Below are 56476 nucleotides of genomic sequence, written 5' to 3' on the forward strand. Positions count from 1 at the left end.
CGCCCTACCGCGAGCCCAGGTCAGACTGTTATTCCTGCCTATTCGCCTGCTTCCCAAGCAGATGGCGCGGGTTCGATTCCCGTCATCGGCTCAACAACAAAACCCCCAGGTCATCCTGGGGGTTTCGTTGTTTCTGTCGGTCCGGCCGAGGTGCTCGCAAGCGCCGATCAGGCTCGCTCCCGCACCGTCGTCGCGGCGGGTTCAGCCGGTGTGCAGAGTCCGGAACTTGCTGCCGTGGAACACCAGCGGGTCGATGTCCTCACGTGCGGCGACCCGGTTCACGCGCAGGATCACCACGAGATGGTCGCCCGCGCTGACCTGCGTTTCCGGCACCCCTTCGATCCAGGCCGTCGCGCCGTCGATGAACACCGCCTCGCCGGTTCCGCGATGCAGCGCCGTTTCCCGGAAGCGGTCGCCGTTGCGGGCGCCGAGTGCCTTGGCCGCGGCCTGCTGATCGGTGCCGAGCAGGCTGAGCCCGAGGTGGCCGGCGCCGGCCAGTTTCGGCCAGGTCGACGACGAGTTCTGGACGCAGAACGAGACGAGCGGTGGGTCGAGGGAGACGGGCACGAAGGTGCTCACCGCCAAACCGTGTGGTACGCCGTCGATCTCGGCGCACACGGCCACCACACCGCTGGGGAAGTTGGCGAAGGCGCGGCGTAAGCCGTTGCCGTCGGCGGGAAAGTCCAAGAGCTCATGCATGATTCGTTGCCTCCACCGGCCGCACGGCCGGGTCTGTCAGTGCCGCGACGACGGGTCCCCATCGCCGGGCGTATTCCTCGATGACGCCGTCCTCACCGAAAGTCCGGTCGGACAGATAGAGCCCGGGCAGCGCGGCGGTGCCACCGATTTCCACCAGCACGGGCTTGAGCAGTAGATCGGGCGCGAGCGCGTGGGCCGGACCCGCGCCGAGCATCACCGGCACGGTCACCACACCGGCCAGCCCGGTGCCGCCGTCGAACTGTTCGAGGAACAGTTTCAGCAGTCCGGTGTAGGTGGCCTTGAAGGTCGGGCTGGCGAACACGACGAGCTCGGACGACGCGACGCTGCGCGCGGCGGCCGCGACCGCCGGGTCACCCCAGCCGAGCAGGCCGGGCCCGAGGGTGACCAGGTCGATCACCTGCGGCTCGGCATCAGGGCGAAGCGCCCGCGCGACCTGCACCGCCGCGGCGAGGGTGCGCGAGGCGGGTTTCGGGTTTCCGACGACGACCGTCACTGTCATGGGCTGTCCTTGTCTCGCGTGATGGTTCTAGATGACGCCGTGCAACGGCGGCGGCCGGTTGTGCAGGACGGCCCGCCCGATGTGCTGGTATTTCCAGCGAACGGGGTCGTGCAGCGTGTGGGTGCGCGCGTTGCGCCAGAAGTGGTCGAGTCGATGGCCGGCCGCGGCGCTGCGGGTGCCGCCTACTTCGAATATCGCCGCGGACACCTCGTTCGCAGCACGATCGGCGAGGATCTTGGCCGTCGCGACCGCGATCGACGCGTGTGCGCCGCCATCGATGGAAGCATCGGGATGGGCGTCCACCGCTTCTGCCGCCGCCCTCGGCCGGACCGCCGCGTCCACCGCCGTACCCGCGACGATCAACGTCGATTCCGCGGCCGCGACAGCGACAGCCAATTCCCCGAACCGCTGAACGACCAGCGGATCGTCAGCCGCGTGCGCGACCTCGGCCTCGAACCACGGCCTACTGCGCGTGCGCACGAACTCGGCCGCTGCCGCCAGCGCACCGCGCGCGATACCCGCGTCGATCGCGGCGTGCAGGAGCTGCGCGAACGCCCCGTATCCGGTCGGCGCGTTCACCGCGGATGCCCGCGAGACCAGCTGCTCGTGCCCGACCCTCACCGCGGCGAACTCGACCGTCCCACTGCCGGTTGTCCGCTGCCCCAGCGCATCCCAGTCGTCGACGATCCGCACCCCCGGTTCGAGCGCGGGCACGAATGCCACATACTCCCCGGGCTCCAGCCCCGAAATACCCTGCGGGTCGTCGAGTCTGGTCAATACGGCGAGCACGTCGGCGAACAGAGAGCCCGTGCAGTAGTACTTCGTCCCCTCGACCACGAACCGCCGAGCCTCGATACGCGCCGCATCGGCACCGCCCGTGACAACGGCCTGCGACGACTCGGCATCGCCCGCGCTCGTCTCGTCGTCCAGCCGCAGCACCGTCGAAATGTCGGCCACCGTCGCCCCACTCCGCTCGGACTGCGCATTGGCGATCCGCGCACCCGCGAGCACCTTGCCGAAGTAGTCGCGTTGCTGGGCCCGAGTTCCGGCCAGTCGCAACAGGTTCAGATACACGAAGTGACTGTGCGGCACCTGCGCGATGTTCGGATCGGCCGCGGCCAGGATTCGCACCACTTCGGCGACCACGCTCGGCGGCAGGTCCGCCCCGCCGAACTCGGCGGGCACCGTGATCGCGAGCAACCCACTGGCCGAGAGCTGATCGAGCTCTTCGTGCGGCAGCCGACGCGAGAGATCACGCTCGGCGGCGCCGGCGGCGAACAGCTCGGCCAACTCGGTCGCGATCCGCACCGCCTGGTCTGCCGTGGTGATCCGCTCGGCGGTCACCACCGTCATCAGCGTCCCGCCGCGACCGGCGTCGCGGCGGCCTCCAGTTCACGCACCAGTGGCAGCACCTTGGCGCCGAAGTACTCGACCTCTTCCTGGAAGTGCAGGAAGCCGCCCAGGATCAGGTCGACGCCGAGCGCCCGGTAGGCCACGATCCGCTCGGCGATCTGTTCGGGCGTGCCGATCAGCCCGGTCCGGAATCCGTCGTTGTACTGGACCAGGTCCTCGAAGGTGGAGTCGGCCCACATGCCCTTGCGGTCACCGGTGGACGCGCCTGCCTGCTGCACCGCGTCGCGGAACCCTTGCACCGCGGGCTTGTTCGCCTTCTCGACGATCTCGCGCAGGGTGTCGCGCGCTTCCTTCTCGGTGTCGCGGGCGATGATGAACCCGTTGAGCCCGAACTTCACCTCGCGATCGTTTTCCCTGGCCACCGCGCGCAGATCGTCCAATTGCTCGGTGACGCCGTCGAAGTCCTTGCCGTTGGAGAAGTACCAGTCGGCATGGCGGCCGCCGTTGCGCCGGGCCGCCGTCGAGTTACCGCCTTGGAAGAGTTCGGGATTGGGGCGTTCGGGGGTGTTGAGCGGCTTCGGCTTCAAGGTGAAGTCCCGGATCCGGTAGAAGTCGCCGCCGAAGTTCACCGCGTCCTCGGTCCAGATCTTGCGGATCACCTCGAGGAACTCGGCGCTGCGCCGGTACCGCTCGTCGTGTTCGAGCCACGGCTCACCGAGCGCCTTGAACTCGCCGGCGAACCACCCCGACACCACGTTGATCGCGAACCGCCCGCCGGACAGATGGTCGGCCGTGGCACCGAACTTGGCCAGTACCGCCGGATGCCACAGCCCGGGGTGGATGGCGGCGATCACCTTGAGCCGCTCGGTGGCGGCGAGCAGCGCGAGGCTGAACGAGGTCGACTCGTGCTGGAACTCGGCACCGTAGGAAGCGGTGTAGCGCACCTGGGTGAGCGCGTAGTCGAAACCGTTGCGCTCCGCGGTCTGGGCGAGCTTCTTGTTGTAGTCGAAGTCCCAGCTGGTGCGCTGCTCGATATCGCTGGTCACCAGTCCGCCACTGACGTTGGGTACCCAGTAGGCGAACGAGACCTGGTCGGCGATTCTCTCCGTGGTCACGGGCAGTTCCTCCTCGTCGTCGGCTGTTCCAGTGCAACACCGGCAGCCGACCCCGACGAGGGTTTGAATCGGCGCGATCGATACGGGCGCGGGTCAGCTGCCCACGCGCACGCAGTCCGCCGCGATCTTCGACTGCGCCGCACTCACCTTGGCCGCGTCGCCCTCACTGAGCAGCTTGGCCGGATCGTCGGACTTCGCGTTCGACACCATCACCCGCAGCCCGTCCTGCGACATTCCGGAGTCGAGGAACACCTGCGCGGCGCAGTCGGCCAGCGCGGGATTGCTCAAACCCTTGTCCTGCAACGATTTCGACAGCTCGGCCTGAGTAACCGCCGGTGCTTCGTCGCTACTGCCACAGGCCGCCAGCACGGGCAGCGCGAGCAGCGCCGCGGCCATCAGACAGATCCGCATTCGGTGAGTCCTCTCGATCGTCGCGCGCCGACGACGCGCGATGCGGTTCGGATCATGCCGCACCATCGTCCGCGTGGCCACCCACTCGAACTGACTCGCGAGTAAGATAGCGATATGGGAGACCACATCACCGTCCGCTTCGACAACAACCGCGCCTATGTCGAGCTGAACAGGCCCGGCAAACACAACGGGCTTACTTTGGAAATGCTCCGCGATCTTGTCGATGCGGCCCGAAAGGTGGCCGACCACAGAACAACCCGCGCCGTCATCATCACCGGGAACGGCCCGAGTTTCAGTAGCGGACTCGATATCGCGGCCGCCACCCGCAATCCGATGGCTATCGTCAGAGAATTCCTTCCGCGGCCGTTGCGCGGCACCAACACCTTCCAGGAAGCCTGCTGGGCCTGGCGCCGCCTCGACGTCCCGGTGATCGCCGCGGTCCATGGGCGCTGCTTCGGTGGCGGCCTCCAGATCGCACTGGCCGCCGACTTCCGGATCGCCGCCCCCACGACCGAATTCTCGGTGATGGAAGCCGCCCACGGCCTGATTCCCGATATGACAGGCCCCGCCACATTGTCACAGCTCATCGGCATCGACCAGGCCATGCTGCTGGCCATGACGGCCGACCCGATCGACGCCGATTACGCGTTGCGCATCGGCCTGATCACCGATGTCGCCGACGACCCGGTGAAGGCCGCGCACGCCCTCGCCGACCGCGTCACCGCCCGCGACCGCAACGCCGTGGCCGCCGCCAAGCACCTGTTCGACCGTTCGTGGCACCGCAGTGCGCGCGCCACCTTCGCCGCCGAGCGAATGGCCCAACTGCCATTGCTGCTGCGTAAAGCCCTGAGTAGTAGCGACTGACAAGCAATCGACCTGCGAATTCATGTCAGCTACCCACCGGATGTACCGCACATCACTGTTAGCGGCTGTTAGCATCGCTTCGATCGCTGACCAGTCGAAGAGTGGTACGTGACGGCAAACCCGGAACGTTCCCGGATTTCGGCCCGACCCGGAGGCTCGAGCACCTGTGAACAAGACCGGATCCATCCTGCTCTCCGCACTCGCAGGTACTACGGCCTTGCTGATGAGCACAGCACCTCCCGCCGTCGCGAACCCGAACGCCATCAACCCGATTCCCGTTCTCAACGGGACCAACGGCCTGCCCGTCCTGCACGGGCGCACCCAGGCGGTGTTCCAGGTCACGGGCATGGCCAGCCCCAACAACACCCAGAACTACAACGTCCTCGGCACCGACCTCGGCATCATGTGGGACAACGGGCGCGGCGAGATGCTCACCGCCTTCGGCGACACCGCGGGCATCGGCTTCCCCAACCTGCTCGCGGGCAGCACCTGGGCGTGGCGTTCGAACATCCTGGTCCGCAGCCACGACCAGAACCCGGCCGACGGGGTCATGTTCGACAGTGTCGTGCGCGATGTCATCGGCCAGGCGCGCGACCTGATCCCCAGCCCCAAGATCCCCTTCCTCGAGATCAGCCGCATCCCCACCGCGGGCATCTCGGCCAACGGCGTGCAGTACATGTCGCTGATGTCGGTGAAGACCTGGGACGCCCCCGGTGAGTGGACCACGAGCTTCTCCGGCCTGGCCGCGTCGGCCGACAACGGGGAGACCTGGGCCGATCTCGGCCACACCCGCCGTCCCGACGAGGGCGGCAACGCCAACTTCCAGATGAACAGCTTCGTGAAGGACGGCGGCTTCGTCTACGAATACGGCACCCGTGCCGGCCGCAACAACGAGGCCTTCATCGCCCGCGTTCCCGAAGCCCAGATCGAAAACCTCGCCGCCTACGAGTACTGGGACGGCCACGAGTGGAAGCTCAACGACGTGAACGCGGCAGCCCCCATCATGGGCGGCGTCGGCGAACTCTCGGTGATGTACAACGAGTACCTCGGCCAGTTCATCTCCCTCACCACCGACCCGTTCAACTCCATCGTGATGCGCCGCGCGGCTTCTCCCGCGGGCCCGTGGAGCGCTCCCGAAGTCCTGATCGACGCCCGTGAACTCCCCACCGCGTACGCCCCGTCGATCTTCCCGTACCAAACCGGCCGCGACCTGTACTTCATGACCACCATCCACACCCAGTACAACGTCGTATTGATGCGCACCACCCTCTGACGGCGTTCGCCGGTCCTACACTCGACTCATGGACGCGGCGGATTGGGATGCGCGGTACGCGCGGAGTGAATTGGTGTGGGGCGCACCGCCGAACAGCACTGTTGTCGAACACGTCTACGGGCTGGACCGCCGGATCTCCCTGCTTCCCGACGAGTCGGGGGTGGTGCCGCCGCTTCCCCGTGCCCTCGATCTGGCCTGCGGCGAGGGTCGTCACGCCCTCTGGCTGGCCACCCATGGGTGGCAGGTGACAGCTGTCGACTTCTCCCAGGTGGGGATCGACAAGGGCCGGACAGTCGCGGCTCGCCTGTCGCGATCGGTCCGCTCCCGGGTGCACTGGCAGACGGCCGACATCACCGACCTCGAGGCCGCCGACATCACCGGCCCGTTCGAGCTGATCCTCATGGTGTTCGTCCACCTCCCCGCCGACGAGCGCCGCGCTCTGCTGCACCAGCTGTCCGCCATGCTCGCCCCCGGCGGCATGCTCCTGGTCCTCGGTCACGCCGCTCGCAACATCGCCGACGGCTACGGCGGCCCGCAGGAACCGGAGATCTTGTTCTCGCCCGAAGACCTCCGCGACGACCTGGCCCGCGACGACGTCACCATCACCGTCGCCCACGAGGTCTTCCGTCCCACCGAAGGCCCTGACGCCATAGATTCCCTGCTCATCGCGGAACGCCCGGTCCCAGAGCCCACCGTCTGATCACTGCGCCCAGCGGGCGAACCAGGGGGCAACGGTCGCCGCGATGACGTCGAATCCGGTGCGGAACGAGTGCGCCTGCTTGGGGATCACGCGCACTTCGGCGGCGTCGGCGGCGTCGGGCACCCCGAACGGGTCGCTACCCCCGTTGATGACCACCACCGCGATGTCCCCAGGCGCCAGCAGTTCATCGCGCCTGCTCTTCTCGGGCTTGCCCGGCGGATGGAGCGGGAACGACAGCGCGATCACACCCCGTGCGCCGACCTCCACGGCCGTCCGGCACGCCACCCGCGCCCCGTTGCTGCGACCCCCCTGAACAATCGGTACTCCGGGGAACCGGGCCTTCAAAGCCGCGACGACCTCGAGCCAGGCCTCGTCCTGTTTCTCCGCGTTCCCCGGTGCCCTCCGCCCGGCAACCCGATAGGGCTGCACCACCCGAGCTACCGCCCCGCCCGCTTCGACGGCCGAGTCACGCACGGCCAGAATGTCTTTCGCATCGACACCGCCACCGGCTCCGTGCGTGATCACCAGCAGGAACGCCGGATCACCCACCTCGTCGAGCTCGATCTCGGCCGGTCCCACAGTCGTCTCGATGCGCACATCTCACGGTAGCCCCGGGGTCGCGGCGAGCAACGTTTCCGCAGCCGCGCGTGTTTTTCACATCACATTGCTGCCCACCCCTTTGCCGAGACGATTACCCACCGGTAATATGGTGAATAAGTTACCCGCGAGTAGCATGCGGAAAACCGGCGACGGGCGGGAACGGCACACCACCGACCGCACCAGAACTCAATGGAGAGTGAGTACTCACATGGGCCACTACAAGGCAAACGTTCGCGACCTCGAGTTCAACCTCTTCGAGGTCCTCGGCATCGACAAGGTGCTCGACGCAGGCGCCTTCGGCGACCTGGACACCGACACCGTCAAGGAAATGCTCTCCGAGGTCCGCCGCCTGGCCGAGGGCCCGCTGGCCGAGTCCTTCGCCGACGCCGACCGCAACCCGCCCGTGTTCGACCCGAACACCCACACCGTCGCCATCCCCGAGTCCTTCAAGAAGTCCTACAAGGCGCTCGAAGACGGCGAGTGGGCCAAGGTCCCGCTGAACGAGGAGCTCGGCGGCCTCGGCGCCCCGTCCGCCGTCGCGTGGGCCCTGTCGGAGATGGTGCTCGGCGCCAACCCGCCCATCCAGATGTACGCCGCGGGCGCGGGCTTCGCGCAGGTGTTCTTCAACAACGGCACCGAAGAGCAGAAGAAGTGGGCGGCCAAGATCGCCGACCGCAACTGGGGCGCCACCATGGTGCTGACCGAGCCCGACGCCGGTTCCGACGTCGGCGCCGGCCGCGCCAAGGCGATCAAGCAGGAAGACGGCACCTGGCACATCGAGGGTGTCAAGCGCTTCATCACCTCGGGTGACTCCGACGACATGTTCGAGAACATCATGCACCTGGTGCTGGCTCGCCCCGAGGGCGCCGGACCGGGCACCAAGGGCCTGTCGCTGTTCTACGTGCCCAAGACCCACTTCGACTTCGAGACCGAGACCTACGGCGACCGCAACGGCGTCTTCGTCACCAACGTCGAGCACAAGATGGGCATCAAGGCCTCGGCCACCTGTGAGGTCACCTTCGGCGGCCACGGCGTGCCCGCCAAGGGCTGGCTGGTCGGCGAGGTGCACAACGGCATCGCGCAGATGTTCGACGTCATCGAGAACGCTCGCATGATGGTGGGCACCAAGGCCATCGCGACCCTGTCGACCGGTTACCTGAACGCGCTGGAGTACGCCAAGACCCGCGTCCAGGGTGCCGACCTGACCCAGATGACCGACAAGGCCGCGCCCCGCGTGACCATCACCCACCACCCGGACGTGCGTCGTTCGCTGGCCACCCAGAAGGCATACGCCGAGGGCCTGCGCGCGATCTACCTCTACACCGCCGCGCACCAGAACCCGGAAATCGCCGAGGTCGTCTCGGGTGCCGACAAGGACGTCGCGTTCCGCGTGAACGACCTGCTGCTCCCGATCGTGAAGGGTGTCGGCTCCGAGCGCGCCTACCAGTACCTGACCGATTCGCTGCAGACCTTCGGTGGCTCCGGCTTCCTGCAGGACTACCCGATCGAGCAGTACATCCGCGACGCGAAGATCGACTCCCTCTACGAGGGCACCACCGCCATCCAGGCGCAGGACTTCTTCTTCCGCAAGATCGCGCGTGACCGCGGTGTGGCCCTGGCCCACGTGGCGGGCCAGATCCAGAAGTTCCTGGAGTCCGACTCGGCCAACGAGCGTCTCAAGGGCGAGCGCAAGCTGCTCGCCACCGCGCTCGAGGACGTGCAGACCATGGCCGCCACCCTGACCGGCCACCTGATGGGCGCGCAGGAGCAGCCGACCGAGCTGTACAAGGTCGGCCTGGGTTCGGTGCGGTTCCTGATGTCGGTCGGCGACCTGTTCATCGGCTGGATGCTGCTGAACCAGGCCGAGATCGCGCTGGCCGCCCTCGACAACGGCGCCACCGGCTCCGACGTCGCCTTCTACACCGGCAAGGTCGCCTCGGCGCAGTTCTTCGCCCGCAACGTCCTGCCCGAGCTGACCGCCACCCGCGCGATCCTCGCCAACCTGGACAACGACATCATGGAACTGGACGAGGCCGCCTTCTGAGGTTTCTCACCTGATCCACGCAAAACGGGCCGGAGCATTCAGCTCCGGCCCGTTTTGTCTCCCTCACGGGACGGTGGTGTCGCGCGATTCTAAGCGGAGCCGCTACCGAGTGCCGCGAGCGTCGTGAGGAAGTACATCAGGCCATCCATGAAAAATCTCCTTCGAAGTGGGTCGGCCATTCCTATCACGGGCTGGTTACGTACAACCTTGACGAGATGAACGCCGAGCGAACATGCCCGCTCAATCCGCTTTCGACGCGGTGAGCACCCGGACACAGCGGGCGGACGCGCTCGGCGGTCGTGCCGCCGAACAGCTTCTTCGGACGCCGGTTCACCGCCGTCCGGCGACCCACCCGGCGTACCCTGGGATCTACCGTCGGTCGGGGTGAGGCTCGGGGGTTGGGATGGCTGAAAGCACGGCGCTCAGTGTGTATTTGCGCGAACGACGGCTGGCCGCGGGACTCGCGCGGACCGAGCTCGCCCACCGCACACAGCTCGCACCACTCCTGATCAGCCAGATCGAATCCGGGACCCTCGTCCCGAATCCCGCCATGCTGCAACGACTTTTCGACGGCCTGGATGTGCCACTCTGGTATCGCAAGCCCATCCTGGTTCTCGGATTACCTGCCGTCGAATCCGGCGCTGCCCCTACCGCCCCGTCGGCCGAAGACCTCGCCGACCTCGCCAGCCTCACCCACCCCGCCTGCCTCACGCGCTTCCCCACCATGGACATGCTCGCCGCGAACTCCGACTATCAGCGCCTCTTCCCCGGTCTCGGTGCCGGCGTGAACGTGCTCGAGTGGATGTTCCTCAACCCCGTGGCGAAGAAGGTCTACCTCGACTGGACCACCGAAGCCCAGCTCCTGGTCCACGCCTTCCGCATGCTCGCCCCCCTCGCCCCCACCCAGCGCGTCACCGCCATCACCGAATCGTGCGGTCAGTCCCCCGACTGGGATCCGATCTGGACCAGCGAGGTTCGCCCACAGGACATCGCGCGCCGCCACCTGCGCCTGCGCGAACGCAGCACCGGTCTGGAGCGCCGCATGATGCTGCGCATCTACGACCCCGCGTTCCCGAGCCGCCCCTGGTGGCTGTACCGCCTGATCCCGGTGCGGTGAAACAGAGCGAGGCCCCCATCGCCGCAGCGACAGGGGCCCGCGAATCCTCGGGAGTTACTCGGCAGCCTCGCCCGACCCGGACGTCAGCTGCTCCAGCAGCGCGGCGAGACCGTCGGCGGACCCGGTCTCGGCCTCTTCCTCGACAACGTCTTCGGCTTCCTCGCCCGACCCCGAGGTCAGCGAGGCCAGGATCGCGGCCAGCTGCTCCGACGACCCGCTGCTGGGTGCGGGCTCTTCCGCCGACGCCGTACCCGCACCGAGTACGGCGATGCTCGCCGCCGCAGCCATAGCCACACCGAAGACACGAATCTTGCTCATTGTGAACCCCTCGTTGTTCAGATTTGCCGCGGATTTCCGCCGCACAAGATGTCTAACAGCGAAGGAACCCCCGCCAGAAGACCGATGAAAGGGGGGCAAGACAAATCCTCAGGAGGCCAACAGGCCCGCCACCAGCTGAATCAAGTTCGTCAACCCCCACAACACCGGCGTAGCCGAGCCCGTCGACCATTCCTCCGCGATACCCGTTCCCATACTCGAAACCCCTTGTTACTCATATCCTCACCGGCAAACGTCCCGACAGGAATCATAGTGAGTCACCCGATACGAAATCGGCGGCGGTACTCGTTGGGAGTCGTATCGAGCTGGCGACGGAAAGCGCGGGCGAGCGTGTCGATGGTGTTGAAACCGCAAGCGGCAGCGATCCGTTGGAGCGTTTCGTCGCTCGTCTCGAGCCGGTGGCGCGCCACTTCCACCCGCGCCGACTCGATATAGGCCGCGGGCGTCATCCCGAGCTCGGTGCGAAAGATGCGCGTGAGCTGACGTTCACTGACATGGACCTGCTCGGCGAGGTCGGTCACCGTGAGCGGTTTCGCGATATTGCGCGCGATGTAGTGCCGCAGATCCTCGATCCGGCGCGTGGTCGACACCGGCTCGAGCGACACACTGAACTGGCTCTGCCCACTCGGCCGTTTCAGATACATCACCAGCTGGCGAGCAACCCGCAACGCCAATTCGTCCCCGAAATCGTCGGCCACCAAGGCCAGCGTGAGATCCAGGCACGCGGTGAGTCCCGCTCCGGTCCAGACATTTTCGTCGCGAATGTAGATCGGGTCCGCGTCGACGACGACCTCCGGATGCTCGGCGGCCAATTGCTGCGCGGTCGACCAATGCGTGGTCGCTCGCTTCCCGTCGAGCAGCCCCGCAGCCGCCAGAATATGCGCACCGACGCACACCGAAGCCACCCGCCGAGCACCCTCGGCCAACCGCGACACGGCCGCGACCACCCCTGGATCGACCACCGCGCTGACCCGCCGATGACTGTCCGTCTCCACCGCCCCCGGCACCACCACCGTGTCCACCCGCCCCAGCTCGGCGAACGTCACATCCGGCAGAATCCGCACCCCCGCCGAGGTGGTCACCGCCTCCATCGACTCGGCGGCCAGCACCACCCGATACCCCGTCGGATCGTCCATCTCCCGCTGCAACAGCGAGAACACCTCCGGCGGCCCCGTGACGTCGAGCAGATCCACCCGATCGAACAACACGATCACCACGAGCCGCTCAGCCACCCACCACCTCCATGTCCGAATCTGCAGGTTACATGACATTGCCGACATACCGCGGCGTCCATACCGTGGATCCCATGACCTCCACGACCCTGCGCGCACTCAACGGCTTCGACGAAACCCCCGCCTCCCTGACCAACTCCACCCTCGTCCTGGTCGACTACCAGAACACCTACACCCAGGGCGTCATGGAACTGACCGGCTGGAAGCAAGCCCTCGACGCGGCCGCCGAACTCCTCACCGCGGCCAGGGCGGCGGGCACCCCCGTCATCCACGTCATCAACGACGGCGGCAAGGACACCCCCTACGACATCACCACCGGCATCGGCCGAATCCATCCCCAACTGTCCCCAACCTCGAACGAACCCACCGTCGTCAAATCCGTCCCCAACGCCTTCGTGAACACCGACCTCGCCGAATTGGTCGACGCCGCAGGCAACACCAACCTCATCATCGCCGGCTTCATGACCCACATGTGCGTCACCTTCACCACCGAAGGCGCCTTCCTCCGAGGCAACACCCCCACCGTGGTCGCCAACGCCTGCGCCACCCGCCCCCTGGGCGACATCCCCGCAGCTCAACTCCACACCAGCGCCCTGGCCACCATCACCGACCTCTACGGCATCGTCGTCCCCACCCCCACCGACCTCAGCTCTTGATCCCGCCCGACTCCAGGTGCGGAAACGACGAAACGGCCCGCACCCCGGTCATGGGGTGCGGGCCGAGCACTGATTCCAGTGCACACCAGTTCCGTAGCGAAACTGGTCGATTCTGATCTGTCAGACGCGGTTGGGCGGGTAGCCGGTACCGGACTGGAACAGGTCACGATAGATCCAGAAGAACTCGGAGTCCTCCGCGAAAAACGCGGTGGCACCGGCCATCCCGGATTCACTCACCTCGTCGCTCGGCGGCTCACCGGGGTGGCCGGCCGCTTGGTCGGGCAGAACACCGCGACGAATCAGATAGGTCTCCTCACCCGCCAGAGCGTTACTCGGAACCTCCCAGTACGTGCTGTAAACGACGACATCGGAAGTAGGTTCAGAGCCCGGCGGCCAGCCGACGACCACGCCACCGGCACGCCGCGCCCTAACCGGCCGAGCCTGCCGAGGCACCCGAATGGTCGTCCATTCAGGATTGGAATTCACTGCGATACGAACAAGTTTCGACATTGTTCGATTCCTTTCTATCGAATGAGAGCAGCCGGAATGTCGCCGGCGCTGGCCGATCGGCGAAGTTCGTCTTCCGAAGCACCAGCAATGTGGTCGACAACCGAGAACTCTCGGCCTCAGGTGATCCGCACGTACGACGCCGAATTCACCTGCGCTGTCGGGTTGTACACATTCAAGAACTGATTGCCCATTGCCTGGACCCGGACCACATCGCCGGCCGCGATGGAACGGACCATCGAGACAGTCACGGTGGCCGACGTGCTGGCGGGAACGGGCGTCGCCGTACCTGTCGCGACAACGACTCCGTTGACTGTCAGCCGCAACGTGACATTGACCGTGACCGCTCCCGCCGCGGTGAAGACGATCGAGGCTGCCAGCGTCGCTGCGGCTTTCGCCGCCTGAGCGACGATGCCGTCGGTGTTGACCGTCGATCCGGGGTAGGTGCCGGTATCGGCTGCCCACCCGGCCACCGTCAACCAGTCATTGGCCATCTGCGTCCACGCCGGCGTCGATTTGGTCATCCCCGCGGGAGCGAAACTCGGCACCGTGACCATCGACAGCTGCCCGATACCGGTATGCGCCATGTCGACGCCCGCCTTCGCACTGGTCACCGCGACCAGCCCACCGGAACCCGTGGTGTCCACGGGCGCGCCCTGAGATACCGCGAGCTGCCCACCGCCGCCGAGCGCGATCGGCTGTCCCGTCGACACCGATAACCAGCCTTCTCCCGCAGTGTCGCCGGGCACGACCACAGCCCCGGCTGCCGCCGCCTCGACTCCCAGGCTGCCGCCGCCGGAGAACGCGAGATCGAACGGTTTGAGACCGGAGAACCGACCATCACTACCGAACAACGCTTCCGCGCTGCCGATCACGACCAGGTCTGTACTTGCGGTTCCTTCGGCTCGGAAGGCCAAGGGGAGGTGCGTGTTGAGCGACGCGCTGGAGCCACCGAGCCCGGTGAGACCCGCCCCGAGCAGAACCTTCCCCGATTTGACCACAACCTTGGCGACCAGTTTTCCCAGAGCGCCTGCGGCGCCGAGAGCCTCGGAACGAGGCGAGATGGCCGCGGTGGCCTGACCGAGCGCGGTCGGAGACAACGAAACCTGAGCTCGCACCTTGTCCAGATGTGCGGCGACGCCGCCATGTCCGACATACCCGGCGACGATGTACGGCTTGATGATCGGCACAACGGCGCGCAGAACGACCGTCGGCACCGCCGGCGCCCTCGATGTGGTGACGGAGACACCGGGCAGTCCCACCGCGGCTGTGGACGGCGCCGGCAGGGTGGCCCGCGTCGGTTGTTGCGTAGCCATGCGGCGCCCTCCGTCAGCTCTGGGTGAAAGTGGGGGTGATCAGCAGCTGGCCCTGGGCGCCCAGAGTGGTGGAGCTGATCGCGACCTTGTCGATGAAGTCCGCGGGGCCACCGGCGAGGGTCTTCCACAGACCGACGTAGGTGTACGAGCCGGCCGGAAGGTCGATGGTGACCTGCGACCCGGTGACCACGCCACCGGTGCCGGAGGTCCAGGCCGACTGCTTGCGGGCGTAGGCGGGCGAACCGCCGCTCGCCTCGTTGGCGCCAGTGGTGCCGGGATCGGCGATGTGCACGCTGATGTAGACAGTGTTCGAGCCCGCGACGTTCTTGTAAGCGTCGGCGAGAGCCTGGCGAGTGGTAGCAACGGCGATAGCCATGACAGCTCCTAATTTCAGATATTCGAGGGTGAGTTTGCCGTTGAGATGACATTGCATCTCAACGTTTTTCAAGCGACGCGGATGCTCTATGTCCGAATGACCGAGCCCACGTACCACGCGTAAGTGGTCGCGGGCGTGGTCGGATAGGTCACGAGCATCGTGTACCGCGAATTTGCGGGAATCGCGTCGCAGATGGCGCTGGATACCGCCCAGGAGGCGGCGGTCGGGGTGACGGTCGCGGACCAAGCGGCCAGCGGAACACCGCTCGGTGCGGTCAACCCGATGGAAATGGTGGTGCCAGTGGGAAATACCGCACCGCCCGACGGCTGAATCGTCTGCACGAAGCTCGCGCCGGTGGTCAGGATGAGAGGTTCGACGGTGGGCTGATACCCCAGATAACCGGGGTCGACCGGTGATGTCATGGCATTTCCTTTGTTTCGTAGCCGGCCAGCCAGAGGGCGCCTTCGTGAGTCGCGTCAGGGTGGATATAGGAGCCGGGCAGTTTGGTCATCGTGACTGCCGAACCGTCAGGTCGCGCCGGCACGATGACCGCCTCGGCTGCCTGCTGACCGAACGCATTCTGCGTCCAGACGATCACGTGGTGATTTCCCACGAGAGGCTCTGAGAGTTGGTAGTGCCGTGCGGGTCCGGCGAAACCAGTGGCTTCGATGGAAGTTGCTGTTGCTGTGTTCATTTCGCACAATTCCGTTCAATAGGTGAAGAGATATTCGATGACGGTGACCAGTCCGGCCGCACCGACAGCGCCCGCCCCGCCACCCCCGGCGGGGAAGCCGCCGCTGCCGCCGGAGTTTCCACCGCCGCCGGACTGGCCCACCTGCCACAGGGGAGGATTGGTGGTACCGGCGGGCACCAATCCGGACGCACCACCGGTGGATCCGGATCCGGCACCGCCGCCGCCACCCGCCAGCAAGCTGACCGCGCCACCGGACACCGATTCACCACGTTGACCGCTCACGCCACCATTGCCGCCACGCTGGAAACCGAATCCCCCACCGGCACCGCCGCTGTTCGCACCGCTGCCGCCAACCGCAGCCAGCCAGGGGCCGAAGCTCGAGGTTCCTCCGTCGCCGCCGTTGCTGCCAGCGACCCCGACAACAACAGGCACCGGTTGGGTCAGGAGCGCAAGCGGGATCCGTCGGGAGGTTTGCGTCGCCTGTCCGCCACCGCCGCCTACTGTCGAGCTGCCCGCACCACCACCACCGCGCGCGATGACTTCGACAGCGAACAAGTTCATCGGCGGATACCAGGTTTCCGAGGCCGTGAAGACGCGGAGGTTGGCGACGAACATCAGCTCGTCCGCTCGATCAAGTACACGATCCCCGCGGCTCCGTTTCCGCCGCTACCGGCGCTGACGACGTTGCCACCGCCACCACCGCCACCCCCTGCGGGAAACGCACCAGGAGCACCCGAGTCAGCGCCGGTCACCGCGCCGCCGCCGCCACCACCACCGGTCGAGACGACCGCCGACGGAGACTGCCCGGGATATCCCGCCGCGCCCCCAGGCGAGATCCCGCCCTGTCCCCCGGATTGGCCCAATCCGCCGGTGTAACCGGCACCACCTCCGCCGCCGCCCCCGCCGCCATGGAGATCGTGCGACGAGATCGAATTGCCGCCGCGACCGGGACCGGGGTTGGGGTCGTCCACCCCGTTCGCGCCGCATTTCCCGCCTTCACCGCCGGGGATCATCCCGGTTCCGCCCCTGCCACCCGATCCGGCGCTGTGTCCGCGCTGGCAGAGGCCGCCGAGGCCGCCGCCCGCGGTCAGCCATGAACCGAATGATGTGTTCGTGCCGTTCGAACCGTGCCAGCCGCCCGGCGGGCCGCCCACTCCGGCGACCCCAACGGTGATGGGGATCGGCAGGAAGTTGTTTTCGGAGTCGACAGGAAGCAGCGATGCCGGGATGTTGTAGTGCACTTCACCGCCGCCACCGCCGCCACCACCGGCGCCGCGGTCGGGCCCGTTGAGGTCCCAACGTCCGCCACCACCACCGGCGCCGGCACCGATCAAGATGACGTCAAGAGAGAGGATTCCCTTTGTCGGCGTGTAATATTGGTCGGCGGTGATGACAGTGGCATTGCCCTGCAACAGGATTTGTTGAAATCGTGTCTGCAACTGGGTCATGGCAGGAAGAACGTCATCCGGATTTCCCGAAATCGTTCCGGTAATCGGGCCCGTAATGCCTTTGGAAATCGAGTCCACGCCCGACAAGGCCTCCCTGGCCTTCGCATCGAGCTGGGTGGCCCAGTCGTTGAGGAACGCCAAGGGATGGATGCCGAGCACCTCGACCCCGGCCAGCGCCCGGCAGAGATTGGCCAGCATGCGGTCGATCGCCACGCCGACATACGAACCCAGTTGGGCATCGGCCTTGCGCACCACGCTCGAGACCGCGGCGTTGGTCATCGCCTGGAAGGTTTGCTGGCTGTAGTTGCTGATCTGGGTTTCATTGCCGCTGAACGCGATGTCACGGGAGTCGGTGAGTCCACCGAAGCTGCCGACGACTTGAGCCCCGTCTGGGACCTTCCGGTCAGGCGCGGTCATGCTCGGTCGCCTCCGCCTGGATGGATCGGGTGAGCAGATGGTTGAGGTCGCCGTGCTCACGCAACTGGCTGACCAGGTCGGCCCGCTCCTGCTGGGTCAACATCGCCACATCGGGCGCGGTGATCCGGGCTGGCTGCGGTGTCCCCTTCTCCACCCAGGTGCCCGCGGAGTTGAGCCAATGGTGGTGGCCCCGGATCGGCGGGTGGTATTCCTTGGTCTGCTCTTCGGGGTGATGCCGGAACCCCAAGTCCCACAGATGTTTCGACCACTGCTTGAGTACCATGGGATGAACGATCATCGGGGCGTTCTTCGGGCCGGGCAAACCGACGAAGGCCCAGGAAATGGCCTCTTCGGGATTGTTCGGATCACATTCGTGCTGCTGTGGAATTGACATGGGAATCGCCGTCTCTAGTCGAAGTTGATTTTCACGCCGAGGTCGTGCATGGTCGATTTGATTTCGTCGATCTTGCGCATCGACTTCACCAGCGGCTCTTCGACTTCCTGATTGGTGCCGATGGTGATTTGCCAGGCTGGGGTCTGGTCGCGGGCCCAGGCCAGTTCCAGCTGAGTGACCTGGTCGATGTAGATCTCGTCCGGGGGCATGCCATGGACGGTGGCCCCCACTCGGTCACCGAGGAAGAAGTGGCCGTGGCCCTGATCGCCGATGAAGTAGGGCTGACCGTCAGCGACGGTGAGTTCGTGCGAGTAGAACGACCTCGTCGCCCACAGCGCCGAGCTCAACGCGGTCAGCGAGTTCAAGCTGTAAGCGTCGTCCGCACCGTCCTGGAAATGCTCGTAGTAGTGCGACCAGCCGGCCTGCGCGGCGCGGATCGGATCCTTGTAGGAAACCCAGGCGAGCAACGTGTCCTTGAACCCGGGATACAGCCAGGTCTCGGCAAGTTGACCGCCGATCGCCGACCAGTCGCCCAGACCCGCTGTGGCGATCTGCAGCAAACCGCCCGCGAGCTGACCTGCCGAGGTGATGGCCTGCTTCACGCCGGCGTTCACCTGCTCCGGCGAATGCCCACCCGTGAGGATCTGTACATCGGTGAACGGCGTGATCGTGAACGACGACGTCTGCACACCCGTGTTCCGGTCAGGTCGGAAGATCACCCATGGCGCCTTCGACAACGTTCCCAACCAGCCCGGCTGCTGGTACTCCTCGGCATTGGGATCGGGCAGGACATTCCGCGTCGTGCCGAGGTAATCCTCGGTGTACACCTGAGCGGTGTAGACCAGCCCGTCCAGAACGCTGCCGCCCTCGCTCGTGCCAGTGGTGAATCCACTCTTGTCGACAATGTCGACCACCAGCGCGCCGTTGCGCAGATTCGCCCCCGGCCACGGTGGCGGATCGCCGACCAGCCACCGCCGGGTGGTGACCATCAACTGCGCGGTGGCCAGGGTGTCCTTCGCCAGGTCGTGGAACATCTTGAACCGGGAGTTGAGCAACGTCCACACCGACGAATCCGTCAGCAGATCATGGGGTTTCACCACAATCGACCAGTTGGACATGTCCAGGTTGAACCACTCGGATGCATCGAGCGGGTTGTCCGGCAGCGCCCACAATGAGGTTTCCAGCCGCAGCACGTTCAAGAACAGGGCGAGCTTCAACGAGGAGGCCGATGGCCCAGCCAGAATGAAGTGCTGCGGAATCTGCAGGGCGGCAGGGAGCAGCGGGTTAGCCCAGACGCAGATGTGCTTGAGCTCCTCATAGGAGTGCAGAAACGACATCTCGACCGTGGTAACGCCGTATTCGTCTTGTTTGACAACGGCTTTCGACAGACGGCCGTCCCAGCGCGCGCCATCCTTGTCAACGGTGATGTGGATGTTCTGGGTGGTCCGCGTGCGCGAGATCGCCCACTGCGAAAGATGATGCTCGTAGGGCAGCACGATGACGCCGGTCCCGGATTCATTCAGCATCCAGGTGAAATTGGCGCTGATCTCGCCCGCGCAGGTTCCGCGCAGCTGCCAGTCGCCATCCCAGAACCGAATGAGCGGCGGTTTGGTTCGTAACACCTCACGCTGCGCCTTGTCTTTCAGCGCGTTCTTGTAGATAACAGGCAGGTCGTTCACCGTTGTCATTGCAGCCCCCAGGGCCGCGACCAGCTGCGCGGTTGCACGGCCATGACCGAGGCGCCCGCTGGCGCGCCGGTCACCTTCACCGGCACAACGGTTGCCGGCGTGTAGGGCGGGATCATGTACTCGAATCCACGGCCACCCATGAGCGCCCACATCTGCGATCGGTCGGCCGCGACGAGAGTTTCACGCGCCGGGTCGGTGTCGACGACCAGATCCTGACCCACGACCGTGTTCGGTAGCACCACAACACGGTCCGCGTCCTCTTCGGCGCGGTTGTGGTAGTTGTTGCCGAAGGAGAAGTCGGGCAAGGTCCAGCGTCCCGGCGCCGAGCACACCCATTGCAGGTACATCGGCTGATCGGTCGGATTGGCGACGGTCACCGTGCCGGATTGTGTGGTGCCGTTGGTCGTGCTGATGGTCGAGACCCAGGTGCTCGTCGCGGGTTCTTCCACCCACCACGGCAAGCCGGCGGTGCAGGTCATGGTGACCTGACCCCACAGGTTCAGGTGCGGGTCCTTGTTCGGTTTGAAGTCGGGTTGCTGCGACATCCGCAGCGCGAGCGAGCGCGAGCCGTAGTCGGTGGTCACCGTCATGATCGAATCCGCGTCGTAGGCCCAGGCTTTGCGCCAGGCACTGTCCACGGATTCCCAAGAGCGACCGGTGATTTCGAAGATATTGACGCCGAAGACAACTTCACGTCGGTTGGTGCTGTACCCGCCGTAGGTCGCGCCGTTCTGGAACGCGGTCTGGTTCCAGATCGTCGTGACCGGCGCGTCGTAGAGGCCGCTCGGCGCGGTCCCGAGGTCGACGCCTTCCCGGCCGCGGCCTTGTCCACTGATCGTCCACGTCGAACCATCGACGCCGGTGATCGTTATCAGCGCAGGACTAGTCCCCACTGGTTCACCTCAACTCTTTCCCTTGTGCTGCAATGAATGTGGTTGCGCCGTCAGCTGACGTAGACGGCCGCGATGATGCCCGCGCCGATCGCGAGTCCGGTACCGTTCTGGTGCACTTGCACGTCGATCACGTCATCGGCCTGGAGCACCGGCGCGACCGTGATCGGCACGGTCAACGGCATCTCGGCGGCCAGGTTGGTGCCGGCGGTGAGCGTGATCGAGGCGAAGCTCTGCTGCACGACTCCCGACCGCAAGTGCCGAACTGTGAAGGTGGCGTTGTTGGTCGCCGCGCCCGTCACAGTGACGAATCCGGCTGGTGCCACGAGAGTTACGTCGGTGACGGTGTCGCCGCTATAGAAGGCCGACCTGTACACCCCGGCGACGCCGATCACGTCGGCACCGCCGGCGGCCTGCGCGGGCAGGATTGCCGAATAGATCATGTGTTTTCCGTTCTCTGTTGTCGCGACATCGCTGCTACGCCCACGACGCGGCGACTTCGCGTTGTGCAGCCAGCGTTTTCGCGCGAACATGCGCGCTGTCGATGTGATTGGTCGTGAGGTTGACCGTGGTCGAGTGATCGAAATGATGCCGGTTGACCACGTGCGGCAGCGCCCGTGACGGGACCGTGAAGGCGTCGTGCCGTACCGCGATCACCTGCGCGTCCCGACCACCGATAGTGAGCGAGTCGCTATTGATCGCTTCCAGCAAGGCGATATGCCGACTGGTGGACGCGGCATTCACCACGAACTCACCGTTGGACGCCATAATCGGCACCTGGTCATCGCGCGGACCACCCGGACCACGCACGACGCCACCGGTGGCCATATGCGCCACAGCCCATTCGACCATCGCGTCACCGATGAACCCGTATCCGATGCTGCCCCCGCCGAGCCAGTCCGGCAGCGGAATATTGAGGCGCTTGAGCACCGACCCGATCGCATTCACCACGACCGCGACATAGTGGATCACCGTCTTGAACACGCCTTCGACCCCCGAGCCCAAGCCGCTGAACGAGTCCGAGATACCCTTCGTCACGTTGCTCAGCCCCGCGGTCGCCGAGGCGAAGACATTCTGGAAGAACGCGCCCACCGGTTCGAGCGTGTTCTTACGCACGGCCTCGAAGACTTTCTGCACCGTGTCCCAATTGGCGATAATCAACGTCACAACGCCGATCAGCGCCGTAATCCCCATCGCGATCATGCCCAACGGGGACTTCATCATCGAAGCGTTGATCTTGCCATGGGCGCCGATCCACGACTTGGTGGCACCTTGCACATTCTTCTGCGCGGTCGACGAATTCTTCATCGCCTTGGTCAGATTCGTGAGCCCCTTAGGCGCATTCGCCCAGCCCCCAACCATTTTCGCGTGAGCGGTGGCATGATCCCGGAGTGCCTTGATGCTCTCTTTGAGAGCCGATTCCTTGCCTCTGAGCGCTTTTGTTCTAGCCTTGACCTCGGCTACAAGACTCTTTCCACCGTCCATCGCATGACGATTGGCGGCACCCAAATTTCTTCCGCCCAGTTTTGCGATAGTGCCTGCGTGCCTCTTTGCCAGCTCACGCTGCGCGGCATAGTACGACGGGAGTGGCTTGCCATTTCCAGCACGATGATCGCGCATTTCCTTGCCGATGGCCAGGGCTAGCCTGGTCTCAGCCTCACTCACCTGCTCAACAGTGAATCTTCCTGGATACTTTGTTTCCATGGATCTGAGCTTGGCGAGTACCTTCTTATCTACCTTCGAAAGGTCGGAAACATGCCAATGGACTTGGCGCCCTCGCCGAACCGACCACGCGTCCTTTACCAACTGGCCGCGCGCACCCAACGTCCTACCTGGGCCGACAGCACCGTACTTGGTTTCTCGAACTTTGCTATCGCTGCCGACGTCGTAGTACCTCTGCCCAGCGCCGGTTCGGACACCCTGCTCTACCGTCCAGCCCTTATCGTGAGTCCATCCACGAGTAATGGCCAGTCCATCTCGAAAATCGTCACCGTAGCCTGCAGCATGGCGAAACGATAGATTTTTGCGCAGCCAGGACTTTCTATCCTTATGGACCCCCTCTGACGGATCGGGCTTCTTGAGATATTCCTGATACTTTGCTTCCTGGTTCGCCGATAGTTCATGATCATCTACCGGATCTTCGTCCAGCCATTCCTTACCGTCACTCATATACATGTACTCCACTTCACGATCCGGCGGGCCGGAAGAATCTGTCTGCGCAACGAATTGGGCGCACATCGCGATGCCGAATCAGTAAAGGACCCGCAAATAGATAGGCCAACGACGCATGCGTCGTTGGCCTATCTATTTGCGGGTTCTACCCACACTAATATTCGGTTGATATGGCAGTGGCAGAAGCTACCGATCAGGAAGTATTTGGTTGGCCTTCAGCCACCCAACTCTCGTAATCCTTCACGCAGTTGCCATACACCCATGACCATTCATGAGCAGTTCGCGCTTGCACTGCCCCCAGCACGAGCGACCCTACATCAAGAAATGCAGGAGTAAATGGCTGATGAATTACCGGCTCGAAGCCCCGGCGGCAGAAAAAGACATCCGAGTCATCATCGATGATACGGACATTCATCCAGCGGCCTCCGAAACCGCTCCTAATGAAGGTCTCCCCAAGGAATCTTTGAAAACGGTCAGTGACTCCAGCATTATCGATTTCCAGCAACGGCTCAGCAGTGGAAAACCTGTCCGTCAACGCCCGCTCGGCATGGTCCAGCCCCGCTGCGGTAAACGGCTCAACAGGCATATCTGGCACATCCGCAGCAAAAAAGGTCTCGAGCGCTGCATCCATTTCCGCCAACCACTCCATCCACTCGGGGGCGCCTTGATCCTTCTCACGCTGCCGAAGCCTGGCCCTACTCACCTTGCGAACGCGACCCATGCCGGTCCCCTACCTGTCACATCCAGGAAAACGGTTATCAGTGGATAGCGCGCCGATCAGGAAATGTTGGGACGGCCATTATCCACCCACTCCGCGTAGTCCTCCTCGGCATTTCTATAGACCCACGACCATTCATGACCAGTTCGGCGTTCCACTGCGGCCAACGCGAGCATCACTACCTCGAGGTAGGAATCGGTAAACGGTTCCCGGACAACGGGCTCGAAACCACGTCGATCGAAAAATACTCCCGTACCGCGACCGCTGGTGATACGGACATTCATCCACCGTCCTTCGAATCCACTCTTGATGAACGTCTCCCCGAGGTATCGATGAAAACGGTCGACCATCCCAGCGTTCTTGACGTCCAGCAATGAATCAGACGAGGAAAATCTGTGCAGCAAAGCCTGCTCGGCGTGGTCCAACCCGGCCGCAGTGAATGGCTCCACTGGCATATCCCGCACATCCACCGCGAAGAACGTCTCGAGCCCGGCATCCATGTCCGCCAACCAGGCCAACCACTCGGGGTTGTGCTGGTCCTTCTCCCGCTGCTCGAGCTCCGCTTTGGTCCACTTACGGAAGCCGCCCATGCCAGCTCCTCCTTCCTGGTGCGGTGCAGTTACTGCAACTGATGCTGACGCAAGAACTCGCCGACCTCCGCGTCCCGGCGCGTACCTTCGAGGAACGCGTCGAGAATCTCGTCACTGACCGGTTGGCCGTCTTGGTCATCGAGAACCAAGGCGTAGACACCGAAGCTCTGCGCCCGGCGCGCCGGGCGGTAAGGCACGAAAACATCGAAAGTGCCTTCACCATGCTGGAATTCGTATGCCTTGCCGATCAGGGCGGCGTACAGTTCACCATCACTGTTCGAGATGGTTCCGTCGTAGACGATGACGCCGCGTGCGGCTGACCTGACGACCATGAGGCCGCGTCCGTAGTCCAACGGAGACTGGTCGCCTCCCTGCGACAGATCGACCAGCGTCACCCGGGAATCGCTCGCGCCCAGATAGGCCAGGAACGGACCGGCCGTGCCTTCTGAAACCCACTGCACCGCCTGCGCGATCATCTCGCCGGCCAACTCAGCGGCACGCTGCATGTTCTCCACTGACACGACTCCCGAACTAGTTTGAAAGGGCCGACGGCCCAACGTACCCGAACCGCAGCGACTGACTCAGTGATCTCGAATGTACCGGGAGATCTCCTCGATATCGCTCTTGGAGCCGGCCACTCGACCTCCTTCATCGGGCCACCAGCTGAATCTGAGAATGCTCTTTCCGCGCTTCAGGTGAGTGCGGTTGTAATCGATACCCGCATCAGGACCATCGTATCCGTATACGACACGCCATCCGTCAGCAATGTAGTCGTCGAGAACCTCGCTATAACATTTCGTCGGAATATCCGACTCCGTAGGAAGTCGCCGAATTTGTTCCACGCTATCAAAATATGAAGCCTGCACCATGCTGTAGAGCGCCTTGAACTCCATATCAGTCCTTAGTTCCAGCGTCGTCGAAAACCTGAGCTCGCACCCAGGATATCAACGCCGAACCGCGGCGTAGGTCAATGCCTTTCGGGCGGCCAGTGCGGTGTCGTGGGTATGCGCGTGACCGGACGTCGGCGCGCTGATGTTGACCGAGAGGGAGCGGTCGAGGCGATCGCCGCTCGGCGCGATCGGGCTGACGATCGCCAGTTGGGGGCGGTCGGCGAGGGCAAGTGCCCGGGCTTGGGCGCCCGCGGTCGCCGGCAACGATCGCGCGGTGGCCGCGTAGCCGGACCCGGTGGTCGACCTGGATTCGTTGTTGATCGCCTCGAGCACACTGCGGTGCTTGGCGGTGGCGGCCGCGTTGACGACGAACTCGCCGTTGGACATCAGCACCGGGACCGCATCCTCGCGCGGTCCGCCCGGTCCACGGACCAGACCACCATCGCGCATCTTGGTCGACCATTCGATCAGGGTGTCGCCGATCTTGGCCAAGCCGAGACTGCTTCCGCCGACGACGGGAACCCAACTGGGAACGGTGAAGTCGAGCTTCTTCAGTACCTCGCCGACGGCTTTGAGTACGGTCGCGCACGCCCGTTTCAGGGCATCGAAGACCTTGCCGACGACGTCGCCGACGGATTTGAACGCTCCCGAGACCACCTGCACGGTCTTCTTGAACGCCGGGACAACCGTTTGGCTCCACACCTTCTCGAAGAAGTTGATGACCGGTTTGAGCGCCTTCTCGAAGGCCTTGACCAGTGCGTCCTTGAGCCTGTTCAGCCAGTTCATGATCTTGTCGATCCATGGCTTGAGGTCGTCGACGATCTTCATGATCATGCCGAGACCGCCCTCGCTCAGGGCCTTGTCCAGCTCGCCTTGTTGCTTCTCGTGCTCGCCGTGGTCCTTCGCGGCGTTCTTGTGATCGCCGCTCGAGTTCTTGACCGCGGCGGTGAGGGGCGACATGCCGGTCGCGGCGGCCTTCGCCGAGTCGACCAGCTTCTTCGTCGCCGTGGTGTGCGGGGTCTCGAGGGCGTCGCTGGCCTTTTGCGCGGCGGCGAGTTCCTGCTGCGCGGTCGCTATCGCCTTGGCATCGTCGCCCTGGCCTTTGCCCTTCTCCGCAGGGCCGCCCTTGCCAGGGGGCTTCTTCGGTGCCCGAGGTCCGCTGGCTCCGGCCGGTTGTTTTCCGCTGGGCCGTTTGCCCCCCGGTGCCGGACGCGCGGCCCCCGGTTTCCCAACCGGCTGAGCGGGTTTGGCCGTCGACTTGGCCACACCCCCGGAGGACTGCTGTTGACGTGCCCCCATTCCCATCGGCGCCGCTGCGGCAAGCGCGGCGGCACCGGCGACGCCACCAGCCGCCGCCACACCACCCCCGTCCTCGGCCGAGTCGTCGCCGTCGTCTTCGAGTTCGTCTTCCTCGGGATCGAGTTCGTCGAGTTCTTCTTCGTCCGCGTCGAGGTCGTCTTCGGGCCGCGATCGGTCCATCGTCTACTCCTTGGTCGTACGTCGCCGCGACTTACCGCCGTCCAGCCGCGTAGGTGATATCTCGTTGCGCGGCCACGGCTTTCGAACGCAGGTAGGCGCCATCGTGCTGGGTCGTCGTGAGGTTGATCGTGGTCGACCGATCGAATCGGTGCGTGGTCGCCACATCGGGCAGCGCTTGCGCTGGTTTGACGCGCGAAAGGCCGAGCGAGGCAACAACTTGCGCGTCTCGCCCGCCGACATTGAGAGTGTCTTTGTTGATCGATTCCAACAGTGGCCCGTAGCGAGCCGTCGCCGCGGCGTTGACCACGAACTCGCCGTTGGAAGCCAGCACCGGCACCCGGTCCTCGCGCGGACCACCTGGCCCCCGCACCACGCCGCCATCGGCCATCCGCGCCGACGCCGCCCACGACGTCATCGCCCCACCGAGCCCGGCCAGGCTGAGCGTCGCGCCACCGAGCCAACCGGGAAGACTGAACTCGATCTTGGCGACCACCGAGCCGATCACGGCGACGATGTCCGCCACCTGGTTGACCACCCCGGCGAACAGGCCACCGATCCCGCTCCCCAAGCTGCCGAGCGCGTCTTTCACCTCGTCGATCACCGTCGTGAACGGCGCGAGGCACGCGGCGAACACCTTCTTGAAGTAGTCGCCGACTGGCTCGAGCACGTTCTTCTTCACCGTGTCGAAGGCCTTCTTCACGGAGTCCCAATGCTCGATGAGCAGCCCGATCACGACAATCGCGACCTCGATCGCCGCGACGATCTTGCCGATCACCGATTTGCCGACGGCCTTGTTGAGCTTGCCCTGGGACTTGTCCCACTTGTTCGACGCGCCTTCGACATTCTTCTGGGCACCCGCTGAGTCCTTGTGCGCCTTGGCGAGATCGTCGAAACCCTTCGACGATTTGTCGACGTTCTCGGTCATCTTCTGGCTGGTCGCCGCGTGCGTGCCGAGGTTCTTGACGTCGCCGCGCAGCGCTGAGGTTCGATCCTTGAGCGCCTTGGTCTCGTCGGTGATCGGTTTGGCGTCATTCGACTTGCCCGGCGACGCTTTATCCCTCGCCCCACCCGCCGTGTCCCTGACCTGTGAGACGGCGTCCGACAGATTCGCCGGATCAGCCATTCCGGCGAGATAGTCCTTGCCCTGGGCGAGGGCGGCGCTACCGAGCCCGCTCAGCGCGGCTTTCGGGTCGGCGACGGCCTGGCGCCAGTCAACTCCCGATGCCAGCGCGCCCATCGCCAGACCACCGGCCAGGCCGGCGCCGCCGCGCACCTTCGCGCCGAGCCCGCCCCGAGGTCTGCCCTGCGACCTCGATGGCCTGCGCGGCTTGACCGACCGGCTCGGCGGTGTAGCGGTTGGTCGCACACCGCTCGGCGGTCCGGCCGGAGCCGGGGGGCGCTCTTTCTCGTATCGCGCTGGTGCGTCGTGCCTTTCGATGCTCGGCTGGCCGCCCCGTGGATGATCGGAGTGAGCCACATCGGCTTTCGGCGACTCCCCCGAACCCTTCCCATCGGACTTGGCCGCGCCGCCCTTACCCTTGTCGCCGGCATCGAGTGGATCGCTCGCGGCCAGCGCCGCGCGCAATGCGGCGTCGAACTGCGCGTCGCCTTTACTGCTCATCGTTCTAACCACTCCCTGAGGTGTCTGAAAGGTGGGGCTAGCGCGACCCACCCGCGTAGGTGAGCGCGCGTTGCGCGTGCACGGCGCGCGACCGCGCGAAACCGGTATCGGTCCCGCGGTTGAGCGCGATGGTGGTCGAATGGTCGATCGCGCGAACTGTCGCGCCGGTCCGACGCACGCCGCGCAGTGGGGCGATATACGGACTCTTGCTCAGCGCTGACCGGCCCGTATCGGTGCCGGCTACCCGCAGGTGATCACTGTCGACCGCGGCCATCACCGCCCGCTTCGGGCTGCCAGCGTCAACGACGATCTCATCGGTCGAGCCGGCCGGTGCCTTGGCACGACTCGCACCGACAAGACCACCGTCTGCCATACGCGCCTGCGCCCACTCGGACATGGCGTCGGCGATGCCGCCCACGCCTGGGAACGCTCGGAACTTGCCGAGGAGATCGGCGACCTTGCCGACGACCACGGCGATGTAGTGAACCATCTTCTGGAACACCCCACCCACGGTCGAACACAACGCCTTGAACGCGCCGGAAACAGCCGTGCTGATGTGGGTGAACGGCTTCAGGACCTCGCCGAACTGGTCCTGGAAGAATCTACCGACCGGATCGAGCACCTTCTCCTTGACGACACTGAACGCCGCCTTGATCTCGTCCCAGTGCTCAACGATGAGCGTGATCGCGAGAATCGCGGCCCCCAGGGCGAGGGTGAACCAGCCGACCGGCGACGCGTTCCACACCAGGTTCAACGCGGTCTGCGCCACTGACCACAGCTTGGACGCGCCACCGATGATCTTCTGCACGGCAGACGCGGTGCGAATCGCGCCGGTCAGCTTCTTGAGGTTCTTGGCGACGCCGCCGACCTTGCCGACCATCTTCTTGCCGGCGCCCGTGTGGTTCTTGATGGCCGCGAGGTTGTCCTTGAACGCGCCGCCGAGGTTCTTGAGGGCGGTCGCCTCATCCTTGAGCCCTTTGGTGTCGACCTTGCCGCCCTTGGGTTTGCTTCCCTTCGGGCCTCCTGGTTTACCGGCCAGCGGAGCCTTGGCAGGTGGACGTTTCGCCAGGTCAACCGGCTTGCTCCTATTCGGCGGTGCCGCAGGCCTTTCCGGTCTCGCGGACGCCGGTTTCTGGCTCTTTGCCGGCTGCTTCCGGTCGACACCGGGCGGCTTCGCGCCCGGACCACCTCCGCGTGGCGACTTCGGCGCAGCGCCACGCTCTCGCTTGCCGCTCTCACGCGGCTGAATCGGCTTCTTCGGCGGCCGAGCCGTGGGGCTTGTGCCCTTAGGGTGATCATCGACCTTGGGCGGATTCTTCTGCTGCCGAGCAGGTCTGGACGCGGAAGGCCGACGCGAAGGACTCCTGCTCTTGCTCGGCTCCTTGGTATTGTCCGCCTTTTTCGGCCTCTGATCCGTTGAATCGTTGAGCCCGTCCAAGGAGACCGGATGGATCTCGATGTCGAAGCCGGCCAACGGGTCCGGAACACCCTCCGGTTTCGGATCACTCATCGTTTCCAATCTTCCGATCTCTTGTGAATTATCGACGTCTACTTGTCAATACCGAGTCAGCCGAATAGCCATCACCCGGCTACACGCCAACCGGACTGAACCGCGCATCCTGCACGGCCTGCAACATCCGAATCTGCGCGAACGCCGCATCGACATCAGCGACCCGGACATCAAATGTGCGCGGACCGGGCCCGCTATCCGTGCGAGGCAACGCGCCGTCGTGCAGGAACGGCGGCCGATACACGTACCCGATCTTGCGATCCTCAGCCTGGGCGGCACGCAGCACCGACCGATCAATCACGGCCATCACCTCGATACCGGATGTCCTACGCGGCGCGGACCCACGTCGCCCACCCACCAGGCCGCCGTCGGCCATCCGCTCGGAAGCCCAAGCAACCATCACGTCACCGACACTCTTCAACCCGAATGACCCCACGGCTGGGATCTTGACCTCGAGCCGCTGGAAAATCTGGCCGATCGCCTTCACAATTCCCACGACCGTCGACCGCACCGTCCCAACTGCGGTACCGACAACCCCACCCATCCCATTGAACCCAGCCATCACCGCGTTGAAAGCCGCGCGGTACGGCGTCATATAAACCTTGAACGCCGTCATGAAGAACTCAGCCACCGGCGTCAAAACATTCTTCAACACCCAATCGAACGCGGCCCGAATCTGATCCCAATGCTCAACGATCAACTGAATAATCGGCACTGCAGCCGAAATAGCCGCAGCCACCGTACCCACCGGCGAAAACAACATCGCAATATTCAACAGCTCTTGCGCAAATGCCCAGTCATCGGAAATCTTATCGATAATCGCCTGCGCTCCGACCGAATCAACAACGTCAGAAACAAAACCGGACACGACCGAAACAGCGGCCCCGACCATTGTCACCAACTCGTTCAAACCACTCTGAACATAATTGGTAAACGACGTTGCCATCCGCGACAATTCGCCAATACTTGCCTTCAATCCAGCGACGATCACATTGTCGACAGAGTCTTCAACTGAACCACTTACGTATATTTCAGAAAACGCCGTCAAAGAATCTGTCGACGGCTCGAATGACGTCCGTTCAGGAGGGGTAGCCACGGGTGCAGCGTTAGCTGGAGATGGGGCGACGAACGAGGCAGCCGCATGCAGAGCCACTGCCGCTCCAGCGACGCCAACGACGCCAACGACGGCCCCCGTACGCGAACGACCGCCACCACTACGAGGACGTCCTTTGGGCGCTGCATATATCGAGGCAGGTCGCTTGATCAGGGAAAGCCTCGTACCGATATTAAATCGTGACACGCTGGGCGTCGCCAATGTTCGATCGTCGTTATACCGCGCCTCCAGAAGCCTATATTCGAGAGGAACAGATTTCCCACCAACTAGCGCATCGTAGAGATGCTTAAACTCTCCATTATTCTTCGTTTTGAGGCTATGTAGAAGCTCTTGATCCCGACGAAGCTTGAAACGTAAGTAGATACGGGTACCTTGCCAGACCTTGTACCACCTTCCCCGGTCATCGTGAACATTGGCCCGTTGAAGTTGACTGGAGCCAGCTTTTGCTTCAATAACGACAAGTTTGTAGCCCGTAGCTGCGGTCCCAACGACGGCAACAACGTCCAAGGTCTCATTCCCGCGAGCGCCAGTGGCAACAATTGCGCCGCCACCAGCATCTTTTATCAGCTTCTCAAGATAGAGTTCCGCAATCCTCGTACCAACGAGATCGCCTCCCGTCGCCCTGGCATTTTTATCATCCCTGTTTTTAAGGAAAGAACGTCCATATTTTTTGACGGCTGCCACATTTGGACCATCATTCTCGTCAAGATCGAGGGTGTCGGCGATCCAATCTCGATCTTTACCTCTCCAGGAACGCTTAAACTCCTGGTTCTCGGGCGGAGTGCTGCCGTCTGCCCGGTGCGCCCTAATCAGCGCATCGCGAAGCGTATTTCTATAGCCTTTGTCATCAACCTTTCCATTTTCCTTCACGCCCTTCAGGGCATCCCATTTTATATTGAGCTCACCAGCTCTGGAAGCGAGGGCGTCTTGCCTCTCTTCGCTATTCGCGACACTTGCACGCCTGTCGTTCTTTTGAATCTGCTGGTTTAGCCGCTCCTCCTCCTCGGGATCGAGTTCAAATTCTTCCGGATCACCCTTGTTGGCCTTTCTGTCAACAGGTGTGATCTTATCGGCCTTTTTTGGCCTAGGAAAATCTTGTTTAGGATTATTCATGAATCGCCTCGTTACCGTCATTGCAGGCAGTCGAAGCCCGTGTCAACGACCCCTACGCATGACCTGTACAGGTTCCAGAACTGATCAGCTCGCAGCGTCGCATTCAAACCGACGAACTATTTGCGGATGCACTCGATACCTTGAGTCAGCAATTATTCGCGATTCAGGCACTGTCTCGCGGGAATGCGAGACAAGCAAATAGTTTACATACTGAATTACGGGCAATATTTGTCCAAATGCGGTGCGCTATGAATCACATTGCGCAATTCACCCAAATTGGGTGTGCGGTATAGGGACGTGCGTCTCACCCCGAAGGTGAAAGGCGCAATCTGAACGCCGGGCTGGCATAATCGCGCGCCTTTCTCGGCTCCCCACGGTAGGGATCCACCGCATAACCGATGCTTCGGCAATTACCGGCCCAACTGCGTGTCCAAGAGTCTCGGCAGATCAAATCTGCGAGCACAGCACACAACACTTAGAGGATGTCTCACGTCGTAGCCGGGTAGTCGCGGCCTGACTGTAATCGGCTGTGGTGCATGATGTTCGGTCGTGACTGACAAATTGTCGTTACGGTTGGTCCCCGATGAGCTGTGGGACCTGGTCGAGCCGTTGTCACCGGCGTTCTCACCGCGCCGCCAGGGCGGCGGGACCGCACCGACTGACGAGCGGGCCGCGTTCACCGCAGTCGTGTACGTGCTGACCAGCGGATGTGCGTGGCGGATGCTGCCATCGCCGGTTCACGAAATGGACCGAAGCGGGCCTATGGCGACGACTACAGTGCGCCGTGCTCGACGAGCTCGGCAGTCAGGGGTTGCTCGACTGGTCGCGCGTCGTGGTCGACGGTGCGTCAGGTTCGAAGCAAAAGGGAGGCCCGATAGCCGGGGCGAATCCGGTCGATAGAGGCAAGTCGGGCTCGAAACTGCACGTCCTATCCGACCGTTCGGGCATACCCATCACGGTCGCGGTATCGGCCGCGAACACCCCCGACGCCGAGGCCCTTCGACCGTTGGTACGCACAATCCCCGCGGCGTGGTCCACGCCGGCGTGAACCGGGAAAGTTGCACGCGGACAAGGCCTATGGCCACCGCAAGTTGCGGAGCTGGGTGCGTGATCGGAGAATCGGTGTCCGTATCGCCCGCAAAGGAATCGAGTCCGGCCAAAACCTTGGCCGAACCCGGTGGGTCATCGAACACACCATCGCCCGGCTCGGCGGTTATCACCGGCTCTCGATTCGCTACGACCGCAAGGACACTCACTACTGCGGGTTCCTTACGCTGGCAGCAACGCTGACCTGCTACAAGAATCTTGCCAAGGCACGGACCGCCACATGAAACACGCTCCTAATAGTCGTTAGCGGGGAATTCCCCAGCAGAGCGTAATCTCCCAGGAAGTTACTGGAATCGAGCGCGACGCCGACGAGAACCGCTCCGCCAGATCAATTGACAATCTGACACAAACGAGAAATTGGAATTGTCTGCGTCAGTTGCCGCGAAATGCCGTAATGTCAGGAACTGAACTTGGAGAATCTAGCGACTCCTGCCAGGCGCTGATTTCAAGATCATGGGGATGAGCCACCTGAAGCACCGCTCGAAGGGCATCTATCGCGTGATCAGACATCGACTCATATTCTTGGTATTTCGACGGCCATCGAATTGACCGAAACCAACTCGTGCCAGGTGGAGACTCCCACCCTTGCTCAGTCATATTCATTCGCTGCTGGACAAAATTTGTTTTCGCCACCGCCAAATCTTCGCCAAGAGCAATTTGGCACTCCAAATCAAACCAGCCCATCGAAAAAAGCGCACCGCGCCCTTCAGGCACACCTAACAGAAGCTTTCCACCGCTAGCCATGCGAACAAGCGTCGAAGCCAATGCAGTGGAGAAATCAAGCCAATTATCCTGGGAAGGGCGAACCGTCCGCACCGGTTGTTCTAGCTTCTCACCATCACTACCACGTCTTAATTGTTTTGCAGAAGCCTGGTAGATGGGATTGATAATTCTTAGCGAAATCGATTCCGTCACGGCGCGCAAAACAATGACAACGTCCAGCCTCTCCCAAGCTATCATTGGAGTGCCGCCAGAAAACCGCCTTGCTGGATCCCCTAAATGCCCAGTGAATCCATCAGCAAGTTCGGCGAAAAGATCCGACAGGTCCGCCCGCGATTCGGGACTAGCGTGACGGGGTCCATCATCAGCCACACGCACCAAAATCTGCGTGATTTCCTGCTCGGGAAGACCTTCGTCTTCGAAGAATTCAAGATCGCGATAGACGCGGCCTATGGGTTGCGCCGTTCCGAGGTTGGTCCGTAGGTCAGCACTGTCATAGCCGAAAGGCTCCAGTTGCCAGCCAGCGGTATCGCAAAAGCGATGCACATCTTCCGTTGTCCAGCTCCAGCCAAAATCTACAGCTAGGCGAGCGACACGGATGGCACCGGCGACGTCAACTTGCATGATTGGATACTACTTCCTGTGAAGGGCAGCGTTGGCGACATCAGAATTGAGGGTCATTCAGCGCGTTGGCTCGGTGCCTGATGATCTTCACCAGGAGCCTTAGATCGCGTCTCATGTCGCTGATCGGGCTTAGCTAGCTTCTTGAAGCAGGTGAGCGCGGCGGCGAGGGTCAGGAATCCGAAGAAGTGTTCGGCTTTGCGGTCGTAGTGCAGGGTGCGCCGGTGGTAGCCGGTCAGCCAGGAGAAGGTGCGTTCCACGACCCACCAGTGTCGGCCGAGGCGGTCACTACGCTCGATTCACCTGCGGGCGAAACGGACTCCGATACTGCGGGTCGGCGACCCAGCGGCGCAACTCGGCGATGTCGTAGGCACTGTCCGCGTGCAACTTCGCGGGTTTGCGCTGGCGTGGCCCGCGCCGCGACCTCACATCATGGAATCAGCCAGGGGTCGCGTGGACGATCGCTCGACTGAATCATCAGCATCACAACGAAACTGGCTGGTAGCGAGGATAATTCACAGTAAACGTGATGAGCCCCACAATTGATCGGCGTTGTTGTGTCGGCGCGGCCGTATCAGCTTAAGCTTCGTGTGCTCTCAAGGCTGAGATGTTTTGGGAGACAACATGTTTGATGGCTATCTCTCTGGGAGTTCGAGAAAATTGAAGAAGTTTATTGCCGCGACCTGTCTTGCGATCGCGGCAACAGCGGCGTTCGCCAGTACTGCGCACGCCGCGCCGGCACCTGGATTCGATCCCAGCGCAGTCACCAGTAGCCCGGTTCAGGCTGCACCGATCGCGCTGACGCCCGAGCAACGGGCCTACTGCCAGAACATCACCACGAACGGCTTGATCGGCATGGGCCTGGGCGCCATCGGCGGGTTTGTCGCAGGTTCGGCTATCGGAGCATTTCCCGGCGCGATCATCGGCGGGGTGGTCGGTGGCAGTACCGGCAGCAGCGCTCCGATGCCGGACGCGGACGCCAGCGGTCAGCCGCCGGTCGTCAAGTGCTTCTCCGGCGGGGCGTTCTGATCGACCGCTGGCGCGGGACTAGCCGGCGGCCGGTTTGAAGATGTCGACGATGCTGTTCATCGTGGACAGGCGCCGTTCCTCGCGGACTACGTCCATTGCTGTCTGCGGACGCGGCATCGGCTTCACCTGGGGTGGATCCGCGCCGGCTGCCGCGATCACGGCCGCTTGGACGCCCTGCAACCCGTCGATAATCGACAGGAGCAGATACGTGTCGAGCGTGTAGCCCTCCGGGGTCGGTGGCTCTTCGGCGTCGGGATCGGGGTCGGATTCCTCCATGTCGAGCCAGTACTCGGCGAGTTCACGGTCCAACGCCAAGGCCGTCTTGTAGTGCGACCCGCGGGGTAGGCGGTCCTTGAAGCGCCAGATGGTTCGCCAGTCGCGGGTGCGGAACTCGATGGGCCCGAAGCAGTCTCGGACGTCGATGCCGCGCTCGAGTAGGTCGTATTCGAGCGCGGCACCGAACTTGTCCCAGAACTCTACGAGCCCTCGGATCCCCCCGGCAGCTCCATGGCGCCTTCGCCGTAGAAGTGGGCGTACAGATCGTTCTGGAAGGCGACCCATTCGTCGATGGGGCGGTCGGCGAACAAGTCGTCGACCGCCTCGTAGACGTCACCCAGCAGGATCCGCAGCTGGTCTTCTTCGTCGTCGGTTTCGGCCAGTATGCGCGCCTGACGGCGGGTCAGTGGCTGGATCGCGATGTCGGCGGTCAGGTGGTAGGGGCCGCGTCGCTTGGCTGCGAGCTCGCGCTGGATCTCGTAGAAGCGGCCTTCGTCACCGCCGGCCACCTTCGTAGCCGTTGACGTTTTGCGGGGTGCTGCCATCAGGGGATCTCCGGTTTCGTAGTGGTGGAACGTAGTTACTTGGCGGGCTTGGCCGCGGCGACGGCCTGCTTGACGTCTTCCTTGACGCGGTGGCCGAGACCGAACATGGCGTCACCGAACGCCGAGGCGTCGAACACCTGGTAATCGTGGGTGCCATCGGTCATCGTGACCGGGAACTGGGTGGGGATAAAGGACACGGGATAGCCCCGCTTTCTCTCCGGAAGCTGACAAGAAGTGGCCGCGTGCCGCGACCGGAGAAGCACGGCACGCGACCACGTTTCATGGGCGTCGACTACGCAACGGTGACGACGCAGTTCACCGAGGCCAACGCGGTGCCGCCGGTCGGGGTGTACACGATGCCGACGGTGGTGTTGCCCACGGTGGCGTTCGCGGCGGCGGTCACGAAACCGGACGCCGACACGGTGATGTTCGAACCACCGGCCGGGGTGAAGGCGCAATTGGCGTTCGGCAGGATGCCGCCGAACTGGTCGGTCACCACGATCGGCGCGGACGTGGTGGTGCCACGGGTCACGCTGATCGGCGCGGGCGTGATCGCCGAGACGGTGTACTTGATGCCGGTCGCCGACAGCAGCTTCTGCCAGCCGGTGCCGCCGAAGCCGTGGGCGACGGCGTAACCGAGGGTGTCGTCCTTGAAGGCGGTGAGGGTGAGCTTCTCGCCCATCAGGTTGGTGGGGGTCCACTGCTCACCACCCCACTTGGTGACGGCGACCTTCGGCATGATCTTGAAGATGTAGATCGGGCTGGCGTCGGTGCCGTCCTTGCCGATCACGACCGCGGAATAGTAGTTGATCTGCGGGGTCGCGGGCTGCCAGAAGCCGACCTCACCGTTGGCCGCGGCCTGGGTGGAGGCCAGGTTGGTGTTGCTGGTCAAGGCCAGATTCAGCAGGTTGGTCTGCTGCGGCTCGAACTCGATGGTGGTGATATCGCTGGTGATGTCGTCGCGGACCGGCTGCATCTCGCCATACGCCTCGATCGGCGATGCCGTCACGGCGCGCGCGAAGTTGACACCGGACTTCTTGTCGATCAGGCCGACCGACTGGTACGACGCGGGCAGCGCGAGCAGGTTGCCGGTGGCGTCGGTCATGCTGCCCGGGGTGACGGGGGTCGAGTTCGGCCACGGGGCCAGGAACACCGCGGCATCCAGCGGCTTGAGCAGCAGCTGGCGCTGGGCGGCCTTCAGCGTGGTCAACGGGGTGGACGAGATGGGAGGCAAGACAATCTCCATTCATGTGCCCGGTGAAACGGGCTGGACAAGGAAGGGCACCCACGCGATCGAATATGTGCGTGGGTGCCGGTGATATGCCGTCTACTGACGGCGAGCGTCGATGGCGAAGGCGAGCTCGACCATCTGGTGCAGCGGGTCGAGGTCTGGGAATTCGCTCGTCCCGCGGCTGCGACGCAGATTCGGGGCACTGAAACGCGGTTCAGCAGCAGCGATTTCCTCCACGTAATCGACCAGCACGCCGTTGAAGCGTGCGGCCGAGGCGTTCAGAAAGGCATCGCGCACCTGAATCGCCATGGTCTGCGCCTGCTGCCTGCTGCTGTGAAAAACGGCCGCCCGCACCTTCGCCTGGTAGGTGATCGCGTTGTGATCGAGCGTGCCGCCCGTCGTACGAACCCAGATCAGCGGCAGCGTGATTTGGCTCGCCAGCGCAGGCAGGAAACTCACGGTCGGTGCGATAGGTGTGAGCAGCCCGATCATGAACTGCTCGAAGTCCGGGAACTGCCCGGCGTATGGGCTGGTCATGCGACACCGTCGTCGAGTGCCGGGGCGATCTCGACAGCGGCGTGAAGTACGCCCGTCGAGGATTCCGATGGCTCCGACGCGGTGGCTTCCTCAGCGCCGAGCGCGGAACTCGCGGCGAACGTAGTCAATTCTGTCATGGTGATCTCCGGGAGTTGGGAACGGATGCCGCTGGGAATCAACCGCATTCGCAATGTGGCGGTGCGGGCCATCGAGGCGGTCCGTTGTGGGGTCAGAGGCCGAGCAGCGGCAGGACCACTGGTGCGAGCACAATGGCCAGTTGAAGCAGTTCGAGCAGGACGGGGAGCATGGAAGTCACCTCCTCTCGGGTGCCAGGGTTTCGAGGGCCTTCAGGCGGTCCAGGATGTCGGCCAGGACGTCGACCACGGTCATCCCGTCGAGCTGTTCCCAGCCCGCGAACATGCCCGCATCCCGCTGCTGGCTACCGCACAGCTGCTCGCGGATGTCTTTGACATCGGTGCCGATCGGGCCGCAGAACGCGGTGATGAAATCCTGGATCTGGGTTACTTCGGATGCGCTCATCGGAGCGTCCTCTCCGTCGATGAATGCCTGCACTTCGCGACGGAACTCGTCCATGTCGATGCCGGCGGGGTCGATTTTTCCTTCGTGGGAGTACTCGCGGTGGGCCACGCAGTCCTCGGCGTCGCGGCCGATGCGGGCCAGGATGGCCGCGCAGCCGCGCTTGTAGGCGTCGAGTTGGGCTGGGGTCCAGTCACTTCCGTCGCCGCGGGAGACGGCTTCGATGCCGATCACGTGGTAGTTGGCGTTGTCGGTGGGCCAGCCGGGCCAGGAGCCGCGGCCCGCGTGCCAGCACACGCCTGCGGCGATCACGCGGAAGGTGCCGTCGCGTTCGAGGACCAGCTGGGCCAGCGGGCCGGGGAGGTCGGCGCGGCCGTCCTGGACGATGCGCCAGTCGTTCTTGCCGCCGCCCGCGGTGTGGTGGCAGAGCACGCCGCGCAGGTCACGGAAGTCGCCGTGGCCCCGGTCGCGCCAGCCTTCGTGTTCGATGACGTCCAGCCCGGCAGCGCGCAGCACATCGGCCAGCCATACCGGGTCGCCTGTCCAGGCCATGGGTATCTCCTTGTGTGAGTGAAGGTTCGGGGTCCCGCCCTCGTGGACGAGGGGAAGCGCCGAGGGCGGGACCTTCGCTCCTGACGCAGCGGCGACGTCTACGACCGCAGACCACCTGCGGGAGACGGGCGCGTCAGGAGCGCGGCATGCGGCGGGCTCGAATCCCGCACCGTATCGAGTGTTCTCCGGGGGCCGACCGCATGCAGTTCGGGAACGGCGGGGTCGCCGTCAGATTTCTTCTTGGAGGGTGGCGGGGATCTTGTAGTCCGCCACCGGGGGCTCCATGCCAGGGACATGCAGGCGCAGGAAGCCGAGCAGTTCGTCGATGTGTCGCTGCAGTGCGCGGATCAGCCGGATCGCGTCGCGGAACCGGAGGTGATCGTCGGCGGCCTGTTCCTCGAGCGCGACCACCCGCTCACGCAACTTGGCGACTTCGCGGGCCTGCCATGCGGTCACCGCGCCGATGACCGTCGCAACGGCCATTCCTGCCGCTTGTACGAGTTCAGGGCTTAACCACGATGCCATCCGGTTCACCCACCGATCCGGTCATCGGGGTAACGGCGGGCCTGATGAGCACGCCCGCGATCAGCGGCGTCGCCAATCCGTACAGGGTGAGCAGTGTTTCGATCCATGCCGTATCGATCTCGCGACCGAGCAGATAGGCGAGGACACCCGTCACAGCGACGAGCACCGACCGGACCAGCGCGGGCTCTGGGGTCTTGCTGATTCTCATGATGTGTTCCTTCCCAAAGGTTTTCGCGGGTCTCAGATGCGCCCTTCGGCGACATCGCGGTTCAGTGCCTGGGCGAGTGCGCGGGCGTGGCCGTATCGGACGTAGTCACTGGTGTGCCTGCCGTCGAACAGGTAGCCGCGGGCATAGGCGATGGCGCCGGTCCAGTGGCTCCAATTGGACGGTGACCACCAGCGCTGCAGTTGATTTCGGGTGGCGGTGTCGAGCATCCGCTGTGCCCAGCGCACTGCCGAGTTCGCGCTGGCGAAGCTGAAGAAGGCGCTCAGATCCGCGATGGTCCGCAAGGGGTTGCCGGCGGGCAGTGCGGTGATGGGATCGCCGGGCGCCGCGGCCCAATAGGCGGGGATACCGTCGATGGGCCGCTCACCGACAACGCCGTAGCCGCCGGGGTCGGTGTCGCCGAGGTACTTGCCCGCCGGTCTGCGCGGATCGGCGATCAACGCGCAGGCGATCACCTCACGGCCCGGATGCTCACCGCGGCCGATCTCCGCCGCGAGGTCACCGGCAACCGCGGCACCCTGCGAATATCCCGCCAGCACAACAGGGTTCGCTGACCGGTCGACAGCCGCCAGAAGCGCGCGCTTACCTTCGGCAACACTCTCGGCGTAGCTCACCTGCGACCCGTAGTCGGCGGGATACGGGACCATCCGAGGGGTGAACATCGACTTGTTCAGCGCGTCGGTGAAGGCAGCTGTGACGCCGTCGCCGCCAGGATTCCAGGTTCCGCCGACCACGAGTACATCGATCGTGCGGGGCGATCCTTTCGGAGACCACAGTGACATGTTCGTACCTCTCTGGGACGTGAGTGGAGGTCCCGCTCCGACGGAGTGCTCCGCCGGAGCGGGACCGATGCGCCCCTGCGCTGCGACAACGCCTTTCGACCACAGCGAGCTGCGGGAGACGGGCGCCTCAGGGGCGGGCATGCGGCGGGCTCTGAACCCGCTGGCTCGAGGTGTTCGTGTCCGGGGGCCTGCCGCATGAGTTCTGAATCGGCGGCACGCGCCAACGACAAAGCCCCCGTGCCGTTTTCACGGAACGAGGGCTGAGGAAGACTGCGGCTACCGGTGGTGTCGGCCGGGTGCCAGCTGGCGAAGCATCTCACCCGAGCTGGATGTCGGCCACAAGCACCGATAAGGGTATTCGGAGGGCATCCCGGGCAGCCAGCCCAGGCGGTTCAGCAGGTGCACCGGGATCACCGCGAACTCCTCGTTCGCCAGGTGTTGCAATCGCCAACCGAGCAGGAACTCGGTGACCCCGAGGAGCGCGGAGACATCGGTGAGGTTGTCGCCCACCTCCAGCGCGTCACGCAGGTGGGAGACGGGGATGAGGCGTTGTGCCACCACATCGTGCACCTGCATCTCGATCCGGCCCCGCCATCGCTCGCCGTCGAGTGCTGCTGCCAGTTCGCGTGATTCGGCCATCTCGATGTGGGCGACGGCGTGGGCGATGACTTCGTTTCGTACATGACCGGACAGGTCGGCCTGGATAAGGACTGCGCGGTCGACTACCGACCAATACGACACGAAGTCGAAGACCACGGCCGAATCGACCCGGATTCCCTGGTTGAACGCAGATTCTTGGGCGTTGAACCCATTGCGCTGCACCGCGATATCTTGTCGGTCCGGCATCGAGGCATCCGACTCACCTTCATCACCCATGGCAATACACAACTCTCACAACTCGGAACTGACCACGACCCGTCGCATCATCACCACCGGAGACGGTGTCAGATGCCGTGTGTCAGGTCACCGAGAGGTGGTACGCGTCACCGTGGTCGGCGCCCGGAGCGAGCGCCAGCGATCCACCGCACCAGCGACAACCTGGAGGTCTTCTACGCAGATGTCGGAGAGATCGACATGGCCGACACGGTTCCTTCGACCTGGTATCGAGTCGTCTACTCGATAGAGGGACTCGCCTTCGCGAGTAGGTCTCTCACCGGTCGGCTTACCGGATTCATCGGGAGTAAATGCATCGAATGCACCTGACACAAGTAGAACCTCACCCAGCAGCCGAAATGTCGAGACTCTCGGTCGAGAGCACGCGCCCATTCTAGCGTTGACGTGAACCGAGTCCCGGTCAGGATCTGCGGGATCAGCGCTTGCTGACATCGAATCGCGGTGTGCCGAAATGATTTTGGGCACGAAGAATCCCGCTGGCACTAGTTTGCGTCATCGGCCACAACTTGTCAACACCGACTTTCACACGATGCCAAATCCCAGGTAGGCGTGGGTATTTCGATACACCGACGCGACGAGATGAGCCCGAACTTCATGCGGCCTAAGCACTTCGGGCACGTGGATCCAGCCGTGCCGGGTCCCCACAACGCCAGCGGGGCGCCGGCAACAATCTGCCGACGCCCCGCTGGGTCACTCTGTTCGCTATGCATCTTTCGCCCGGTGCCGCGCCGGAAGGGCACGGTGCGCATCCAAAACCTCACCCACGATGAAGAGCTCCGGCCAGTCCGGCGACCAGGGCCCCGGGACGGGACTGATCAGACCGGCCTTGCGCAGTGTGCGCACCCGCCGAGCGGTGAGGTTGCGGAAACCGTCACCCAGCTCTTCGGCGAGTTTGCCGATCGCGGCCGCATGGAGGCGAACCGCCCTGGCGCGCAGGACCAGAGCCGCATCGGCGGGAGCGAGATCGACCGGCGGACACACCACCGCTTCCGCGGCCTCGATCGCCGCGGCGAACTCGGCGGGCGCGGCCTCCACACCTTCCGTCATCGCCAGCGCGACGATGTTGCGCTGCAACCATTCCGCCATGCCGCTGGTGGTCGCGACCCCGGTGTAGTCGATGCCGCGCTGTTCGCAGACCAACCGAACCCAGGCCACCAAGACCGACTGGAGGTGGTCGGCCGCGCGAGCAGCGACGGGATTGAACGGAAGTCGCTGTTCCCGTGAGCCATTGCGCGTGCGGTAGTCCACCGCGCCGAAGCGGGTCTGGCGCGTGCGCGCGTCCGACAGGTCCTCGGCCAGGTCGGGGATGTCCCCGAGCATCCGGGCCAGATCCCGCGCGGCTTCCCGATCCAGGTACAGGTGGTTGTCATCGGCCCACCTGTCCAGGGGGGTCACGCCGCATGAATCCTCACGAATGCGGTTCGACGCCGTGACGGCATCGTATGGGCCCATGTACTTGCTCCTTCGGTCGATAGCGGGCCGGAGCCCCGGTCGTACCCTGCTACGCGGCCGAAATCGAGTGGCGCGCCCCCGGGCGGTGTCCAGGAGTGGCTCCTACTGGGACCCACAATCGGACACCCGTTGTATGCAACGTTGTTGCAACGCGTCTGTCAAGCCGAGGCGGCAGAGTGCTGTACCCAGTCACGTACCGCCACAAACAAACTCGCCATTCGCTGTTACGGTCTACATCCGGTGCAGGATTTCGATTCGCAAATTCGCAGCCGATGACTACATACACTTCATGCATCAGTGCAAACAATCTGCTACCCTCGATGCATGGTGAGACAACGGAGCGCGGTGGTCCCCGCCGAGGTCAGCGCCACCCTGCGACTTGCTCGCAAGGAGCGCGAGATGTCGATGGACCGCGCCGCGAAAGCAGCACGGATCAGTACGAGCCTGTGGACACAGGTCGAGAACGGGACCCAGTACAAGCGCGGACAGAAGGTCCCCGCCAGCACCACGGCCGAGACCTTGCAGGCCATGGCGGCGGCGGTCGGTCTCGATGCCGAACCGCTGCTGACACAGGCGGGGCTGGACCCGATCGAGACGGAGCAGGTTCGGCCGCAATCCACCGAGGGAATCGTCGATCTCTCCGGGTTGTCCGAAGGTGATCTGCGAATTGTCGCCGCTTACGTCAACGGACTTCGCGCGGCCAGACACAGCTGAGCTCGAACGACGAATGCCCCGCTCATCGCGGGGCATTCGTCGTTCGCGTACTGCGTCAGGAGGCCGGGGGAGTTTCCACCGGGGTCTCCTCAGCCGCTGCCGAGCCGCTGGTGAGCGCCTTCAGGATCGCGGCCAGACTGTCGGCCGAACCGGTCGAGGCGTCGTCGCCCGTGCCGCCGGTGCCGGGTTCGGTCTCGTCGGCGACCTCGGTGCCGGTCTCGGTGTCCGCCGGGTCCTCCGCCGCCGACGAGCCGCTGGTGAGCGCCTTCAGGATCGCCGCCAGGCTGCCGGCCGAACCGGTGGTGGCCTCCTCGCCCGTGCCGCCGGTGCCGGGTTCGGTGACAACCGGCGGGACCTCGTCCGCGGTGGCGATGCCCGTGCCGAACACGGCCATCCCGGCGGCGATGACGATGCCGAAGCCGAGCGTGCGAATCTTCTTCATGAAATGAAACCCCTTGGTATTAACCATGATTGCCGACTTTGTTGCCGACTGAAAGTTTCTAACACGGTCGGCGGCGGCTCCCTAGCCCGCGACATTCGGGGCATTCGCCGAACTATTGCTGCACATTTGCCCATTGAGTGCCTGACGGCAGAACTCGTTTCGGGGATCTCATATCGATTGCTCGAAGACCGCCGTTCGGCACAACGAACGGGAGCTCGAACAAGATCATTACCGCTGGACGATCGATCAATCACGCGAACCGCGGCAAGATCCCCGCAGCGAAGGATCGAGGCAGAGCATCACGCTTGTGCCGAACCTTGCTGTATACCCAGTTACTGATCGGCTTAGTCCATGATTGATATCACCATGAAAACCTGTAACGAGTTCCGGTGTGTAACCGATTGGGCGGCAGCCATGTTCATGTTTTCCCGCCGTGCGCTGCGCTTACCGGAATATGTGCTGTCAGTTTTCTGCCAGATAGCTGTTTGCTCAGGGCCGCATGCCTTTTCGGGTATGCGGCCCCGACACGTGCGATATCGACCGGGATGGACCGGTCGCGCTAAGACGGGCAGTTGACCGTGTACTCCCACTGGGTGTCATTCGGGCCTGTGACCCGAACGCTCACCGTCGAGGACGACCCCGCGGGCAACGAAACGACCCGAGATCCGGTGCCCTGGTTGGCATTGTCGCCGACATAGCCGGTGTCGAGCACCTGCCCGCCTTCGTAGAAGACCTGAATGCGGTCGGGAATGTTGAGGGTTTCGTAGGTCAGGACGAACGAGGTCGGTCCGGTGACGCCGAGCTGATGCGTCGTATTGGTGACGCCGGCCCCGCCGGACTTGGTCGAGCGGTTGCACGGCTGCACGCTCTCGGACGACCCACCGCTCGAGCTACCGCCGAGGATTCCGCTGCCGGTGTCGAGCAGATCCCCCAGAATCCCGCTGCCCGTGTCGATTACCCCGCTTCCGGTCTCACCGCTTCCGGTGTCCGCGCCTGCCACCGCGCCGGCGCTCGCGACCAGCGACAGCGCCGCCCCCACGAGAGCAACCGCGCGCAGAATCCCCCGATTCGAAAGACTGATCTTGTTCACAACGCTTCCTCCACAACACTTCTCGCCACGGATCTGGATCAGGTGAACCCGCCGACGCGACCGAACGATCGCTGGGCAAGAGAAGTTCTACACGCGTTCCAGAGGAACCGGAATGCTCGAAATTCGGCCACCACGGTGTTCAGATGCCGAATAGTTGCCCGGTGGCGCGAGCCCGCGGTATTGACAGCCGGGCAACACTACAAAGTCAGCCCTCCGCGCCCCGGGCAATTTCTTAGCACGCAGAAGAAAACACCGGACGGTAGACCAAAATGGGCACCGGAATGCCTTAGGGCAACTTCATAGCGAATCGTTTAATGTCGATGAGTAAAGTCACAGCAATTGCCCGTAACGACACCTATCGGGATGACGATCGGCGAGAGTCTCGAAAGCGTAAGGCCCCGAACACAATCCCTCGTGACGACCGATTCACCGCGCCCTGAAACCAACAAGGGCCGCACACCCCCCTGGAGTGTGCGGCCCTTGCCGGTGGAGACTCAGCGCAAGGTTGCGGTGAGGTGTGGGTACCCCTTCCTGGGATGCAGGATGGAGAGATCCCAGCCGGATCCGACCTGGTCGGCGTAGATGTTCACCGAGGACGGAAGGAAGATCGGCTTGCCGAACTTGACCGCGTAAGTGGCCTTTTCGGGGACGCGGCCCTCGATCGTGCTGAGGATCGCTGCCGCCGACCACATGCCGTGGGCGATGGTCTGCGGGAAACCCATTGCCTTCGCGCCGATCCCGGAGACGTGGATCGGGTTGTGATCGCCGGACGCGGCGGCGTAGCGGTTGATCATCTTCTGATCCACGCGCTGCACGCGCAACGGGGGCGGGGGCACCTCATCGGCGGGGGGCGCCGACTTGGGACCGCCCGAGAGCGACGTGCGCTGCTGGTGCAGGAAGGTGGTCACCTGCCGCCAGACGAGTTCACGACCGACGCTGATCTCCGTGATCGCGTCCACCAGAAGACCTTTCGGGTGTTCGCGGAGGTTCTCGATATGGGTGGAGAAATCGAGGGGCTCGGCGACCGAGATCTCGCGGGTGCGTTCGATGACGTTCTCGAAGTGCACCGCACCGACCGCGCTGAACGGGAAATCCCGTGCGACGACGAGTTGCATCGCCAGCGGGAAGCTGAGGATGAACGGGTACGTCAGCGGCAAGGTGTCGCTGAAACGCAGGCCGGTGGCATGGCAGTACGCGGCGAGATGGTCGGGGTCGACCCGCACGCCCTCGAGGACTACTCGACGGTCGGGCAGGGTGGGCTTGCGCGCCGACAGCGGAGCGGGCAGCGGGATGGCGCCCAGCGCCGCCTTGGCGTACAGGCCGCCGTTCTTGGGAACCTCGGTGAGGGTGATCGTCTGAGTCATCAGGCGCCGATCAGGCTCTGACCGCAGACGCGAACCACGTTGCCGCTCACCGCGTTCGACGCGGGGCTCGCGAAGTAGGCGATGGTCTCGGCGACGTCGACGGTCTGGCCACCCTGCAGCAGCGAGCTCATCAGGCGACCGGCCTCGCGGGTGCCGACGGGGATGGCGGCGGTCATCGCGGTCTCGATGAAGCCGGGCGCCACCGCGTTGATGGTGATGCCCTTCTCGGCCAGCAGCGGGGACTCGGCGTCGACCATGCCGATGACGCCCGCCTTGGACGCGCCGTAGTTGGTCTGGCCGCGGTTGCCCGCGATGCCCGCGATGGAGGACACGTCGATCACGCGCCCGCCTTCCTTGAGCACGCCCTTGGCGACGAGGCCGGAGGTGATGCGGTGCGGGGCAGCGAGGTTGACGTTGATCACCGAGCTCCAGCGGCCCTCGTCCATGTTGGCGAGCAGCTTGTCGCGGGTGATGCCGGCGTTGTGGACGACGATGTCGATGCCGCCGAAACGCTCGGTGGCGAAGTCGGCCAGCCGCTCGGCGGCGTCGGGCGCGGTGACGTCGAGGGCCAGCGCGGTGGCGCCGATCTTGTTCGCGGTGTCGGACAGCGCCTCGCCCGCGGCGGGGATGTCGGCGACGATCACGGTGGCGCCGTCACGGGCGAACACCTCGGCGATGGTGGCGCCGATACCGCGCGCGGCACCGGTCACGACGGCGACCTTGCCCGCGAGCGGCTTGTCCCACGACGCCGGGGCGACCGAGTCGGCGGAACCGACCCGGATGACCTGACCGTCGACGAAGGCCGACTTACCGGAGAGCAGGAAGCGCAGGGTCGACTCGAGGCCGGTCGCGGATGCGCCCGCTTCGGGGTGCACGTAGACGAGCTGGCCGGTCGCACCGCGCAGCAGCTCCTTGGCGACCGAACGGGTGAAGCCCTCGAGCGCGCGCTGGGCGATCTGCTCGTCGACCGAGCCGACCAGTTCGGGGGTGGTGCCCAGAACCACGACACGGCCCGACGGCGCGAGGCTGCGCATGGCCGGCTGGAAGAACTCGAACAGCTGCGCGAGCTTGTCGATCGAATCGATGCCGGTGGCGTCGAAGACCAGCGCGCCGTACTTGGTGCCCGATTCGAGCGAGTCCGCGACGGTGTAGTCCGACAGCAGCGCGCGGACCGGCTCGGCCAGGCGACCCTTGCCGCCGAGCAGCACCGGGCCGGGCAGCGCGGGCTCGCCCGCCTTGTAGCGGCGCAGTTCGGCCGGCTGCGGGAGGCCCAGCTTGCTCGCGAGGAACGCGCCGGGGGCGGAGTGGATGAAAGATCCGTAGAGGTTCGGTGCACCCTTGCTCTTGGCTGCCACTGTTCCTACCTTCTCTGTGCTCGACGAGTGTGGTGACCGTGCTCCGCCCAGTGTCCCCCGTGTGAGCGCACACTTGCGGGTACGGTGTCGACAACGAACTTACTCCGGAGTAAGTTTAATGTAAACCGATACGACGCCGCGACCGCACGGGGGCCGATTCCAGCGGCCGGCGTTACCCGGAACCGACGAGACCATGGAGAACTCGAGTGACAAGCAAAGCCCGCTCGGCGACGGCCAAGGCCGCAGCTAAGCCTGCCAAGGCCGCGAAGACCCAGCGCCCGATTGCCATCGTTGGCGGCAACCGCATCCCGTTCGCGCGCTCCGACAAGGCCTACGCCAAGGCGTCCAATCAGGACATGTTCACCGCCGCCCTCGATGGGCTGGTCAGCCGGTTCGGTCTGCAGGGCGAGCGCCTGGGCATGGTCGTCGGCGGCGCTGTGCTCAAGAAGGTCGGCGAGCACAGCCTGATCCGCGAGAGCGTGCTCGGCTCGAAGCTCTCGCCCTACACCCCGGCCCACGACCTGCAGCTCGCCTGTGGCACCGGCCTGCAGTCGATCGTCACCGTCGGTGACGCGATCGCGCTGGGTCGTATCGAGTCCGGCATCGGCGGCGGCGCCGACACCACCTCCGACGCGCCGATCGGCGTGAGCGAGGACATGCGCGAGTGGATGCTCACCGCCAACCGCGCCCGGACCACCAAGGACAAGGTCAAGCTGGTCGGCCAGCTGCGCCCCTCGATGCTGGGCATCGAGATCCCCAAGAACGCCGAGCCGCGCACCGGTCTGTCGATGGGTGAGCACGCCGCCATCACCGCGAAGGAATTCGGCGTCGCCCGCGAAGCGCAGGACGAGCTGGCCTACCTCTCGCACAAGAACATGGCGGCCGCCTACGACCGTGGCTTCTTCGACGACCTGATCACCCCGTTCCTCGGCCTGACCCGCGACGACAACCTGCGTCCCGGCTCCACCGTGGAGAAGCTGTCGACCCTGAAGCCGGTGTTCGGCGTCAAGGCGGGCGACGCCACCATGACCGCGGGCAACTCGACCCCGCTCACCGACGGCGCGTCCGCGGTGCTGCTGTCCACCGACGAGTGGGCGGCCGAGCGCAACCTGCCGGTGCTGGCCCACCTGGTCGACTCCGAGGTCGCCGCGGTGGACTACATCCACGGCCCCGACGGCCTGTTGATGGCGCCCACCTACGCGGTCGCGCGCCTGCTGGCCCGCAACGGCCTGACCCTGCAGGACTTCGACTACTACGAGATCCACGAGGCGTTCGCCTCCGTGGTGCTGGCCACCCTGGCCGCGTGGGAGTCCGACGCCTACTGCAAGGAGCGCCTCGGCCTCGACGGCGCGCTGGGCTCGATCGACCGTAGCAAGCTCAACGTCAACGGCTCCTCGCTCGCCGCGGGCCACCCGTTCGCCGCGACCGGCGGCCGCATCGTCGCCTCGACCGCGAAGCTGCTGGCGGAGAAGGGTTCCGGCCGGGCGCTGGTCTCCATCTGCGCCGCGGGCGGCCAGGGTGTGGTGGCGATCATCGAGCGCTAGTCCGCGCTGATCACGCACAGAAACGGCGGGTGTTCTCCGATTCTTCGGAGAACACCCGCCGTTTCGTTGTCAGACCTCAGCGGCACGTCGGGTTCGGGTGCGGCTCCGTGGACGCCCACGGCCCGCAGAGAATGAGCTTGAGGAAGCCGAGTGGAATGTCGATCGCGGCGGAACCGGTTCCGGCGGAACCCGATTCGGCTACCACAGTCGGTTGCGCGGGGGCGGCGAGCGCTGTTGGCGCGCCCGCGGCGATACCGGCGACAGCCGCGGTGGCAACAAGGACTCGGATCATTCGACGGTGCATAACAAGCCTTTCAATGGAAAACTGAGCGAAGCTGATAACCACATCGGGTGCCTCGATACGAGCGTTATCTATAGCTTCCATGGGCTTGACACCTCGAATTATTCAGTGCTACAAGACATTCGAGTTGCACACCGCACTGTCAGTTCGCTTCGATAGCGGCGGCGAGAAGTGGCCAGGAGTTGTGCAGATCTTGTTCCCAATACCGCCAGGTATGGGTGCCGGCGGGGCGGAATTCGGTGTGGGCGGGGATGTTCAGCTCCGCCAGGCGCGCAGCCAGGCGCTGGGTGCACTGGTTGGCAGCGGCTTCGATGGCGCCGCCGAGCAGGATCTGGTCGGTCATGCCGATGACCTTTCCTGGCGTCGCTCCGGGCGGGAGGGTTTCGGCGGCGCCGGGGAGCCCGTTGGCGCTGGACAGGTAGATCGCCTTGCCGCGCAGGCGTTCCGCGTTGAGGTAGGCGTCGTTCGCACGCCAGGCGGGGTCGCCGGGCGGGCCCCACATGTTGGCGGGGTCGGCACCACCGCGGGCGAGGACGAAATCGATATAGGCTCGGCTGACCGGATCGTCGACCGAGGCGCAGCCGCTGTAGGAACCGACGGCGCGGTAACGATCAGGGGCGGCGATGGCCAGGTTGAGCACCGCCGTGGCCGACATCGACAGGCCCGCGATGGCATTCACGCCGGTGGTGCCCAGGGTGGCGTCGATGATCGGCGGGAGTTCCTCGGTGAGGAAGGTCTGCCATTTGTTGCGGCCGAGCTTCGGATCGTCGCGCAGCCAATCGGTGTAGTACGAGAACGCGCCCGCCGCCGGCGTGACGACGTTGACGTTCTTGTCGGCGAAGAACTGCACGATGTCGGTCTGGTTGTACCAGTTCGCGATGTCCTCACCGCCGCCCGCGCCGTTGAGCAGATACAGCGTCGGACGTGGCGCGCTGGTGTCGTGCGGCGTGATGACCTGCAGCGGAATCACCCGGTCCATGGACGCGGAGTACACGTGCAGCGTCTGCTGCCGCTGGCCGGGCCGCTCGATCCGATCCAGCCGCGATCCGTCCGCACCGGCGGTTCCGATGGCGACGACCGACAGCGCGACAACGGCGAGCGCGGTCAGCACCGTCCGCTTACAGGGGAACACGAGTCCTCACAGAGTTCGAAAAGAGTGCGCCACACAGAGAATGGTTCGCCGGGACGGCAGCGCGAGACCGTCCCGGCGACCAGGTGCCAGACGATCAGCTACCGATCAGATCGCCCAGCACGTCGGAGATGATGTCGCTCAGCGAGCCGGTGGAGCTCAGCTGGCCATCATCGGAACCCAGCCCGTTGTCACCGAGGCTGCCGATCACCGTCTCGCCGGCGTTGGCGCCGCGCGCGGTGAAACAGGCGGTGAGGCCGGGCATCTCATTGCCGACGCCCACGGTGCCCGCGACCCCGACGCCACCACTGGTGACCATCTGACCCGTCTTGACGCTGCTCGGCACCGGGTAGGTGATGGTCAGGGTGACCGGGTTGCCCGAGTTGACGAACCAGCCGGTGCTCGTGACCTTCCAGCCGCCCGCGTTGGGCTCGGCGGTGACGTCCTCGGTGACCTGGCCGCCGATCGCGTGATAGGCGGTGATGGTGGCCTTGGTCGGTGCGCCGAAGCCGACCGGCGGGAAGTCGGTGATGGTGTTGACGTACGGGTTACCGATCCCGGTGGTTCCCACGATCACCTTGTAGGTGACCGAGGTACCGACGCCGATCTGCTCGGCGCTCGCGATCTTGTCGTAGACGTGGGTGACGCCGACGGTGCTCGCGTCTTTCTTCTGCGCGTGACTGCTCACCGCGCAGCTGGCGTCGGCGGCGGCGACGCCGGATCCAAGGCCGACACCGACACCGGCGACGACCAGGGCGGTGGTGGCGACGCCCGCGGCGATACGCGAAGTCCGGAACATGCTTTTCCTCCAAAGCCCCGGGCGAGACGACCGGGGCGAATTCCTCATCAGGTGGGCTGTCCCCCCTCTGACCACAAGGTATAGGTCCGACTGGACGCTTGTCCTGGAAAAGAAGAACGTGTTCTTATTTTGTGGAACATCGTTGTTTTACTCTCCGGCGCGGGTAGCATCCGAGGATTTCGATCCACTCGAATCGACCCGGAAACGCGACAACCGACCTCCGTCTGGCGACGAAAGGCCGGTTGCGGGCGTCTAGGGGGCTATTTCTGCGGCAGCTCATTGTGGCCGCCGAACGCCTTTCGCATGGCCGAGAGCATCTTGTCGGCGTAGAGGGCCTGGCCACGGGAGGAGAAGCGCTGGTAGAGGGCGGCGGAGAGGACCGGGACGGGGACAGCGGTGTCGATGGCGGCGTCGATGGTCCAGCGACCTTCGCCGGAGTCGGACACGCGGCCGCTGTAGGAGTCCAGGTCGGGGTCGCTGACCAGGGCCGACGCGGTGAGATCGAGGAGCCAGGAGGCCACCACCGAGCCGCGACGCCACACCTCGGTGATGGCCGGGATGTCCAGGTCGTACATGTAGTACTCGGGGTGTTCCATAGGCGTCTCCTCCGCGGAGTGCTCACCGTGCAGGTACTCCGAGCCCGCGTTGGCGTGCTTCAGGATGTTGAGACCCTCGGCGTAGGCGCCCATCGCGCCGTATTCGATGCCGTTGTGCACCATCTTCACGAAGTGACCCGCGCCGTGCGGACCGCACAGCAGGTAGCCCTTCTCGGCCTGCGACGGCTCACCGGTGCGGCCAGGGGTGCGCGGGGCCGACTCGTAGCCGGGGGCGATGGTCGCCAGCAGCGGCTCCAGGTAGTCGACCTGGGCCGCGTTTCCGCCGATCATCAGGCAATAGCCGCGCTGTAGGCCGAACACGCCGCCCGAGGTGCCGATGTCCAGGTAGTGAATACCCTTGGGCTCCAATGCCTTCGCGCGCTTGATGTCCTCGTGGTAGCGGCTGTTGCCGCCGTCGATGATGATGTCGCCCGGCTCGAGCAGCTCGGCGACGTCCTCGATCACCTTGCCGGTGGCACCGGCGGGAATCATCACCCACACCACGCGGGGCACCTCGAGCATGCCGATGAACTCGGCCAGGTCGGTCGTGCCGCGGAACTTGCCGCCGAGCTCGGACTCCATCTCGGCGATCGGCCCTGGGTGACGCTCGTAGCCGACGGCGGTATGCCCGTCGCGCACGATCCGGCGCACGATGTTGGCACCCATCCGGCCGAGGCCGATCATTCCCAGCTGCATCAGTTCTCCTCGTTCGTCCGGTCCGTGGTGTCGAGTCTCACCCCGATTGTCTCGCGCCGCCGGGTCGTCGGTCCTGGCGGCGTCGGCCCGCGCGCCGAAATTCTTCCGAATGGGCTGTAACGCCCCGCTCCGAGCCCCGATAAACAGATCGGCTCCGTGTAGTTGCCAGACCCCCGACCCGGCAACTACGCGGAGCCTTTCTGCTGCCCCCACCCGGTTGCCGAGCTGCCGAGCGCGCCGAAGCGCGTTACCCTCGGGCCGGACCCCGCAAACATTCGGGGCCAACCTAACGGAAGGACCTCCGTGCCCAGCGAGTCGACCGCCGGACAACCGGCCGACCGAAGGGGCGAGGTCGGATTACGCAAGCTGCTCGAATCAAATCGCACTTTCGATCCGGACACCACCGCCCTTACGCAGCCCTTGAACACCGTGACCCGCGATCGCTGGTCACCCACCCCCGGCCCGGCGGGCCCACCCCCGCCTGCCCCGCCGGGCAACCAGCAGCTGGTCAAGCGGATCGGGATCGCGGTCGGCGCCGTGCTGGCCGTCGGGACCGCCGCCTACCTGGCCGACCTCGCGTTGAGCACGGGTGAGGTGGCGCGCGGCGTCGTCGTCGCCGGTATCGACATCGGCGGGATGGACCAGGCCGAAGCCGACGCGCTGCTGCACACCGAACTCGGGCCCAAGGCCGAGCGACCCCTACCCGTGCGGATCGGCGATGTGCAGGCCAGCATGGTGCCCGCCACAGCCGGTCTGTCGGTGGACTACGACCGCACCTGGGACGCCGTCGGCAGCCAGCCGCTGAACCCGGTGAGCCGACTGATCTCACTCTTCGGCACCCGCGAGGTTCCGGTGTCGAGCACCGTCGACACCGCGGCCCTCGACGCACAGCTCGAGAGCTTCCGCGTCCACGACAATCCGACTGTCGAAGGTACGGTGCGGTTCGAGAACGGCAGGCCGGTCGCGGTCGCGCCGGTGCCGGGCCGGGTGCTCGACACCGAGGCCGCGCGCACCACGATCACCGACCGCTGGGCGGCGACCAGCCAACTGGATCTGCCCGTGGTGGCCGCGCCGGTCGCCGTGCGCGCCGACGCCGTGCAGGCGGCGGTGCGCGACATCGCCACACCGGCCGTCGCGTCACCGATCACTGTGTCCGGCAAGGATGTTCAGGCCACGCTGACCGGCGGCCAGATCGCCGACGTGCTCGGTTTCGTGCCGGACGGCAACGGCGGGCTGGCACCCCAGTTCAACAACGACGCCGTCATCGCCTTGCTCGCACCACAATTGGCGAAGTCCGAGGTGGAACCCAAGGACGCCACCTTCACCGTCGGCGCGGGCAAACCGACCGTGGTGCCCGCCGTGGTCGGCGAGAAGGTGGACTGGCCCAAGACGCTGGAGAAGCTGCCCACCCTGCTCACGCAGCCGGGCCCGCGCACCAGTCCGGTGGTGTATCAGCGCATCGAGCCCAAGCTCACCACCGAGGCGGCGAACGCGCTCGGGGTCAACGAGACGATCGGCCAGTTCACCACCGGCGGCTTCAGCGGCCCCTCCGGGGTGAATATCCGCACGGTCGCCGCCAAGGTCGACGGTGCCGTGGTCAAGCCGGGAGATACGTTCTCGCTCAACGAGTTCACCGGCCCGCGCACCGCGGCGGAGGGCTATGTGGAGTCCGGCATCATCGACAAGGGCAGGCCGAGCACCGCGGTCGGCGGCGGCATCAGCCAGTTCGCCACCACGCTCTACAACGCGGCGTACTTCGCCGGGATGGAAGACGGCGGACACACCGAGCACAGCTACTACATCTCGCGCTACCCGGCCGCGCGCGAGGCGACGGTGTTCGACGGCGCGATCGACCTGGCGTTCCGCAATACCGGCACGACCGGTGTCTACATCCAGGCGGTCGCCACCGGCTCCGAGATCACCGTGCGGCTGTGGGGCACCAAAACCGTGAACGTGGAATCGATTACGGGTGAGAAGTCGAAGCCGACCGAACCCAACGAGGTCGTGCTGCCCAAGGGCAAGGACTGCATCGCCTCCGAGGGCGCGCCCGGCTTCACCATCTCCGACACCAGGGTGATCACCGACGCCAAGTCCGGCGCGCAGGTGTCGCGGCACACGCGGACCGTGAAGTACGACCCCATCCCGATCGTCAAGTGCGAGTAGGGGTTCGGTAGCAGAAGGCTCGCGCGGTAGGCGGATTCGCCACCGCGCGAGCCTTTTTCGTCAGCAGCCGCAATCGCAGCTGCAGTCACCGCAGCAGCAGTCCTCGCCGCAGCAGTTGCCGCAGCACTCACCGCAATCGCAGCAACTGCCGCAGTCGCATTTCTTGGCCCAGGCGTCCTTCTGTTCGCCGGTGCACGGGCTGGTGTGGTCGACGCAGCAGGCCATGCCGGTGCAGTAGACGCCGAGCACGAGTCCACTCGCCTTGAACGGCCCCGGTCTGCCCGGGCGCCGTCCGGGCGGGGACGGGAACTCGTACGGCGAATGCTGTTGCGCCGTAACTGAAGTACGGCAGGCATGGCCGACCGCGATGCCGAGACCTCGACCGAGGCTGCGCAACAGGCTCGCCAGCGGATCGAGCAGCGCCCAGCGCACCGTCGGCAGCTGGTCGAGTTCGGCCTCGGACGCGGCCTGCCGGATGCGGGATTCACTCTCGCGCAACAGATCGTAGGCGCGGGGCATATCCGTGCCGGTGGCCTCCAGCGGATTGAAACGGCCACGGGCGCGGTCGCGCTCGAGGTCTTCGATGGCGTCGGCCAGATGCGCGATGCGGCCGACGTGCCGACCGATCTCCTGAAGGGCCGCAACGTTTTCCGGACGCCCGGCCAGGGTGGCGGTGTGCCCGAAAAGGGTCGCGGCACAGAGTTGAGTCGGCCCGGTGAGTTCCTCGAGCGTGATCACCTCTACCGCCGCGCGCGACTCCATCGAGGACTGGGTGGCGATCGCGGTCAGCATGGGCCCCACATCGAGCCCGATCAGATCAGCCTGCTGCTGAGCTCGCGCGGCCCAGGCGTTCGACACCCGCCGCATCGGTCGGCGGGTGAGGACGGAGGTGTCCCCGTCCTCGACGTGATCGCCGATCTTGGCCGCGCCCAGCAGCAGTGACGCCGTGGCGGCCAACCGCACACCCGGCGCGTTCGCGGCGACCACCGACGCGCGCTTCATCCCGCGCAGCGGACACGGACCGGCGCTCGTGCGCGCACTCGCGCCCGACTGCGCCTCGGTGAGCACACTGAGCACGATCGCGTCGGTGTTGGTCGCGGCGCGGGCCAACTGACCGTGCCCGTCTCGCAGACCCAGACACAGCCCGCACATGTGTGCCTGCCACTGCCCCGGATCGATGCCATATTTCGCCGCGCCGTGCGCACACGGCTTCAACACACCGAACACTGCCACCCCGTCTGTCGTGAAACGTCAACCGTGCACGATCGCAGCCGACGGGGCCGGGCGCAACCGCTAGTCGATCTTCTTCCGGCCGGCCAGACCGCGCCAGGCCAGATCGTCGAGCAGGTCGACCGCCTCGGCCACTTCGATCCGCCCGCTCGCGACCCGGTC

At 64.8% G+C, this 56476-nt stretch carries 63 protein-coding genes (1 of these 63 cut by a window edge); 13 read left to right on the top strand and 50 right to left on the bottom strand.

From position 1 onward, the window contains the following. Positions 1-201 precede the first annotated feature (201 nt). From ACFQ9R_RS05475 to ACFQ9R_RS05495, 5 genes are all read right to left on the bottom strand, one after another. Positions 202-699, bottom strand: a complete 498-nt coding sequence (locus ACFQ9R_RS05475; RefSeq protein WP_194829384.1) for a flavin reductase family protein — start codon at positions 697-699, stop codon at positions 202-204. After that, the gene (locus tag ACFQ9R_RS05480) at positions 692-1219 is read right to left on the bottom strand and encodes an NADPH-dependent FMN reductase (RefSeq protein ID WP_378989139.1); all 528 of its coding nucleotides are present in this window, start codon (positions 1217-1219) and stop codon (positions 692-694) included. Before ACFQ9R_RS05480 ends, ACFQ9R_RS05475 begins: the two co-directional genes overlap by 8 nt. Positions 1220-1246: 27 nt before the next feature. Beyond that, positions 1247-2572: an acyl-CoA dehydrogenase family protein gene (locus ACFQ9R_RS05485; protein WP_378989140.1), complete on the bottom strand. Its 1326-nt coding sequence runs from the start codon at positions 2570-2572 to the stop codon at positions 1247-1249. Beyond that, positions 2572-3687, bottom strand: coding sequence for a dimethylsulfone monooxygenase SfnG (sfnG, locus tag ACFQ9R_RS05490; RefSeq protein ID WP_378989141.1), 1116 nt, complete (start codon positions 3685-3687; stop codon positions 2572-2574). Before sfnG ends, ACFQ9R_RS05485 begins: the two co-directional genes overlap by 1 nt. A 93-nt stretch (positions 3688-3780) precedes the next feature. Further along, positions 3781-4098, bottom strand: coding sequence for a hypothetical protein (locus ACFQ9R_RS05495; RefSeq protein ID WP_378989142.1), 318 nt, complete (start codon positions 4096-4098; stop codon positions 3781-3783). Positions 4099-4212: 114 nt separating this feature from the next. On the opposite strand from ACFQ9R_RS05495, the gene ACFQ9R_RS05500 reads away from it, so the two are divergent. From ACFQ9R_RS05500 to ACFQ9R_RS05510, 3 genes are all read left to right on the top strand, one after another. Further along, complete coding sequence (locus ACFQ9R_RS05500; RefSeq protein WP_378989143.1) at positions 4213-4962, top strand: crotonase/enoyl-CoA hydratase family protein; 750 nt, start codon at positions 4213-4215, stop codon at positions 4960-4962. A 223-nt stretch (positions 4963-5185) separates the two neighbouring features. Next, entirely contained in the window at positions 5186-6235 is a 1050-nt protein-coding gene (locus tag ACFQ9R_RS05505; RefSeq protein WP_378989144.1) for a DUF4185 domain-containing protein, read from the top strand. Between the two features lie 28 nt (positions 6236-6263). After that, positions 6264-6935: a class I SAM-dependent methyltransferase gene (locus ACFQ9R_RS05510; RefSeq protein WP_378989145.1), complete on the top strand. Its 672-nt coding sequence runs from the start codon at positions 6264-6266 to the stop codon at positions 6933-6935. Here ACFQ9R_RS05510 and ACFQ9R_RS05515 read toward each other — a convergent pair whose 3' ends face one another. Then, positions 6936-7532 (bottom strand): alpha/beta family hydrolase, encoded by a 597-nt coding sequence (locus tag ACFQ9R_RS05515; protein ID WP_378989146.1) that lies wholly within the window; start codon positions 7530-7532, stop codon positions 6936-6938. Between the two features lie 211 nt (positions 7533-7743). On the opposite strand from ACFQ9R_RS05515, the gene ACFQ9R_RS05520 reads away from it, so the two are divergent. Continuing rightward, complete coding sequence (locus ACFQ9R_RS05520) at positions 7744-9579, top strand: acyl-CoA dehydrogenase (RefSeq protein ID WP_378989528.1); 1836 nt, start codon at positions 7744-7746, stop codon at positions 9577-9579. Positions 9580-9982: 403 nt separating this feature from the next. Then, positions 9983-10696 (top strand): helix-turn-helix domain-containing protein, encoded by a 714-nt coding sequence (locus ACFQ9R_RS05525; protein WP_378989147.1) that lies wholly within the window; start codon positions 9983-9985, stop codon positions 10694-10696. 54 nt (positions 10697-10750) lie between these two features. On the opposite strand, the gene ACFQ9R_RS05530 is transcribed toward ACFQ9R_RS05525, so the two are convergent. After that, positions 10751-11014 (bottom strand): hypothetical protein, encoded by a 264-nt coding sequence (locus ACFQ9R_RS05530; protein WP_378989148.1) that lies wholly within the window; start codon positions 11012-11014, stop codon positions 10751-10753. Positions 11015-11289: 275 nt separating this feature from the next. Next, positions 11290-12264, bottom strand: a complete 975-nt coding sequence (locus ACFQ9R_RS05535) for a GlxA family transcriptional regulator (protein ID WP_378989149.1) — start codon at positions 12262-12264, stop codon at positions 11290-11292. 74 nt (positions 12265-12338) lie between these two features. Here ACFQ9R_RS05535 and ACFQ9R_RS05540 point away from each other — a divergent pair, with 74 nt between their 5' ends. Next, positions 12339-12920 carry a cysteine hydrolase family protein gene (locus ACFQ9R_RS05540; protein ID WP_378989150.1) on the top strand — a complete coding sequence of 194 codons (582 nt, stop codon included), beginning with the start codon at positions 12339-12341 and terminating at the stop codon, positions 12918-12920. Positions 12921-13546: 626 nt separating this feature from the next. Here the strand turns inward: ACFQ9R_RS05540 and ACFQ9R_RS05545 are convergent. From ACFQ9R_RS05545 to ACFQ9R_RS05630, 18 genes are all read right to left on the bottom strand, one after another. Further along, positions 13547-14743, bottom strand: a complete 1197-nt coding sequence (locus tag ACFQ9R_RS05545; protein ID WP_378989151.1) for a hypothetical protein — start codon at positions 14741-14743, stop codon at positions 13547-13549. A 13-nt stretch (positions 14744-14756) separates the two neighbouring features. Further along, entirely contained in the window at positions 14757-15119 is a 363-nt protein-coding gene (locus ACFQ9R_RS05550; RefSeq protein ID WP_378989152.1) for a hypothetical protein, read from the bottom strand. A gap of 86 nt (positions 15120-15205) precedes the next feature. Further along, positions 15206-15541, bottom strand: a complete 336-nt coding sequence (locus tag ACFQ9R_RS05555) for a hypothetical protein (RefSeq protein WP_364714266.1) — start codon at positions 15539-15541, stop codon at positions 15206-15208. Then, a complete protein-coding gene (locus ACFQ9R_RS05560) occupies positions 15538-15813 on the bottom strand; it encodes a hypothetical protein (protein WP_378989153.1) in 276 nt (91 codons plus the stop codon). Before ACFQ9R_RS05560 ends, ACFQ9R_RS05555 begins: the two co-directional genes overlap by 4 nt. A gap of 15 nt (positions 15814-15828) precedes the next feature. Further along, a complete protein-coding gene (locus tag ACFQ9R_RS05565) occupies positions 15829-16428 on the bottom strand; it encodes a hypothetical protein (RefSeq protein ID WP_378989154.1) in 600 nt (199 codons plus the stop codon). Next, the gene (locus tag ACFQ9R_RS05570) at positions 16428-17678 is read right to left on the bottom strand and encodes a glycine-rich domain-containing protein (RefSeq protein ID WP_378989155.1); all 1251 of its coding nucleotides are present in this window, start codon (positions 17676-17678) and stop codon (positions 16428-16430) included. Before ACFQ9R_RS05570 ends, ACFQ9R_RS05565 begins: the two co-directional genes overlap by 1 nt. Further along, positions 17665-18072, bottom strand: coding sequence for a DUF2744 domain-containing protein (locus ACFQ9R_RS05575; protein ID WP_378989156.1), 408 nt, complete (start codon positions 18070-18072; stop codon positions 17665-17667). The genes ACFQ9R_RS05570 and ACFQ9R_RS05575 overlap by 14 nt, the downstream gene beginning before the upstream one ends. Before the next feature lie 14 nt (positions 18073-18086). Next, positions 18087-19910, bottom strand: a complete 1824-nt coding sequence (locus ACFQ9R_RS05580; RefSeq protein WP_378989157.1) for a phage tail protein — start codon at positions 19908-19910, stop codon at positions 18087-18089. 793 nt (positions 19911-20703) lie between these two features. Continuing rightward, on the bottom strand, positions 20704-21093 hold the full coding sequence (locus ACFQ9R_RS05585) for a hypothetical protein (RefSeq protein WP_378989158.1): 390 nt from the start codon (positions 21091-21093) through the stop codon (positions 20704-20706). A 34-nt stretch (positions 21094-21127) separates the two neighbouring features. Then, positions 21128-22819, bottom strand: a complete 1692-nt coding sequence (locus ACFQ9R_RS05590) for a hypothetical protein (RefSeq protein ID WP_378989159.1) — start codon at positions 22817-22819, stop codon at positions 21128-21130. A 196-nt stretch (positions 22820-23015) separates the two neighbouring features. Further along, complete coding sequence (locus tag ACFQ9R_RS05595; RefSeq protein WP_378989160.1) at positions 23016-23471, bottom strand: hypothetical protein; 456 nt, start codon at positions 23469-23471, stop codon at positions 23016-23018. A gap of 128 nt (positions 23472-23599) precedes the next feature. Next, positions 23600-24130: a hypothetical protein gene (locus ACFQ9R_RS05600; protein WP_378989161.1), complete on the bottom strand. Its 531-nt coding sequence runs from the start codon at positions 24128-24130 to the stop codon at positions 23600-23602. 29 nt (positions 24131-24159) lie between these two features. Then, positions 24160-24645 carry a hypothetical protein gene (locus ACFQ9R_RS05605; RefSeq protein ID WP_378989162.1) on the bottom strand — a complete coding sequence of 162 codons (486 nt, stop codon included), beginning with the start codon at positions 24643-24645 and terminating at the stop codon, positions 24160-24162. A gap of 66 nt (positions 24646-24711) precedes the next feature. Further along, positions 24712-25023, bottom strand: a complete 312-nt coding sequence (locus tag ACFQ9R_RS05610; RefSeq protein WP_378989163.1) for a hypothetical protein — start codon at positions 25021-25023, stop codon at positions 24712-24714. Between the two features lie 51 nt (positions 25024-25074). Beyond that, entirely contained in the window at positions 25075-26499 is a 1425-nt protein-coding gene (locus tag ACFQ9R_RS05615; RefSeq protein WP_378989164.1) for a hypothetical protein, read from the bottom strand. A gap of 31 nt (positions 26500-26530) precedes the next feature. Further along, positions 26531-28120 (bottom strand): hypothetical protein, encoded by a 1590-nt coding sequence (locus tag ACFQ9R_RS05620; protein ID WP_378989165.1) that lies wholly within the window; start codon positions 28118-28120, stop codon positions 26531-26533. Between the two features lie 37 nt (positions 28121-28157). After that, positions 28158-29630 (bottom strand): hypothetical protein, encoded by a 1473-nt coding sequence (locus tag ACFQ9R_RS05625; RefSeq protein WP_378989166.1) that lies wholly within the window; start codon positions 29628-29630, stop codon positions 28158-28160. A 79-nt stretch (positions 29631-29709) separates the two neighbouring features. Continuing rightward, positions 29710-31857 (bottom strand): hypothetical protein, encoded by a 2148-nt coding sequence (locus ACFQ9R_RS05630; protein ID WP_378989167.1) that lies wholly within the window; start codon positions 31855-31857, stop codon positions 29710-29712. 549 nt (positions 31858-32406) lie between these two features. Between ACFQ9R_RS05630 and ACFQ9R_RS05635 the strand changes: the two genes are divergently transcribed. From ACFQ9R_RS05635 to ACFQ9R_RS05645, 3 genes are read left to right on the top strand one after another with little or no spacing between them, the layout of a single operon-like run. After that, complete coding sequence (locus ACFQ9R_RS05635) at positions 32407-32757, top strand: transposase (RefSeq protein WP_378989168.1); 351 nt, start codon at positions 32407-32409, stop codon at positions 32755-32757. Then, a complete protein-coding gene (locus ACFQ9R_RS05640) occupies positions 32690-32905 on the top strand; it encodes a transposase (RefSeq protein ID WP_378989169.1) in 216 nt (71 codons plus the stop codon). Before ACFQ9R_RS05635 ends, ACFQ9R_RS05640 begins: the two co-directional genes overlap by 68 nt. 43 nt (positions 32906-32948) lie before the next feature. Further along, positions 32949-33188 (top strand): transposase, encoded by a 240-nt coding sequence (locus tag ACFQ9R_RS05645; protein ID WP_378989529.1) that lies wholly within the window; start codon positions 32949-32951, stop codon positions 33186-33188. Positions 33189-33336: 148 nt separating this feature from the next. Here the strand turns inward: ACFQ9R_RS05645 and ACFQ9R_RS05650 are convergent, their stop codons facing one another. Continuing rightward, on the bottom strand, positions 33337-34308 hold the full coding sequence (locus tag ACFQ9R_RS05650; protein WP_378989170.1) for a DUF6301 family protein: 972 nt from the start codon (positions 34306-34308) through the stop codon (positions 33337-33339). Positions 34309-34361: 53 nt separating this feature from the next. After that, on the bottom strand, positions 34362-34565 hold the full coding sequence (locus ACFQ9R_RS05655) for a transposase (protein ID WP_378989171.1): 204 nt from the start codon (positions 34563-34565) through the stop codon (positions 34362-34364). 364 nt (positions 34566-34929) lie between these two features. Here ACFQ9R_RS05655 and ACFQ9R_RS05660 point away from each other — a divergent pair, with 364 nt between their 5' ends. Next, positions 34930-35334 carry a hypothetical protein gene (locus tag ACFQ9R_RS05660; RefSeq protein ID WP_378989172.1) on the top strand — a complete coding sequence of 135 codons (405 nt, stop codon included), beginning with the start codon at positions 34930-34932 and terminating at the stop codon, positions 35332-35334. A gap of 18 nt (positions 35335-35352) precedes the next feature. Here the strand turns inward: ACFQ9R_RS05660 and ACFQ9R_RS05665 are convergent, their stop codons facing one another. The 12 genes from ACFQ9R_RS05665 to ACFQ9R_RS05720 all read right to left on the bottom strand — a co-directional run bounded on the left by ACFQ9R_RS05665 (position 35353) and on the right by ACFQ9R_RS05720 (position 42834). Beyond that, on the bottom strand, positions 35353-35649 hold the full coding sequence (locus ACFQ9R_RS05665; protein ID WP_378989173.1) for a hypothetical protein: 297 nt from the start codon (positions 35647-35649) through the stop codon (positions 35353-35355). Positions 35650-35810: 161 nt separating this feature from the next. After that, complete coding sequence (locus tag ACFQ9R_RS05670) at positions 35811-36155, bottom strand: hypothetical protein (RefSeq protein WP_378989174.1); 345 nt, start codon at positions 36153-36155, stop codon at positions 35811-35813. Between the two features lie 35 nt (positions 36156-36190). Then, positions 36191-36352 carry a hypothetical protein gene (locus ACFQ9R_RS05675; protein ID WP_378989175.1) on the bottom strand — a complete coding sequence of 54 codons (162 nt, stop codon included), beginning with the start codon at positions 36350-36352 and terminating at the stop codon, positions 36191-36193. 95 nt (positions 36353-36447) lie between these two features. Beyond that, a complete protein-coding gene (locus ACFQ9R_RS05680) occupies positions 36448-37389 on the bottom strand; it encodes a hypothetical protein (RefSeq protein ID WP_378989176.1) in 942 nt (313 codons plus the stop codon). Between the two features lie 93 nt (positions 37390-37482). Next, positions 37483-37923: a hypothetical protein gene (locus ACFQ9R_RS05685; protein ID WP_378989177.1), complete on the bottom strand. Its 441-nt coding sequence runs from the start codon at positions 37921-37923 to the stop codon at positions 37483-37485. Next, a complete protein-coding gene (locus ACFQ9R_RS05690) occupies positions 37920-38060 on the bottom strand; it encodes a hypothetical protein (protein WP_378870702.1) in 141 nt (46 codons plus the stop codon). The genes ACFQ9R_RS05685 and ACFQ9R_RS05690 overlap by 4 nt, the downstream gene beginning before the upstream one ends. 175 nt (positions 38061-38235) lie before the next feature. Continuing rightward, positions 38236-39012, bottom strand: coding sequence for an N-acetylmuramoyl-L-alanine amidase (locus tag ACFQ9R_RS05695; protein ID WP_378989178.1), 777 nt, complete (start codon positions 39010-39012; stop codon positions 38236-38238). A 228-nt stretch (positions 39013-39240) separates the two neighbouring features. Beyond that, positions 39241-39495 (bottom strand): hypothetical protein, encoded by a 255-nt coding sequence (locus tag ACFQ9R_RS05700; protein WP_378989179.1) that lies wholly within the window; start codon positions 39493-39495, stop codon positions 39241-39243. Positions 39496-39514: 19 nt separating this feature from the next. After that, complete coding sequence (locus tag ACFQ9R_RS05705; protein WP_378989180.1) at positions 39515-39745, bottom strand: hypothetical protein; 231 nt, start codon at positions 39743-39745, stop codon at positions 39515-39517. Positions 39746-39777: 32 nt separating this feature from the next. Further along, the gene (locus ACFQ9R_RS05710; RefSeq protein WP_378989181.1) at positions 39778-40545 is read right to left on the bottom strand and encodes a PE-PPE domain-containing protein; all 768 of its coding nucleotides are present in this window, start codon (positions 40543-40545) and stop codon (positions 39778-39780) included. A 276-nt stretch (positions 40546-40821) separates the two neighbouring features. Further along, positions 40822-41391 (bottom strand): ImmA/IrrE family metallo-endopeptidase, encoded by a 570-nt coding sequence (locus tag ACFQ9R_RS05715; RefSeq protein WP_378635117.1) that lies wholly within the window; start codon positions 41389-41391, stop codon positions 40822-40824. A 750-nt stretch (positions 41392-42141) separates the two neighbouring features. Further along, entirely contained in the window at positions 42142-42834 is a 693-nt protein-coding gene (locus ACFQ9R_RS05720) for a hypothetical protein (protein ID WP_378989182.1), read from the bottom strand. A 381-nt stretch (positions 42835-43215) separates the two neighbouring features. On the opposite strand from ACFQ9R_RS05720, the gene ACFQ9R_RS05725 reads away from it, so the two are divergent. Next, on the top strand, positions 43216-43605 hold the full coding sequence (locus ACFQ9R_RS05725) for a helix-turn-helix domain-containing protein (protein ID WP_378989183.1): 390 nt from the start codon (positions 43216-43218) through the stop codon (positions 43603-43605). A gap of 55 nt (positions 43606-43660) precedes the next feature. Here the strand turns inward: ACFQ9R_RS05725 and ACFQ9R_RS05730 are convergent, their stop codons facing one another. The 4 genes from ACFQ9R_RS05730 to ACFQ9R_RS05745 form a co-directional block, all read right to left on the bottom strand. Continuing rightward, positions 43661-44047, bottom strand: coding sequence for a hypothetical protein (locus ACFQ9R_RS05730; RefSeq protein ID WP_378989184.1), 387 nt, complete (start codon positions 44045-44047; stop codon positions 43661-43663). A gap of 559 nt (positions 44048-44606) precedes the next feature. Continuing rightward, positions 44607-45128: a hypothetical protein gene (locus ACFQ9R_RS05735; protein WP_378989530.1), complete on the bottom strand. Its 522-nt coding sequence runs from the start codon at positions 45126-45128 to the stop codon at positions 44607-44609. A gap of 503 nt (positions 45129-45631) precedes the next feature. Next, the gene (locus tag ACFQ9R_RS05740) at positions 45632-46501 is read right to left on the bottom strand and encodes a MaoC family dehydratase (protein ID WP_378989185.1); all 870 of its coding nucleotides are present in this window, start codon (positions 46499-46501) and stop codon (positions 45632-45634) included. Further along, positions 46501-47856 (bottom strand): 3-oxoacyl-ACP reductase, encoded by a 1356-nt coding sequence (locus ACFQ9R_RS05745; RefSeq protein ID WP_378989186.1) that lies wholly within the window; start codon positions 47854-47856, stop codon positions 46501-46503. Before ACFQ9R_RS05745 ends, ACFQ9R_RS05740 begins: the two co-directional genes overlap by 1 nt. 206 nt (positions 47857-48062) lie before the next feature. Between ACFQ9R_RS05745 and ACFQ9R_RS05750 the strand changes: the two genes are divergently transcribed. Continuing rightward, entirely contained in the window at positions 48063-49400 is a 1338-nt protein-coding gene (locus ACFQ9R_RS05750) for an acetyl-CoA C-acetyltransferase (protein ID WP_378989187.1), read from the top strand. A 76-nt stretch (positions 49401-49476) separates the two neighbouring features. On the opposite strand, the gene ACFQ9R_RS05755 is transcribed toward ACFQ9R_RS05750, so the two are convergent. The 4 genes from ACFQ9R_RS05755 to gnd all read right to left on the bottom strand — a co-directional run bounded on the left by ACFQ9R_RS05755 (position 49477) and on the right by gnd (position 52921). Beyond that, positions 49477-49785, bottom strand: coding sequence for a hypothetical protein (locus ACFQ9R_RS05755; protein WP_378989188.1), 309 nt, complete (start codon positions 49783-49785; stop codon positions 49477-49479). Between the two features lie 58 nt (positions 49786-49843). Next, the gene (locus tag ACFQ9R_RS05760) at positions 49844-50812 is read right to left on the bottom strand and encodes an alpha/beta hydrolase (RefSeq protein WP_378989531.1); all 969 of its coding nucleotides are present in this window, start codon (positions 50810-50812) and stop codon (positions 49844-49846) included. A gap of 115 nt (positions 50813-50927) precedes the next feature. Then, positions 50928-51629, bottom strand: coding sequence for a hypothetical protein (locus ACFQ9R_RS05765; RefSeq protein ID WP_378989189.1), 702 nt, complete (start codon positions 51627-51629; stop codon positions 50928-50930). 260 nt (positions 51630-51889) lie between these two features. Continuing rightward, on the bottom strand, positions 51890-52921 hold the full coding sequence (gene gnd / locus ACFQ9R_RS05770) for a phosphogluconate dehydrogenase (NAD(+)-dependent, decarboxylating) (protein ID WP_378653866.1): 1032 nt from the start codon (positions 52919-52921) through the stop codon (positions 51890-51892). Between the two features lie 303 nt (positions 52922-53224). On the opposite strand from gnd, the gene ACFQ9R_RS05775 reads away from it, so the two are divergent. Continuing rightward, the gene (locus ACFQ9R_RS05775) at positions 53225-55084 is read left to right on the top strand and encodes a VanW family protein (RefSeq protein ID WP_378989190.1); all 1860 of its coding nucleotides are present in this window, start codon (positions 53225-53227) and stop codon (positions 55082-55084) included. Positions 55085-55144: 60 nt separating this feature from the next. Here ACFQ9R_RS05775 and ACFQ9R_RS05780 read toward each other — a convergent pair whose 3' ends face one another. Together ACFQ9R_RS05780 and ACFQ9R_RS05785 are read right to left on the bottom strand one after the other, a co-directional pair. Continuing rightward, the gene (locus tag ACFQ9R_RS05780) at positions 55145-56317 is read right to left on the bottom strand and encodes a DUF5685 family protein (RefSeq protein ID WP_378989191.1); all 1173 of its coding nucleotides are present in this window, start codon (positions 56315-56317) and stop codon (positions 55145-55147) included. Positions 56318-56377: 60 nt separating this feature from the next. After that, positions 56378-56476 carry the final stretch of a TetR/AcrR family transcriptional regulator gene (locus ACFQ9R_RS05785; RefSeq protein WP_378989192.1) on the bottom strand. Its footprint extends 501 nt past the window's final position, so the window shows 99 of its 600 coding nt (coding positions 502-600); the start codon falls outside the window, past its right edge; the stop codon is at positions 56378-56380.

It is taken from the genome of Nocardia sp. NPDC056541 (genome assembly GCF_042794235.1).
Classification (GTDB): Bacteria; Actinomycetota; Actinomycetes; order Mycobacteriales; family Mycobacteriaceae; genus Nocardia.

Coding starts and splice junctions, on each gene's coding strand:
- ACFQ9R_RS05510 (WP_378989145.1), top strand. CDS start 6,264: ATGGACGCGGCGGATTGGGATGCGCGGTACGCGCGGAGTGAATTGGTG.
- ACFQ9R_RS05730 (WP_378989184.1), bottom strand. CDS start 44,047: ATGAAGAAGATTCGCACGCTCGGCTTCGGCATCGTCATCGCCGCCGGG.
- ACFQ9R_RS05495 (WP_378989142.1), bottom strand. CDS start 4,098: ATGCGGATCTGTCTGATGGCCGCGGCGCTGCTCGCGCTGCCCGTGCTG.
- ACFQ9R_RS05475 (WP_194829384.1), bottom strand. CDS start 699: ATGCATGAGCTCTTGGACTTTCCCGCCGACGGCAACGGCTTACGCCGC.
- ACFQ9R_RS05710 (WP_378989181.1), bottom strand. CDS start 40,545: ATGTCACTGTGGTCTCCGAAAGGATCGCCCCGCACGATCGATGTACTC.
- ACFQ9R_RS05725 (WP_378989183.1), top strand. CDS start 43,216: ATGGTGAGACAACGGAGCGCGGTGGTCCCCGCCGAGGTCAGCGCCACC.
- ACFQ9R_RS05755 (WP_378989188.1), bottom strand. CDS start 49,785: ATGGAAGCTATAGATAACGCTCGTATCGAGGCACCCGATGTGGTTATC.
- ACFQ9R_RS05670 (WP_378989174.1), bottom strand. CDS start 36,155: ATGGCAGCACCCCGCAAAACGTCAACGGCTACGAAGGTGGCCGGCGGT.
- ACFQ9R_RS05525 (WP_378989147.1), top strand. CDS start 9,983: ATGGCTGAAAGCACGGCGCTCAGTGTGTATTTGCGCGAACGACGGCTG.
- ACFQ9R_RS05685 (WP_378989177.1), bottom strand. CDS start 37,923: ATGACCAGCCCATACGCCGGGCAGTTCCCGGACTTCGAGCAGTTCATG.
- ACFQ9R_RS05500 (WP_378989143.1), top strand. CDS start 4,213: ATGGGAGACCACATCACCGTCCGCTTCGACAACAACCGCGCCTATGTC.
- ACFQ9R_RS05540 (WP_378989150.1), top strand. CDS start 12,339: ATGACCTCCACGACCCTGCGCGCACTCAACGGCTTCGACGAAACCCCC.
- ACFQ9R_RS05610 (WP_378989163.1), bottom strand. CDS start 25,023: ATGGAGTTCAAGGCGCTCTACAGCATGGTGCAGGCTTCATATTTTGAT.
- ACFQ9R_RS05740 (WP_378989185.1), bottom strand. CDS start 46,501: ATGACTCAGACGATCACCCTCACCGAGGTTCCCAAGAACGGCGGCCTG.
- ACFQ9R_RS05625 (WP_378989166.1), bottom strand. CDS start 29,630: ATGAGTGATCCGAAACCGGAGGGTGTTCCGGACCCGTTGGCCGGCTTC.
- ACFQ9R_RS05565 (WP_378989154.1), bottom strand. CDS start 16,428: ATGTTCGTCGCCAACCTCCGCGTCTTCACGGCCTCGGAAACCTGGTAT.
- ACFQ9R_RS05555 (WP_364714266.1), bottom strand. CDS start 15,541: ATGACATCACCGGTCGACCCCGGTTATCTGGGGTATCAGCCCACCGTC.
- ACFQ9R_RS05550 (WP_378989152.1), bottom strand. CDS start 15,119: ATGGCTATCGCCGTTGCTACCACTCGCCAGGCTCTCGCCGACGCTTAC.
- ACFQ9R_RS05570 (WP_378989155.1), bottom strand. CDS start 17,678: ATGACCGCGCCTGACCGGAAGGTCCCAGACGGGGCTCAAGTCGTCGGC.
- ACFQ9R_RS05575 (WP_378989156.1), bottom strand. CDS start 18,072: ATGTCAATTCCACAGCAGCACGAATGTGATCCGAACAATCCCGAAGAG.
- ACFQ9R_RS05520 (WP_378989528.1), top strand. CDS start 7,744: ATGGGCCACTACAAGGCAAACGTTCGCGACCTCGAGTTCAACCTCTTC.
- ACFQ9R_RS05480 (WP_378989139.1), bottom strand. CDS start 1,219: ATGACAGTGACGGTCGTCGTCGGAAACCCGAAACCCGCCTCGCGCACC.
- ACFQ9R_RS05590 (WP_378989159.1), bottom strand. CDS start 22,819: ATGAGTGACGGTAAGGAATGGCTGGACGAAGATCCGGTAGATGATCAT.
- ACFQ9R_RS05600 (WP_378989161.1), bottom strand. CDS start 24,130: ATGGGCGGCTTCCGTAAGTGGACCAAAGCGGAGCTCGAGCAGCGGGAG.
- ACFQ9R_RS05505 (WP_378989144.1), top strand. CDS start 5,186: ATGAGCACAGCACCTCCCGCCGTCGCGAACCCGAACGCCATCAACCCG.
- ACFQ9R_RS05530 (WP_378989148.1), bottom strand. CDS start 11,014: ATGAGCAAGATTCGTGTCTTCGGTGTGGCTATGGCTGCGGCGGCGAGC.
- ACFQ9R_RS05695 (WP_378989178.1), bottom strand. CDS start 39,012: ATGGCCTGGACAGGCGACCCGGTATGGCTGGCCGATGTGCTGCGCGCT.
- ACFQ9R_RS05715 (WP_378635117.1), bottom strand. CDS start 41,391: ATGCCGGACCGACAAGATATCGCGGTGCAGCGCAATGGGTTCAACGCC.
- ACFQ9R_RS05630 (WP_378989167.1), bottom strand. CDS start 31,857: ATGAATAATCCTAAACAAGATTTTCCTAGGCCAAAAAAGGCCGATAAG.
- ACFQ9R_RS05690 (WP_378870702.1), bottom strand. CDS start 38,060: ATGACAGAATTGACTACGTTCGCCGCGAGTTCCGCGCTCGGCGCTGAG.
- ACFQ9R_RS05485 (WP_378989140.1), bottom strand. CDS start 2,572: ATGACGGTGGTGACCGCCGAGCGGATCACCACGGCAGACCAGGCGGTG.
- ACFQ9R_RS05560 (WP_378989153.1), bottom strand. CDS start 15,813: ATGAACACAGCAACAGCAACTTCCATCGAAGCCACTGGTTTCGCCGGA.
- ACFQ9R_RS05620 (WP_378989165.1), bottom strand. CDS start 28,120: ATGAGCAGTAAAGGCGACGCGCAGTTCGACGCCGCATTGCGCGCGGCG.
- ACFQ9R_RS05585 (WP_378989158.1), bottom strand. CDS start 21,093: ATGATCTATTCGGCAATCCTGCCCGCGCAGGCCGCCGGCGGTGCCGAC.
- ACFQ9R_RS05545 (WP_378989151.1), bottom strand. CDS start 14,743: ATGGCTACGCAACAACCGACGCGGGCCACCCTGCCGGCGCCGTCCACA.
- ACFQ9R_RS05705 (WP_378989180.1), bottom strand. CDS start 39,745: ATGAGAATCAGCAAGACCCCAGAGCCCGCGCTGGTCCGGTCGGTGCTC.
- ACFQ9R_RS05650 (WP_378989170.1), bottom strand. CDS start 34,308: ATGCAAGTTGACGTCGCCGGTGCCATCCGTGTCGCTCGCCTAGCTGTA.
- ACFQ9R_RS05660 (WP_378989172.1), top strand. CDS start 34,930: ATGTTTGATGGCTATCTCTCTGGGAGTTCGAGAAAATTGAAGAAGTTT.
- ACFQ9R_RS05765 (WP_378989189.1), bottom strand. CDS start 51,629: ATGTTCCGGACTTCGCGTATCGCCGCGGGCGTCGCCACCACCGCCCTG.
- ACFQ9R_RS05700 (WP_378989179.1), bottom strand. CDS start 39,495: ATGGCCGTTGCGACGGTCATCGGCGCGGTGACCGCATGGCAGGCCCGC.
- ACFQ9R_RS05615 (WP_378989164.1), bottom strand. CDS start 26,499: ATGGACCGATCGCGGCCCGAAGACGACCTCGACGCGGACGAAGAAGAA.
- ACFQ9R_RS05595 (WP_378989160.1), bottom strand. CDS start 23,471: ATGGAGTGGTTGGCGGAAATGGATGCAGCGCTCGAGACCTTTTTTGCT.
- gnd (WP_378653866.1), bottom strand. CDS start 52,921: ATGCAGCTGGGAATGATCGGCCTCGGCCGGATGGGTGCCAACATCGTG.